The following is a 50,405-nucleotide window of genomic DNA, read 5'->3' as shown; positions in this document are numbered from 1 at the left end:
GGGGGTCTGGGGGCCACCCCCGCCCCCGCGGGCCCGCCACCCCCCCCCCCTTGTGGGGCGCCCGCGGCCCCCCCCCCCCCCCCCCCCGGGGGCTCACCCAGGCCCCGGGCACGGGCGGGCCCGGCCGCCACACCTTCTGGCTGGCGACGACCGACGCCGACGGCCGCCCGCACGTGACCGGCATCGGCGCCCTCTGGGTGTCGGGGGCGTTTCATTTCGAGACCGGGGAGACCACCCGCAAGGCCCGGAACCTGGCGCGGGACCCGCGGTGCTCGCTCAGCGTGGCGACCGACGAGTTCGACCTGGTCGTGGCGGGCGTCGCGGACGTGGTCGACGACCCGGCGGTCGTGGCGGACACGGCTGCGCGCTGGGCCGCCGACGGGTGGCCCTGCCGGGTCGACGACTCGGGCACGGCACTGACGGCGGAGTTCAGCGCGCCCTCCGCCGGTCCGCCACCGTGGCGGGTCCACCGGCTGACGCCGCGGCGGGCGACGGCCCTGCTGACGGTCGAGCCCGGGGGCGCCACCCGCTGGCGCTTCTGACGCTCAGCCGGCCCAGACGGGCGCCGACGGCCGGGCGGCGGTCGTCCACGGCGGGGCGCCCGGTGGCGCGACGACGGTGAGCGGGCCGCCGTCGGCGGCGACGTCGACCAGGTACGGGTCCGGGTCGGGGTCGTCGCCGGGCCGGCCGGGGCAGCGGCCGGCGGCCAGCAGCCACGCCGCCGTCCGCGCCAGCGCGAGCTCGGCCGACCACGTGCCGCCCTCCTCCCGCCGCCGGGCCAGCGCCCGCAGCGCGGCGGCGGCCGCCAGGTGGCCGGTGGCGTGGTCGAGCACCTGGGCGGGGAGGACGCCGGGCCGGTCCGCCGACCCGCAGACGTCGGCGATCCCGGTCGCGGCCTGCACCAGCGAGTCGAAGCCGCGCCGCCGTCCCCACGGGCCGGTGGTGCCCCACGCCGACAGCCGCACGGTCACCAGGTGCCGGTGCCGCACGGCCAGCTCCGCCGGGTCGAGTCCCAGGGCCTCCAGCGCGCCCGGCCGGTGGCCGAGCAGGACGACGTCAGCGGCGGCGAGCAGCTCCTCGGCCGTGGCGCGGCCACCGCGGGAGGCCAGGTCGACCACCGCGGTGCGCTGGCCGGAGCCGGTGTCGGCCAGGGTGCCGGGGTCCTCGGGCAGCCGCGGGCTCTCCAGCCGCAGCACGTCGGCGCCGAGCGCGGCGAGCGTGCGGGCGGCCACCGGGCCGGCGATGACCCGGGTGAGCGCGAGCACGCGCGGGCGGCCGGCGTCGCAGGGCGGCGCATCGCCGGCCCGGTCGAGGGAGAGCAGCGGCAGGCCTCCCAGCGCCCGGCCCGCCGGGGAGGCCGTCCACTCCGCGGCGGAGCGGACGGCGGCCGCGGCGCCGCCGGCCGCCACCACCGCCTCCTCGAGGTCGAGCGCCGGCACCGCCGCGGCCGCCGCGTCGGGGTCCTCCTCCCCGAGCACCGCCAGCACCGCGGCCCGGTGGTGCGGGTAGTTGGCGTGCAGCCGGACCCACCCGTCGGCGGCGCGCCAGAACCGCGACATCGGGGCGAAGCCCGGCCCGACCGGCCGCCCGGCGCGGCGCACGAAGCGCTCGCTGCGCACGGCCAGCCCGGCGTGCCGGGCGTCGAGCTCCAGCGGCCCGGCCGGCCCGGCCGCCCCGGACAGCTCGCGCGCGGCCAGCAGCGGGGCGGCCACCGCGGCCAGCGCCACCTCCTCGGCCGCCAGCGGCCCGGCGAGCCCGGTGGACCCCCGGACGGCCACCGGCGCCGGCAGCGGCCCGCCGCCCAGCGCGGCCCACGCCTGGTCGAGCAGCGCCGCGACGGGGAGGGGAGCGCTCACGCCGACCGCACCGCGGGCGCCGGGCCGGCGAAGGTGCGCCGGTAGGCCAGCGGCGTCGTCCCCAGCTTGGCGAAGTGGTGGCGCAGCACCGCGCCGGTGCCCCAGCCGACCTCCGCGGCGACCGCGTCGACCGGGAGGTCCGTCGTCTCGAGCAGCTCGCGGGCGCGCTGCAGCCGCATGCGGGCCACCCAGGCCGCGGGCGTCGTGCCGCACGCCTCGGCGAACCGGCGGGCCAGCGTCCGCGGTGACACCAGCGCCCTGCGCGCCAGCCGCTCCACCGACAGGTCCTCGCCCAGGTGCGCCAGGGCCCACTCCTGCAGCGCGGCGACGTCGTCGTCGGCGGCGCGCGGCAGCGGCGTGGCCACGTACTGGGCCTGGCCGCCGTCCCGGTGCGGCGGCACGACCATCCGCCGGGCGATCCGCGCGGCGACCGTCGCCCCGTGCGCCGAACGGACCAGGTGCAGGCAGGCGTCGATCCCGGCCGCGGTGCCGGCGCTGGTGACCACGGCGCCGTCGTCGACGTAGAGGACGTCGGGGTCGACCCGGGCCCGCGGGTACCGCTGCGCCAGCTCGGCGGTGTACATCCAGTGCGTCGTGCAGGGCCGGTCGTCGAGCAGGCCGGCCTCGGCGACCACGAACGCGGCGGTGCAGATCGACAGGACGCGGGCCCCGCGCTCGACGGTCTCCCGGAGCAGCCGCAGCACGGCCTCGGGCGCCGGCTGGTCCGGCGGCCGGGCGCCGACGGCGACGACATCGGCCTCCGCGGCGCGCTCCAGGCCGTGGGGGACGTCGACGGTGAGCCCCGTCTTCATCGGCACCGGGCCGGGGCGCTCCCCGACGACGGCGAAGTCGCAGGCGGGCACGCCGTCGGCCGTCCGGTCGATGCCGAAGACCTCGCACAGCACCGCCAGCTCGAACGGCGACACCCCCGGCAGCACGACGGCGGCGACCGAGCGCAGCGGGTGGCCGGCGGTCACGGGACCACCGGCCCGGCCAGGACGGCGGCCGCCGCGGCGCGGTCGCCGGTGACGGTCAGCCCCGGGGCGTCGAGGCCCGTCCGCCGCCACAGCAGCAGGGCCAGCGCGACCTCGGGGCCGGTCACCTCCGCGACCGGCGCGGGCCCGAGCGACCAGCTGCCCGAGGGTGCGGTGAGGCGCACGCCGCCGGTCAGCGGCGCCATCCGGCCCAGCGCCTCCTGGCGCGGCTGCATGGTGTCGACCACCTCCGCGACGCAGTCGGCGGCCACCGCGGGGTCGGCGTCGGCGGCCACGCCCACCGCGGCGGCGAGGTCCAGTCGGTGCACGAACGTCTCCGACACCTGCCGGCGGGCCCACCAGGCGGCGGTGCCGGGGCCGGTGAGGGTGACGCAGGGGCGCCCGGGGTCGGCCAGGGCCGCGCGCAGCTCGGCCGCGGCGGCCGGGTAGTCGCCCGCCGTCGTCGTCCGCCACAGCGGGCGCACGTCGGGCAGCTCCGCGCGGGGCCCGGTGCGGGCGGCCAGCGCGGCCCACCGGTGGACCGTGGCGAGGTGGCGCACGAGGACGCCGGTGGTCCACTCGCCGCAGGCGGGCACCGGCAGGTCGGCGGGCGCACCGGCGGCCAGCTCGGCGAAGGCGTCCTGCTCGGCGGCCAGGGCGGTCCGGTGGTCCAGCGTCGTCTCCACGAGGGCAGCATGCCGAGCGCCGGGCCACCCGCCCAGTGGCGCGGCTGCCGCCGTCCGTCGAATTCCTGCCAGCGGGTCAGGCGCGCCGGGCGGTGACCACGTGCGCCGTCAGCGCGCCCCGCGCGGCACCGTCGCCGAGCTCGGCGGCCATGGCGGCGGCGACCGCGGCCACCAGCTCGGGCAGCGGGCCGCGCCGGGCCAGTGCCGCCCGCAGCGGGGTGCCGAGGCAGAAGCCCTCGGCCAGCGCGGTCACCGACGGCGTCCCGCCGGTGAGCTGCACGGTCTCCACGTCGCCGTCGAGGCCGCCGGCGGCGAGGTCGGCGGTGATCCGGTCGACGTCGGCGTAGCCGTGCGGCACCCGGACGACGAAGTCCGGCGGGTCCTGGGGGAGCACGGCGGCCAGCGCGCGCACCAGCGCCGCGGGGAAGGCCGAGCGCTCGACCTCGTCCCAGACGGTGACCAGCGCCGTCCCCCCGGGCGCCAGCACCCGCGCCGTCTCGGCGAAGGCCGCGCGGCGGTCCGGGAAGAACATCGCAGCGAACGAGCACACCAGCAGGTCGGCCGCGCCGTCGGCCACGGGCAGCGCCTGGGCGTCGGCGACGGCCCACCGCGCGCCCGGCACCGCGGCGGCGCCGCGGGCGACCATCGCGGGGTTGAGGTCGGTGGCCACCACCCGCGCCCGCGGCAGCGCCGCGCGCAGGGCCCGGGTGACCACGCCGGTGCCGGCGGCGACCTCGAGGACGGTCGACGCGTCCAGCCGGGCGGCCCGGCCGGCCAGCTCCCCGGCGAAGGGGGCGAACAGCGCCGGCCCCAGCAGCCGGTCGTACAGCGCCGGCATGTCCTCGACCCAGACCGCGTCCGTCGTCATGCCCCCACAGCGTGGCCCGGCCGCCGGACCGGGGGAAGGGCCGCCGACCGGCGGGTGCGCGTCGGCGGCGCTACGGTCGGCGTCGGTCCAGGTCGGTCCCGGGAGTCGCGCGCGCATGAACCTCGAGAAGGTGGTGTTCGGGTTCTTCGTCCTGCTCGCCGCGACCCTCAACTTCGGGTTCTTCATCGGCGACATCGACGACCCGGCCGTGCACAACCGCTGGGAGCTCTACGCCGCGGTGGTGGTGAACCTCGTGGCCACGGTGCTGAAGTTCGGCGACCGGACGCAGATCGGGGCCGTCCACCTGGCCACCAGCCTCGTCGCCGACCTGCAGCTCATCGCCGCGACGGTCGTCTTCGTGTACGCCGAGCACGTGAGCAGCGCGGGGCTCACCCCCGAGGCGACCTCGAGCGTCGTCTCGCTCTCCGGCGGCGCGCTCGTCGCGAACGTGGTCTCCCTGGTGCTGCTCATCGTCGAGACCGTCTCGTTCCAGCGGCGCTGACGGAGGCGGCGGTCGTGGGCGGGGTGCTCCGGGCGTTCTGGCGGCTCCTCACCGGGTCGCCGTCGGCACCGTCGTCGCCCGGCGCCCCCGCGCCGCGGCGGATGCGCCGGCGGGAGCGCGTGGTCACCCGAGGGCAGGAGTCCGGGGCGGTGTTCGTGGTCCTCCGCCGGCTGCGGGCGCCGCTGATCACGCTGATCCTCGTCTTCACCGTCAGCGTGGTCGGCCTCGCGCTGGTCCCCGGGCAGGACGCCGAGGGCCGGCCGGCGCGGATGAGCGTCTTCGACGCCTTCTACTTCATGAGCTACACGGCCACGACGATCGGCTTCGGCGAGCTGCCGAACACCTTCACCTACGCGCAGCGGCTGTGGGTGACCGGGGCGATCTACCTGACCGTCGTGGGCTGGGCCTACGCCATCGGCGCCGTGCTGACCCTGCTGCAGGACCGCGCCTTCCGCCGCGCGCTGACCACCGGGCACGTGACCCGCAAGGTGCGGCGGCTGCGCGAGCCCTTCCTGCTCATGGCCGGCTACGGGCAGACCGGCGAGCGGCTGGGGGAGGCCTTCGACGAGCTGGGCCGGCGGTTCACCGTCGTCGACCGCGACGAGGCACGCATCGACGTGCTGGAGCTCAACACCTCGCACGCCGACGTGCCGGGGCTGGTCGGCGACGCCCGCGACCTGCACGCGCTCGTCGTCGCCGGGCTCGACCACCCCTACTGCGAGGGCGTGGTGGCGCTGACCAACGACGACCAGGCCAACCTCGCCGTGGTCATGAGCACCGCGCTCCTGCGCCCGGACCTGCCCGTGGTGGCCCGGACGACGTCGGCGGTGGTCGCCGAGCGGATGCGGGCGTTCGGCACGCCCACGGTCATCAACCCCTTCGACCGCTTCGGCGACCGGCTGCGGCTGGCGCTGCGGGCGCCGTCGTCCTACCAGCTCACCACGTGGCTGGAGAGCGGCCCCGGCGCCGAGCTGCCCGAGCGGCGCGAGGCGCCCGCGCCCGGCCGGTGGGTGGTCGCCGGCTACGGCACCTTCGGCCGGCACTTCGCCGGCGACCTGCGCGCCGAGGGGCTGGAGGTCGTGACGATCGACCCCACCCCGACCGAGGACGGCGAGGACCCGACGCTGCTGGGCGACGCCTCCGACCCTGACGTGCTGGCCCGGGCGGGCGTGGACGGCGCGGTCGGCTTCGTGGCGGGCACCGACGACGACATCACCAACATGTCGCTGGTCGCCGAGGCGCGCCGGATCGCCCCCGGGATCTTCGTGGCCGCCCGCCAGAACACCCCGACCAGCGACCCGCTGTTCTCGGCGCTGGAGGTCGACGCGCTGCTGGTGCCGACCGCGGTGGTCGCGCACGAGGCCTACGCGCAGCTGTCGACCCCGCTGCTGTGGCGCTTCCTGCGCGGGCTGCTCGACCGCGACGACGCCTGGGCGGCGGAGGTGACCGACCGGCTGCTCGACACGTGCGGCCGGCACCTGGACCCGCTGTGGAAGGTGCGGCTGGACGACGCCGAGGCGCCGTCGCTGGGCACCTGGCTGGCCGCCGGCCGGCTGCGGCTGGGCGACCTGCTGCGCAGCCCGGTCGACCGCGACCGCCGGCTGGCGGCCGTGCCGCTGGTGGTCAAGCAGGGGGAGGACCACCTGCTCGCGCCGGGGGACGACGTCGTGCTGGGGCCCGGGGACGAACTGCTGCTCGCCGGGCGTCCGGCGGTGCGCCGGGCGCTGGAGGCGACGCTGCTCGACGACGCCGTCCCCGAGTACCTGGTGAACGGACGGCGGGTGGCCTCGGGCTGGCTGTGGCGCAAGCTCAGCCGCCGGGTGCCCGAGCCGTCGCGCTGAGTCCTCGCCGGCCTGCCGCCGGAGGCGATCGGCCGATCCGGGTGTGACGCCCGCTGGGGCGGGCACCCCAGAGGGTGCGGGAGCAGACCCGCGGCAGCGGAACGAGGGTGATCACACGTGTCGACCGTCGATGGGGGACCCAGGCTCCTCGGGGGGCGGTACGAGCTCCGGGAGCGCATCGCCACGGGAGGCATGGGCGAGGTCTGGCGGGGGCGCGACGTCGTCCTGCAGCGGACCGTCGCGGTCAAGGTGCTGCGCAGCGAGTACGCCGACGACCCCACCTTCGTGGCCCGGTTCCGCGCGGAGGCGCGCAACGCCGCGGCGCTGAACCACCCGAACATCGCCTGCGTGCTCGACTACGGCGAGGCGCCGGAGGAGCAGGCGGGGGAGCACCTGGCGTACCTCGTCATGGAACTGGTCGAGGGCGCGCCGCTGTCGGCGCGGCTGGCCGCCGACGGCCCGATGGACCCGCACGACACGCTGGTGCTGCTCCGGCAGACCGCCTCCGCCCTGGCCGAGGCGCACCGCCGCGGGCTCGTCCACCGCGACGTCAAGCCCGCCAACATCCTCGTGCGGCCCGACGGCGCGGTGAAGCTCACCGACTTCGGCATCGCCCGCTCGACCGACAGCGTGCCGCTCACCGGCACCGGCCAGGTGGTCGGCACGGCGCAGTACATGTCGCCGGAGCAGGCCAAGGGGGAGCCGGCCACCCCGGCCAGCGACGTGTACGCGCTCGGCCTGGTCGGCTACGAGTCGCTGACCGGGCACGCCGCGTTCGAGGGCACCAACCCGGTGACGGTCGCCCTCCAGCACGTCGTCGCCGACCCCCAGCCGCTGCCCGCCGACCTGCCCGAGCAGGTCCGCGGCCTCATCGACTCCGCGCTGGCCAAGGACCCGCAGCAGCGGATCCCCGACGGCGCCGCGTTCTTCGACGCCGTGCAGGAGACGCTCGGCGAGGGACAGGACGGCGACCCGGTCTCCGACACCCGCCCGGCGCGCCTGGTCACGGCGGCCGGCGCCGCGCGCGGGCCGGCGACCGGGCGCCCGGTGACGGCGACCCGGCCCCCGGCGCGCCGCCGGGCGCTGGCGGTCCTGCTGCCGCTGCTGGCCCTCTGCGCGCTCGCCGGCGCGCTCCTGCTGGTGCTCGGCCCGGGCGCCGGGGACGACGGCGAGGGCACCGCCTCGGGCGCGAGCGTGGCCGCCGACCAGGGGACGGTCCTCGCTGCCGACGACCACGTGGGCCGCCCGTACGAGGACGTCGCCGCGCAGCTCGAGGCCCTGGGCCTGGTCGTGGTGCGCAGCGAGCAGGTCACCGCCGACCGCCCCGCCGGGACGGTGACCGGGATCAGCCCGACCGGCGTCCGGCTGGACGACGGGGACGAGGTGCGCGTCACCGTGGCCGTCGCGCCGGCGGAGGAGGACCTGCCGCTGGTGCCCGAGACGACGGGCGGTTCCGTCGGCGGCGCATCGGTCCCGGTGGAGGAGGAGCCGGTCGCCGAGCCCCCGGCGTCCGACGGGACGACGGACACCGCACCGGCTCCGGACACCGGGGCGGGGACGACGACCCCGGACGGCGCCCCGTCGACGTCGCCGGACCCGGCACCGCCCTCGACGTCGCAGGACCCGGCTCCGCCGCCGACCGACCCGGGGACGTCCCCCGCGCCGGCACCCGACCCGGGGACCCCGACGGAGCCGACCGGGCCGACCGCTCCTCCGGAGCCGACCGCGCCCACCGAGCCGGCCGGGCCCACCGGTGGCACCAGCGAGCCCCCGGCGACCGACACCGGCAGCGGCACCGGCACGGCCCCGCAGGGGTCGAGCACCGGCACGACGGCGCCGGCGCCCGCTGCCGCCGGCTGACCGGTACCGGGGAGGACCGACCGTGGAGCCGGCGGACGTCGGAGGCGGGGAGGGCTCGGGGCTGGAGCCGGACATGGTGCCGCGGCTCGACGAGTTCCTGCTGGCCCGCATCGCCGAGGACAAGCGGATCGCCGCGGCGGCCGCCGCCGTCTGGGGCGCCGACGGGGGAGGCGCGCCTCTCGCGGCCCGGGAGCACGTCGGCCGGCACGACCCGCAGACGGTGCTCGCCGACTGCGCCGCGCGCTGGCGGCTGGTGCTGGCGTGCCGCGAGTTGCGTCCGGAGGTCGGCTTCGTGGGCCGCCGGCAGAGCGGGATGGCCGACTTCCCGGTGCCGCCCGTCGACGCCCACCAGCTCGCCGCGCTCACCCTGGCGCTGCTCGCCCTGCCCTACGCCGGCCACCCCGACTACCGCCCCGAGTGGCGGCCCTGAGGGGCGCGCTCCCGCGACGGCGCCGGTCCCGCCGACCTCGCCCTCGTCCGTCGGCCGGTCGCGACGTCCCCGCGGGCACGTGTCGCGCCGGGTGGCTCAGCCGGACGGGACGATGCTCGTGGTGATCTGCGCGGTCGCCACCGGGACACCGGACACCTCGGCCCTCGCGGTCAGGAACGCCAGCCGCCGTCCCCGCCGCTCGAGCCACCCCACGGCCTCGACCCGGCTGCCCTCCGGCGCCGACGCGAGCAGCTGCACCGACAGCGCGTGCGACACCGCGTGCTCGGCCGGGTCCAGCGCCGGCACGAGCGCGAGGTGGGCGGCCAGCTCCAGCACCGCTGTCAGGGCGGCTGCGTGCGCGCCACCGACGCCGTCGCCCGCCAGCCCGGAGACCGGGACGACGACGCCGGCCGACGGGTCGCCCGGCACCAGCGGCCGCGCGCCCAGCGCCTCGACCAGCGGCACCTCGAGCGCCAGCCTGCTGCGGTCCGCCGTCTCGACCCGGTCCACGGTTGCTCCCGCCGGTGGCTGCGGCGACCGGGGACCGCGACGGGGCGTCGCGGCTCCGCGGCCGGGCCGCGGTCGGGCGACGCGGCCGCCTCCATCCTCGGCAGCCGAGGTGACGGCCGCGCGACGCCGGGCCGAACGCCGCCGGTCAGCCGGCGGGCAGGCGGACGACGTCGGCGAGGACCCCGCCCCCGTCGTCCAGCCGGGCCGGCGCCGGGCTGTCGTACACCACCAGCAGCCGCGTGCCGTCGGTGCCGAGCAGGCCGATCCCCTCGGCGTGGTCGTCGCCGTCCCCGTAGGGCAGCTCCACCTCGCGGGTCAGCGCCTCGCCGCGCACGACCTGCGGCGTCTCGGCGGCGCACGCGCCGTGCCAGCGGTAGACCCGCACCGGGCCGTCGAGGTCCATGGTCGGCCCGGCGAGCACGAGCAGGTCCTCCCCGTGCGGGCAGAGGTCGCGCACGCCGAGCCCGTCCAGCCGCAGCACGTGCTTGCGGTAGCCCCGCCCGCCGTCGCCCGGGCCGTCGGGGAACGGGCGCAGCCGCAGCCGGGCGTCGTCGTCCGGGTCGGGCTCGGGCCGCAGCTCCAGCACCACCGCCCAGCCGCGCAGCACCGGGCCGCGCAGACCCAGGTACACGCGGTCGGCGGAGACGGCGATGCCCTCGACGTCCAGGCCGTTGTCCTTGCCCGGGATGGGCAGGAACGGGCCCAGGTGCTCGTCGTCGGCGAGCAGCTCGCGCAGGTCGGGCCCCAGGACGGCGGCGCGGCGCCGCTTGCCGTCCACGGTGGCCTCGCGCACGGCGGTCGGCAGGCCGTCGACCTCGGTCACCGGGATCCGCGCCAGCAGCTGCCGGTTGGCCTGCCCGGTCACCCTCGCCAGCCGGCGCAGCGCCTTCTCGCCGTCGTGCCGGGCCTTGACCTGCCGCCGCCGCAGGCTGTGCGAGCCGACCACCCACAGCCACGGCCCGCCCCGCCCGAGGCCCTCGACGTCGGCCTCCTCCGCGGCGTCCTGGCCGGGCAGGTCGACCAGGTCGGCCAGCCGGACCGTCGTCTGCCCGCCGTACGCGCGCGGGCGCGCGGGGTCGTCGGCGACCAGCCGCTCGATCGTCGCGGTCTCGTCCCCGGCCACCCAGAGGACGGCGCCGTCGCTGCGGACGGCGGAGAGGTTGGTGTGCGTCTGCGCCTGACGGGAGTCCGCGGTGAAGGCCAGCCGGACGGTCCGCTCGACCGTCACAGCCAGCCGCGCCGCGCGCCGAGCTGCCGGACCGCGGCGTCCAGCCGGCCGGCGACCGCCCGGACGTCGGTGTCGGCGTGCGACAGCCGCAGCCGCCCGGACGCGTCGGTGCCCTCGGTGAGCAGCCCGCCGCGCCGGTCCACCTCGAGCACGACCTCGACGCCCGACGGGTCGGCCAGGAAGGTCACCTCCAGCTCGTTGACCCGGCCGCGCAGGTCCCGCGGCGGCGCGAACTCCACCTCCTGGTAGAAGGGCAGCTCGCTGCCGCGGATGCGGCCCTTCTCGACGTCGGCGCCGCGGAAGGCGAAGCCCAGGGAGTCCAGCGCCTGCAGCACCGTCCGCTGCACCGGCAGCGGCAGCACCGTCACCGGGTCGAGGTCGCCGGCGTCGATGGCGCCGGGGATGTCGACGCGGGTCCGCAGGCCCACCCGCATGCCGCGCAGGTGCCAGCCGTCGAGGCTGGTGACCGGGCACTGCCACGGGACGCCGAAGGAGAACCGGCCGCTGCGCTGCTCGCCGGGGGCGATGGTCGAGGCGCCCGCGACCACCGTCGTGCCGAAGACGGCGTTCTCGTGCCACGAGCTGTCGCCGCTCTCCACCTCGACGGTGGCCTCCAGGGCGACGCGGATCTCGGCGATCTCCTGCGGGACCTGGCCGCCGGTGACGGACACGGTGCCGGTCACCGTGCCGCCAGGGGTCGTCTCGGGGGAGTCCAGCACCGTCTCGACGCTCGCGCCGCCGGAGCCGAGTCGCGCCAGCATGTTGCGGAAGGCCACCTGGGGTTCCTCTCTGGGTCGGGGGTGGGGCGGCGCGCAGCCTGCCACCCGGGCCGTCGTCCGTGGGGCGATCCGCGCGCCACCCGCCGGGTCAGCGGCGGGGGAGCGCGAGCGCGGTGGCCAGCCCGGCGGCCACGACCGCGGTGCTGACGGCGAAGGCCACCTGGTAGGACGCCACGTCGGTCAGCCAACCGGCCGCCAGCGGCCCGACGACCGCGCCCAGGTCGGCCGACATCTGGAAGACGGCGACCACCCGCCCGCCCCGGGCCGGGCTGACGTCGCCGACCAGCGCCGCCGGCACGCTGGCCAGCAGCGACGCGGCCAGCCCGTAGGCGGCCATCGACACCAGGAACAGCCCGGTCACCGGCGGCAGCACCAGCAGGGCGAGGGCGGCGGTGCCCAGGGCCGCGCCCAGCACCAGCGACGGGCGCCGTCCCCAGGTGTCGGCCAGCCGGCCGGACCGCAGCAGGCCCAGCGCCTGGGCCAGCGAGCCGGCCAGCAGGCCGGCGCCGGCCCAGGCGGCGCCGCGGCCGAGCTCCTCGGTCACGTACAGCGGCACCAGCGAGTTGCGGACGCCGAACAGGACCCAGCCGACGCCGAGGTTCGCGACCAGCGCCGCCACGTAGACCCGCGACCGCAGCGCCGCGGCGAGCGGCACCGGCCCCTCGTCGAGGTCGGGCCCCGCGTCGGCCGGCGCCGGGCGGGCGGGCAGCCGCAGCATCGTCATGGCCACCGCGCCGGCCACCAGCAGCGTGCCGGCGTACAGCAGGAACGGCAGCCGCGGGGAGAGCTCGGTGAGCACCCCGCCCGCGGCCGGGCCGGCGATGCCGCCGAGGATGAACCCGCCCTGCCAGGTGGCGGCCGCCCGGCCGCGGTGCGTCGGCGGCGACACCCGCAGCAGCAGGGCGAGCGCGGCGACGGTGAACATCGCGCTGCCCACCCCGCCGATCGCGCGCAGCGCCAGGAACACGGGGAACGAGCCGGCCAGCCCGGCCAACCCGGTGGTCACGGCGACGACCACCAGCCCGGTGGCCAGCACCGTGCGCTCGCCGAACCGCTCCACCAGCGAGCCGCCGCCGAAGGCGGAGACGAACCGGAAGAACGCGAACGCGCTGACGGCCAGCCCGACCGCGGTCGTGCCGACGCCGAAGTCCCGGGCGAACAGCGGGATGGCCGGCGCGACGACGCCGAAGCCCAGCGCCACCACGAAGGCCACGACCGCCAGCACCCGCACCTCTCGCGGCAGCCCGTCCTCCGCTCCACGCTGCCGCACGGCCGCCGATGCTCGCACGCGGTGCCCCGGCCGCCGGGCCGGGGCTACCGTCTCGGCGTGGCACCGGAGGAGCAGGACGAGGCGCGGTCGGTCCGGCCCCTGGAGGAGACGATCCGCACCGACCTCGGCGGGCGGCTGGACTACGCCGGCTACCTGGAGCTCGACCGGCTGCTCGACGCCCAGCACCCGCGCAGCAGCCCGGAGCACCACGACGAGCTGCTGTTCATCGTGCAGCACCAGACGAGCGAGCTGTGGTTCAAGCTCGTCCTGCACGAGCTGCGCGCGGCCTGCTCCTACCTGGCCGCCGACGAGCTCGGCCCCGCGCTGAAGTCGCTGGCCCGCGTCAAGAACGTGCAGCGCACCCTCACCGAGCAGTGGTCGGTGCTGGCCACGCTGACCCCGCGCGAGTACCTGCAGTTCCGCGGGGCGCTCGGCGGCGCCTCGGGTTTCCAGTCGGCGCAGTACCGGGCCGTGGAGTTCGTCCTGGGCAACAAGGACGCCGCGGTGCTGCCGCTGTTCGCGCACGACGCGGCGGCCGCCGCCCTGCTCGGCGAGCTGCTGGCGGCGCCGACCCTCTACGACGAGTTCCTCCGGCTGCTGGCCCGCCTCGGGTTCGCCGTCCCGCCCGCGGTGGTGGAGCGCGACGTCCGCGAGCCGTGGGCGTACCAGGCCGGGCTCGTGCCGGTCTTCCGCCGGGTGTACGAGTCCGACGACACCCCCTGGGGCGTCTACGAGGCCTGCGAGAGCCTGGTCGACGTCGAGGACGCCTTGCAGTTCTGGCGGTTCCGGCACCTGCGCACGGTGCAGCGGACCATCGGCTTCCGCACCGGCACCGGCGGCTCCTCCGGCGTCGGCTTCCTGCGCCGGGCGCTGGACCTCACGTTCTTCCCGGAGCTGTACGCCGTCCGCACCGAGATCGGCACCTGAGCCGCGGGTGTCCCGCCTCGCCGTCCGGGGAACCCCTCCGGCGTGGCGGAGCGGCTCCGCCGCGCGGCAGGAGGCACCGATGAGCGAGACCGAGAGCACCCCGCAGCAGGGCCCCGAGGACGACGGGTCGCACGCCAGCGTCGGCGGCGACGTGGCCGCGCCCGGCGGCGGCCGGACCGAGGGGGAGACCACGGCCGACGAGGCGATGGGCGGCACGCCCGAGGAGTGAGGCAGCGGCCGTGGCGCCGACCCGGCGCCAGGTCCTCGGCGGGCTCGCGCTCGCCGGTCTCGCCGCGGCCTGCGGCGCGGACCTCCCCGGCACCGCCCGGCGGGACGACGCCGCCGCGCGGCTGGCCGCCCGCCCGGGGACCGGCGGGCCGTCGCCCGGCGGGGTCCCCACCGGCCCAGGCACGCACGCCCTGGGCCTGGAGCCGGAGCGCGACACCCTGCTGCACGTGCCGCCGGTGCCGCGCGGACCGCTCGCCGTGACCCTGCACGGCGCCGGCGGGGACGCCGGCGGCGGGCTGACCCCGCTGCTGGGCCTCGCCGACGAGCGCGGGGCCCTGCTGCTCGCCCCGGCGTCGCGCGGGCCGACGTGGGACGCCGTCGGCGGCCGGTACGGGCCCGACGTCGAGGTCGTCGACCGGGCGCTGGCCGCGGTCCTCGCCGCGTTCGCCGTCGACCCGGCCCGCGTGGCCGTCTCCGGCTTCTCCGACGGCGCCTCCTACGCCCTGGGTCTCGGTCTGGCCAACGGCGACCTGTTCGGGCGGGTGGCGGCCTTCTCGCCCGGCTTCGTGCCCGGCGCCGCGACCGTCGGGCGGCCGGCGGTGTTCGTCTCCCACGGCACCGGCGACGACGTGCTGCCGATCGACCGCACCAGCCGCGAGATCGTCCCGCGCCTGGAGGACGACGGGTACGACGTCACCTACCGCGAGTTCGACGGGCCGCACGTCGTCCCGGCCGAGGTCGCCCGCGCGGCCGCCGACTGGCTCGGCTGGACCTGACCGGGTTGACTCGTCGTTGAGCGCTTGACGACCGTCCGGCGCACCCCCGGACCCGGAGGACCGCCGTGCACGTCGGGATCGACAGCTTCGTGGCGGCGGTGACCGACCCGGCCACCGGCCGGCGGATCGGGCCGGCGGAGCGGCTGGCCCACCTGCTCGAGGAGATCGAGACCGCCGACCGGGTGGGCCTGCACTCCTTCGGCATCGGCGAGCACCACCGGCCCGAGTACTACGACTCCGCGCCGCCGGTCATCCTGGCCGCCGCTGCGGCGCGCACCGGGCGCATCCGGCTGGGCAGCGCGGTCGCCGTCCTGTCCGCCGCCGACCCGGTGCGGGTGTTCCAGCAGTTCGCCACGCTCGACCTCGTCTCGGGCGGGCGGATCGACCTGGTGGTCGGCCGGGGCTCCTTCACCGAGGCGTTCCCGCTGTTCGGGCTCTCGCTGGCCGACTACGACGAGCTGTTCGAGGAGAAGCTCGACCTGCTGCTGCGCATCCGCGGGTCCGAGCACGTCACCTGGTCCGGCCGGCACCGGCCGCCGTTGACCGGCCAGGGGGTCTACCCGCGCCCGCTGCAGGACCCGCTGCCGATCTGGGTCGGCGTCGGCGGCACGCCGGAGTCGTTCGTGCGGGCCGGCCTGCTCGGCCTGCCGCTCATGGTCGCGATCATCGGCGGCGAGCCGCGGCAGTTCGCGCCGCTGGTCGACCTCTACCGCCGGGCCGGCGAGCACGCCGGGCACCCGCCGGAGCGCCTGCGCGTGGGGCTGCACGTGTTCGGTTTCGTCGCCGAGAGCACGCAGGCGGCCGCCGACACGATCTACCCGGGCTGGCACGAGATGTTCGCCAAGGTCTCGGCCGAGCGCGGGTTCGCCCCGCCCAGCCGGCGGCAGTTCGACGCCACCAGCGGCCCCGACGGCGCCTTCTTCATGGGCGACCCCGACACCGTGGCCACCAAGCTGCGCCGGGTCTCCGAGCAGCTCGGCGGGGTGGAGCGGGTGTCGATCCAGATGACCAACCCGCGCCTGGGGCACGCCGACCTGCTGCGCGGCATCGAGCTGCTGGGCACCGAGGTCGCGCCGCGGGTCGCCGGCGACTGAGCCGCCGTCCGGTCCCGCTGCCACCGCGCAGCGCCGGGGCCGGCCCGGGGACCGTGGACGGCGCTGCGCGGTGGCGGGCGGGCTCAGGTGGCGCGCTGGTCCCGCTGGCCGAGGAACTCGTCGGCCTTGTCGCCGGCCTTGTCGGTCTGGGCGTCGTACTTGCCGCCGGTCCTGTCGTCGGCGAACTGCTCGCCGCGCTCCAGGGCCTGGTCGCTCGTCTTCTCGCCCTTCTCGCTGTCCAGGGCCTTCTTCGCCTTGTCGCCGAGTCCGCCGAGATCCATGTGCAGCTCCTGTCCGTCCGTCCCCCGTGCGCCCGGGGCCTACCCGGCCGGCCACGGACCACACCGCCGGGCCGGTGGCTCCCCGCCCCGGCGTGTCCGGTGACGGTTCGGCCACGAAACCGCCCGCCGGGCGGGTCGCACCGGGATGGTCGCGGTGTCCGCGCAGGCACGGAAGCCGCAGCACCCCGAGCAGACGGGCAGGGGCGACATGGAGTGGGTGGCCGTCAGCACGATGGGTTTCCTGGCCGCGACGGCGATGGTGATCGCCCTCGGCCGCGGGACCACGGCGCGCTGGGAGCAGACCGAGGACGCCGACCGGGCCGACCCCCGGACCGGCCCCCGGGTCGACCGGCCGGCGACGAGGGTTGCGTCGTCCGGTCAGCCGGGCAGCAGCGCGCGGATCGCCTCGACGGTGTCGGCGTCCGCCGCGTCCTTGTCCGGGCGGTACCGCAGCACGCGGGCGAACCGCAGCGCTACCCCGCCGGGGTAGCGGGTGCTGCGCTGCGCGCCGTCGACGGCGACCTCGACGACGAGCTCCGGGCGCAGCCGCACGCCCCAGTCGGGCCGCTCCACCGCGTACCCGGGGAAGGTCGCGGTCTGCCAGGCGAGCAGCTCGTCGGTCATCCCCTTGAACGTCTTGCCCACCATCACCGGCTCGCCGCCTGCGGGATCGCGCGCGGCCAGGTGGATGTTCGACAGCGTGCCGGTGCGCCGCCCGTAGCCCCACTCCGCGCCGACGACCACGAGGTCGAGGGTGTGCACCGGCTTCACCTTCTGCCACGCCCGCCCGCGGCGGCCGGCGGCGTACGGGGCGTCCAGCGCCTTGACGACGACGCCCTCGTGCCCGGCGGCCAGGGCGGCGTCGAGCACCGCGGCGGCCTGCCCGGGCGTGGGGCAGCGGACCCCGGGCATCCGCAGCGGCGCGTGCCCGTCGGCGGCCAGCAGCCCGGCCAGCGCGTCCAGCCGCACGGCCAGCGGCTCGTCGAGCAGGTCGCGGCCGTCGAGGTGCAGCACGTCGAAGAGGAAGGGGGAGAGCAGCACCGTGGGGTCGGCGGTCTCGCTGCCGAACCGGCTCATCGTGTCCTGGAAGGCGCGCGGCCGGCCGTCGTCGTCCAGGGCCAGGGTCTCCCCGTCGAGGACGGCGGTGCGGCACGACAGCGCCCGGATGCGCTCGACCAGCTCCGGCACGCCGTCGGTGACCTCGCGCAGCGTGCGGGTCCACACCCGGACGTCGTCCCCGTCGCGGTGCACCTGGATCCGCGCGCCGTCGAGCTTGTACTCGACGGTGACCTCCGTGCCGAGGTCGGCCAGCGCCGCGTCCAGCGACGAGCCGGGGGAGGCCAGCATGGGCCGCACCGGCCGGCCGACCCGCAGCGTCTCGGCCTCGAGCGCCGCGACCCCTCCCGCCAGCGCCGTGGCGGCGGTGGCGGGCACGCTGCCGGTGAGCATCGCGGCACGGCGGACGGCGGCGGCCGGCACCTCCGCCGCGGCGGCGACCGCCTCGACCAGCACGCCCTCCAGCGCGCCCTGCCGCAGCTCCCCGGCGAGCAGCCGGACGAGGAAGCGCTGCTCGTCGGCGGTGGCCGCACCCAGCAGCCGGCCGAGGACGGCGTCGCGGCGGGCGACCGACCCCGCGCCGGAGGTGCCGGCCAGCTCGGTGAGCGCCGCGTCGACTCCGGCCACGGTCAGCCCGGGCTCCGGCGCCGCCGCGTGCGCCGCCCGGGTCAGGGTGCGCCAGCCCAGCCCCAGCCGCCCCTGCCGCGGCTCACCGGCCAGCCAGGCGGCGACCGCCTCGACCTCGGCCGGCCCGGCGGCCCGCAGCGCGGCCGCGAGCGCGGCGGCCTTGGCGGTGCGGGCACGGGTGGCCGCCACCGCGGCGGAGGCGGCGACGACCTCGGCGAACAGCACGCCGTCAGCGTGGCACGGCGCGCTCCCGGCCCGGTGGCAACCGGACCCGCAGCACCGTCTCCGCCGGTCGCAGCTCGATCTCGATCCGCCCGGCGTGCCGGTCGACGATCCGACGGGAGATGTCCAGGCCCAGACCCGTGCCCTCACCGGGGCCCTTGGTGGTGAAGAAGGGGTCGAAGGCCCGCTTCTGGGTCTCCGGGGTCATCCCGCCGCCGGTGTCGCCGATCTCCACGCACACCCCGGCGCCGTCCGCGCGGGTCGACACCCGCAGCGTGCCGGAGCCGTCCATGGCGTCGAGGGCGTTGGCGATCAGGTGGGTCCACACCTGGTTGAGCTCGCCGGCCACCGCCTCGATCCGCGGCACGTCCCGGCCGTGGTCGCGGACGACGGTCACCCCCGGCGGGATGCGGGAGCCGAGCATCGCCAGCGTGCTCTCCAGCCCCTCGGCGACGTCGGTCTCCTGCACCGCCGCCCGGTCGAGCTGCGAGTACGAGCGGACCGCCGCCACCAGGGCGGAGATCCGGCCGGTCGCCTCCTTCACCTCGGTCAGCAGCACCCTCGCCGACAGCGCGCCCGCCACCCACTCCAGCCCCGGGGCCAGCGCCGGGCCGGGCAGCGCCGCGGCGGTCCGGTCCAGCCAGGCGACGTCGGCGCCGGCGCCGGCGAGGGCCGGGGCGATGAGCCAGCCCCGGTCGACCGCGCGATCGGCCAGCCAGTCCGCCAGTTCCTCCTCGCGGTCGGCCGCGGCCAGCGCGCCCAGCGGCGCGACCGGCGGCGCGACCGGCGGCTCGATGGCGCGGCGCAGGCCGTCCAGCACGGCGAACTGCTCCGGGGTCACCGCCGCCGTCGCCAGCCCGCCGGAGGCGGCCAGCACCGCGTCGCAGGCGCCGGCCAGGTCGTCGACGGCCCGCGTCGCCGCTGCGGCGGGGTTGTCGATCTCGTGCGCGAGGCCGGCGGCCAGGGTGCCGAGCGCGACCAGGGACTCCCGCTGCCGGGCGACGAGCTCGAACGTGCGGGCGGTGCGCACCAGCCCGTCGATCAGGTGGACGCCGAGCGGGAACCGGGCGCCCGCCCAGTCGCGCAGCGCCGGCGCGGGCACCTGCAGCACCCGGCCGGCGGTGGCGGCCCGGCCGGTGGCCACGTAGACGCCGTGCTCGTCCCAGGCGCGGAAGCCCCCGGCCCAGCGGCCGGGTTCGTCCATCGCCCCGAGCAGCATCTCCTCGCGGCCGACGTGCCGGACCAGGTCGATCCGGCCCTCGACCAGCACCAGCCAGGTGTCGGCCGGCCGGCCCTCGGTGAAGAGCACCTCGCCGGGGGAGAACCGGACCTCCTCGCCGGCGGCGAGCAGCTCCCGGAGCTCGTCGTCGCTCGTGCCGTCGAAGAGCTCGAGCGCGCGCAGCTCACCGACGTCCATCGCACCGCCTGAGATCGGGAACGCGGGCAGCCTAGGGCCGCGACCGCTCGTCGGGGTAGGGCGGCGTGCTGTCGGCGACGACGGCGCCGCGCTCGCCGACCGGCTGCTCGGGGCCGACGGTCGAGTCGCGGACGGTCTCCCGCTCGGCCTCGGCGTTCACCGCCGCGCCGACGATCACGAGGAACACGGTCAGCCACAGCCAGAACATGCTGATGGCGACCCCGGCGAGCGAGCCGTAGGTCGACTCGTAGTTGCCCAGGCTCTGCACGTAGGCGAACAGCCCGATCGAGGCGCCCAGCCACAGCAGCGTGGCGACGCCGGCGCCGGGGCTGATCCACCGCCAGCGGGCGTCCCGGCGGTCGGGGGCGTAGCGGTACAGCGTCGCCAGCGCGGCGGCCATCACCGCGGCCAGCGCCGGCCAGGTGAGGACGCCGACGGCGGTGCGGACAGCGTCGGGCGCCCCGGACAGTGCCCGGGAGAGGAGGCCGAGGCCGGCGATCACGGCGCCCACGAGGAGTGCCCCGCCGAGCACGAGCAGCACGCCGATGCCGCTGCGGCGCCAGAAGCTGCGGGTCTCCTCCTCGTGGTAGGCCAGGGTCAGCGCGTCCACGAGGTAGGTCGCGGCGGTGGTCGCCGTCCACAGCGCGACGAGCAGGCCGCTGATCCCGCGCCAGGTGAGCACCTGCCCGGAGGCCGTGGTGATCGTGGTCAGCTGGTCGGCGACGATCGGCTCCAGGTCGTCCGGCAGCGACGCCGCCAGGTCCGACAGCTGCGCCAGCGCCTGCTCCGGGGTGTTCAGCGCGCCGTAGACCGACAGCGCCGTCACCAGCACCGGGGCGATCGACAGGATCGCGAAGAAGGAGATGCCGGCGCTGGCCACCTGCAGCCGGTCGCTCAGCACGTGGCGGGCGGTCCTCCGCAGCACCCGCCGCCAGTCGCCGGCGGTGAGCCGGTGCGGACCGGTCGCGTCGGCGCCCTGCCGTGGGCCGGAGGAGGAGCTCCGGGGGGTGGAGACCGCCATGCCCGGGGAGTTCCCCCGTCCGCGGCGCGCCACGCAGGGCGGGGCGGCTCAACCGGTGGCGAGCTGTCCCACCAGCGCGACGGCGCCGCCGAGGTCCAGCCGCGCGCCCTCGGCGAGCGCGGCGGCGTACTCGTCGGCGGGCAGGGCGGCCTCGGTGGCGGCCACGTACCGCTGCCCGTCCACGGGGTCCATCCGCAGCGGGTCGTAGCCGACCATGCGGGCCGAGGTCTGCACCGCGCCGAGCAGGACCGCGCCGTCCCGGGGGGCGCCCGCGGCGGTGGCGGCCCCCACGGCGGTGAGCAGCCCGGCCAGCGTGCCGGTCGCGTCGCCCTCCCGGTGGGTGAGCTCGACCATCTGCCACAGCGACTGCAGGGCCTCCGGGGCCCGGCCGACGTCGGCGAGCACCTTGGCGCGGATCCACAGCACCGAGGAGTGCGCCCACGAGTGGCCCAGGCCGACGGCCAGGTCGGCGGCGCGGTCCAGGTGCTCGAGCGCGCCGTCGGGGTCGCCGGCCACGCGGGCGAACTGGCCCAGCGTCATCGCGATCTCGGCCTGCACCCACTCGATGCCCGAGGCCCGGGCCAGCTCGACGCCGCGGGCGATGTCCCGCTCGGTGCCGCCGTCGGGGTCGGCGTGCCCGATCAGCGCCCCGACGAAGGCGCGCAGGACCAGCGCCAGCGCCAGGACGCCATCGGTCTCGTCACCGGCGGCCGAGACGATCTCGTTGGTGCGTGCCCAGATGGAGGCGACGTCGCCCGAGAGGTAGGCCAGCAGCGCGTCGCCGAGCAGCGCGCCGCTGCGCACGTCGGCCGGCGCGTCCGGGGCGGCCTCGAGTGCGGCGGACAGCCAGCGGCGGCCCTCCTGCACGTGCCCGCGGCGGTACCACCACCAGGCCACGGCCGAGCCGATCCGCAGGGCCACCTCGCCCTGGCCGGTGGCCAGCGCGTGGGTGAGCGCGGCGCGCAGGCCGGGCTGCTCGGCGTCCAGGCGGCGGGCGCTCGCGGTCCACTCCGGCCGGCGCAGCGTCGGCTCGAGCTCCTCGGTGAGGGCCAGCACGAACCGGGCGTGCCGGTCGCGGAAGCGCCGGTCCTCCTCGGCGCCCAGCCCCTGCTCGGCGTACTGGCGCAGCGTCTCGAGCATCCGGTAGCGGCCGGTCTCGTGGTCGAGCTCGACCAGCGACTTGGCCACCAGCTCCCGCAGCAGCGGCAGCGTGGCGCCGTCGACCTCGGGCGCGGCCACGGCGGCGACGGCGTCGGGGCCGAAGGTGCCGGGCAGCACCGACACGGCCCGGAAGACGGCGAGCTCGGCGGGGGCCAGCAGGTCGACGCTCCACTGCACGGTCGCCGCCAGGGTGCGCTGGTGCGGCGCGGCGGTGCGCCAGCCGCCGGACAGCAGGGCGAAGCGGTCGTCGACGCGGGCGGCCACCTCGGACAGCGGCAGCGTGGTCAGGCAGGCGGCCGCCAGCTCCACCGCCAGCGGCAGCCCGTCGAGGGCGGTGCACAGCTCGCGCACCTGCCGCAGCTCCTCCGCCGAGGGGGTGGCCAGGTGCGGCGCGGCCAGCCGGGCGCGGTCGAGGAACAGCCGCTCGGCGTCGCTGCCGGGTGCGCCGGCCGGCATGGGCCCGCAGGGCAGCACGGCCTCGCCGGGCACGCCCAGCGGCTCGCGGGAGGTGGCCAGCACCTGCAGGTCGGCGCAGCGGGGGAGCAGCGCGGCGCACAGGGCGGCGGCCGCCTCGACCACGTGCTCGCAGTTGTCCAGCAGGAGCAGCAGGGGGCGGCCCTGCACGGCGGTGGCGACCGCGCCGACCGGGTCGCCGGCGGTCAGGCTGACGCCGAGCACCGTGGCCACCTCGGCGGCGACGAGCTCCGGGTCCTCGACGCCGGCGAGCTCCACCAGGGCCGCCGGAGGGGCGCCGGCCGGCCGCCGCCGGGCCGCCTCCAGGGCGAGCCGGGTCTTGCCGCTGCCGCCCGGGCCGACGAGCGTGACGAGGCGCTGCCCGGCCAGCGCCGGGGCGAGGGTGGCGAGCTCCTCCTCCCGGCCGACGAAGGCGGTCAGCGGCACCGGCAGCGGGGCGATCGGCAGGGCGGCCGGCGCGGCCGGCGCCGGCGGGACGGCCGGGGCGGGCGCGGCCGGGGGCGGCGGCGCGGCGGCGGCCCGCTCCGGCGCCGCGAGGTCGGCGTCCTGCCGCAGGATCCGGGCGTACAGCTCCTGCAGCGCGCGGCCGGGGTCGACGCCGAGCTCGTCGGCCAGCAGCGCGCGGCCCTCGGCGTAGGACTCCAGCGCCTCGGCCTGCCGGCCGCAGCGGTACAGGGCCAGCATCAGCGAGGCGCGCAGCCCCTCGCGCAGCGGCTTGGCCCGCACCAGCTCCTGCAGGTCGTCGACGATCCCGGCGTGCCGGCCCAGCCGCAGGTCCAGCTCGGCGGCCAGCTCCCGCGCGTCGAGCCGCAGCTGCTCGAGGCGCTCGGACTCCTCGACGGCGAAGGTGGCCGACACGTCGGCGTAGGCGGGGCCCCGCCACAGCGCCAGGCCCTCGGCGACCGCGGCCCGGGCGCCCTCGACGTCGTCGCTGGCGGCCAGCTCGCGCGCCGACCGCAGCAGCCGCACGAAGCGCACCGCGTCGACGTCCTCGGGATCGGCGGCGAGCACGTACCCGGGGTCGCGGGTGAGCAGCAGCGACCAGCCGCCCGGTGCGGTGTCGGGCTCGAGCTCGCGGCGCAGCCGCGAGATCAGGGCCTGCAGCGTGCCCGACGCCGACGCCGGCGGCTGCCCGCTCCAGACCCGGTCGGCCAGCACGTCGACCGGCACGGTGCGGCCGACGTCGACCAGCAGCGCGGCCAGCGTGGCCCGGTGGCGGGCGGTCTGCCCGGGCAGCAGGGACTCCCCGCGCCGGATCTCGACGGGACCCAGGACCCGGAAGGAGGTGGCGCTCATCGCCGCGCAGCCTAGGGCCGCGAGGTGACGGTTCGGCAACGAACCGGGCCGCGACCAGCCGCGCAAGCGCCGGGCAAGGACCGGGCAAGCGGGCGGGCCGAGGGTGGGACCCGTCCCGCCCCGCACCACCCTGGAGCGTCCGTGTCGCACGTCCTGCCCCCCGACCTCACCGCCCGGCTGCGGGCCCGCCTCTCGCCGGACGCCGCCGTGCTCGACGGCGGCGTCGTCCGGGTGGCGACCGCCGACGACGTCGTGGCCGTGCTGCGGCTGGCCGGCCGGCACGGGGTCGCGGTGCGCGAGGGGTCGGCGCCGGCGGGGTCGCGGGCCCTCGTCGTCGACGTCGGCGCGCTGTCCGGGACGACGGTGTCGCCGGCCGGCTGGGCCCGGGTCGGCGCCGGCGTCCGCTGGTCGGCGCTGCTGGACGCCGCCGCGGCGCAGGGCCTGGTCCCGGTCACCGGGGCCTCGGTGCAGGACCGGGTCGTGGACTCGGTGACCGGCGGCGGCGTCGGCCCGCTGGCGCGCACCTACGGCCTGGCCTCGGACCGGGTCCGCGCCGTCGAGCTGGTCACCGGGGACGGCGTCCTGCGGCGCGTCACCCCGACCGAGGACGCCGAGCTGTTCTGGGGCCTGCGTGGTGGCGGCCCCGGTCTGGGCGTGCCCACGGCCGTCGAGCTCGACCTGCTGGCCGGCGCGCCGCTGGGGAGCGCGGTGCTGCGCTGGCCCGGGACGGAGGCGGCGTGGGTGCTGCGGGTGTGGCAGGACTGGGCGGCGGCCCTGCCGACCGACGCCGGCACCTCGCTGGTGCTGGCCCGGCCACCGGCCGGCGCGCCGGCCGTGACGGTCTCGGCCACCTGGACCGGCGAGCCAGAGGAGGGCGCCGAGCTGCTGGCCCCGCTGCTGCGGGGTGTGCCGCCCCGGGTGCGGTCGGTCGGCCAGCGCCCGCGCGGGGACCTGCGGCCGGCGCCGGTCGGGCCGCCGGCCGGCCGGGAGTCCTCGCTGCTGCTGGACCGGCTGCCGGCGGGCGCCCCCGACGGGGTGCTGCGGGCGCTGGGCGGCGGGCTGCCCCGCTGGGTGGAGCTGCGCCGCCTCGGCGGAGCCGTCGGCTGGCCGCCGGTGGTGCCCAGCGCGGTCGGCTCCCGCGACGCCGCGCTGGCGGTGCGGGTCATCGGCGGCGACGCGCCCGAGGACCGCGCCGCGACGGCGGCCTGCGCCGACGAGCTGGCGGCGCTGCTCGGGCCGGCGACCGGCGGGCGGCCGCCGGCGCACGGGTGGACGGCGACCCCCGACGTCCTCTCCCGGCACCACGCCCCGGCCGTGCAGGCGAGGCTCCGGGCGCTGGCCGCGGCCACCGACCCGCACCGGATCCTCGAGGGCGCCGGCCGGGCCGTGGCCGGGGCTCAGGGCAGCGCGACGCCGTCGAGGTAGGTCCAGCGGCCGCCTTCGCGGCGGAACCGGCTGTCCTCGTGCTGGGCGCCTGGGCGGCGCCCGCGCACGTAGGAGGCGCGGAACTCGACGGTGCCCTCGGCCGCGAGCATCCCGCCGCCGGAGGTCGCGAGCACCTCCAGGCCGAGCCAGCGCACCTCCGGGTCGAGGTCGAGCGAGGCCGGGCGGGTCCGCGGGTGCCAGGTGGCCAGCAGGTAGGCGGCGTCCCCGACGACGAAGGCGCTGTAGCGCGAGCGCATGAGCTGCTCGGCCGTGGCCGCCGGCGCCGTCCCGTCGTGCAGCCGCCCGCAGCACTCGCCGTACGTCAGGCCGGTGCCGCAGGGGCAGCGTCGGGGAGCCACCCGCCCAGTCTCCCGCGCGGTCCCGGCCACCCGGCCAGGGTCTGCCCCCACCGGGGAACCGGGGTCGGTTCCGGGCGCTCCCGGATGGGCGCGGACGCCGGACGCGGACAGGCTCGTGCCATGACCTCGACCGTTCCGCCCACCGCCCCGCCGGCCGCCGACCAGCCCGCCCCCCAGCCCGCCCACGAGTCCGCCGGCCCCGCCCGGCCGGCCCTGCAGCGCGGCCGCACCGACACGATGCTCGGCGGCGTCTGCCGCGGGCTCGCCGACGCCACCGGCATCGACGTCGTCCTCTGGCGCGTCGGCTTCCTCGTCCTGGCGCTGACCGGCGCCGGGCTGCTGGTCTACCCGCTGCTGTGGGTGGCCCTGCCGGCCGCTCCGCTGCCGCCCGGCGCCACGCCCGCGCCGCTGGACCCGTTCGTCGAGCGGCTGCACGTGCGCCTCGCCGGCGCGCTGTCCGGGTCCCGGCGGCGCTGACCGTCAGCCGCGCGCGGCGGCCTGCCGCACGGTCTGGACGACGTACACGACCGACAGCACGAAGAACAGCGCGCCGATCGCGGCGCGGACCTGGTCGTCGTCCAGCCCGGAGCGGCGGGCCACCGGCGCGGCCACCGCGTCGGCGACCTTCCCGCGCCACCCCTGCAGCCCCGCCTCGCCCATCCGCTTCACGTCCATGCCGACGCCCTACCCGCCCCGGCCGCCCGTAGACGCCGGCCCGGTGCGCCGCGGCGAACTACCGTGCGGGCATGGACGCCGAGGGGACCGCCGGAGCCGGGCAGCAGGGCGTGCGCGCCTCCGACGCCGAGCGACAGGCGGTGGTCGACCGCCTGACCGCGGCCGGCGCGGAGGGCCGGCTCGACCCCGACGAGCTGCGCACGCGCAGCGAGGCGGCCTACGCCGCGGTCACCGTCGGCGAGCTGGCGGCCCTCACCGCGGACCTCCCCCGGGCCGGTGACCTCCCGGTGCCGGCCGCCGCGGCCCCGGCACCGCGGCCCGGGCCCGCGGGCGGGAGCGGGAGCGGGCCGGTCGTCGCGGTCTTCGGCGGCACCGAGCGCCGCGGCCGGTGGCGACCGGCCACCCGCCAGCGCGCGACCGCCGTCTTCGGCGGCGTCGTCCTGGACTACCGCGAGGCCGACCTCCCGCCCGGACCGCTGCACGTGCGGGCGACCGCCGTCTTCGGCGGGGTCGATCTCGTGCTGCCCGAGGGTGCGACCGTCGAGCTGACCGGCTTCTCGCTGTTCGGCGGCCGCGACGTCAAGGCCCGGGGCGGGTCCGGGCCGGCCGGCGGGCCGGCCGTGCACGTGCGCGCCGTCGCCGTGTTCGGTGGTGTCACGGTGCGCACCGCCGCGACCGGCGGCTGACCGCGCGACCCACCCGGGGCCGAGCGGCCGGAGAGGGAGGCGTCACCTCCGGGCGGGTGGGGCGTTGTACGGGGGGACATGCCCCCGGCTCCACCGGAGTAGCCCGTGCGCCGTCTCGTCCTCCCCGTCCTCGCCGCCCTGGCGGTCCTGCTCGGCCTCGCCGTGCCCGCCTCGGCGACCCCGCGGCCGCCGCAGCCGCTGGACTACGTCGCCCTGGGCGACTCCTACAGCGCCGCCTCCGGCGTGCTCCCGCCCGACCCCACCGCGGCGCCGCAGTGCCTGCGCTCGACCCGCAACTACCCGCACGTCCTCGCCGAGCAGATCGGCGCCCGGCTGACCGACGTCACCTGCGGCGGCGCCGACACCGGCGACTTCGCGGCCGCCCAGTACCCGGGCGTGCCACCGCAGCTGGAGGCCCTGAGCGCGGAGACCGATCTGGTCACCATGACCATCGGCGGCAACGACAGCGGCGTCTTCATCAACTCGATCCTGCAGTGCGGCGCCGCGGGGCTGCTGACCCTCGGCCAGGGCAGCCCGTGCCGCGACCGGTACGGCTCCTCCTTCGAGGACACCGTGCGGACCACGACCTACCCGGCGCTGGTGCAGGCCCTCTCGGCGGTGCGCGAGGCGGCGCCGAACGCCCGCGTCGCGATCCTCGGCTACCCGTGGATCCTCCCGGCCTCGGGCGGCTGCTACCCGGTCATGACCGTCGCGTCGGGGGACGTGCCCTACCTGCGCAGCCTGCAGGCGACGCTCAACGACGCGGTGCGGCGGGCGGCCGCGGAGACCGGGGTCCGGTACGTGGACATGAGCCGGGTGTCGGAGGGCCACGACGCCTGCCGGCCGATCGGCGTCCGCTGGGTCGAGCCGGTGCTGGCCGGCAGCAACCCGGTGATCGTGCACCCGAACGCGCTCGGCGAGGCCGCGATGGCCGCCCAGGTCCGGGAGGTCCTGCGGCTGCGCTGACCCGCGCCGGAGGAGGTCCGTCGGCGTCACGCCGACGGATCTCCTCCGGTACCTCGGCGAAACACCGCGCTGGTTGCCTGAGCCCCATGACCAGCCGCCTCACCGAACTCGACCGCGAGGCCCGCATGGGCGCCCTCGGCACCGAGACCAGCACCCGCGAGGTCCGCCGGATCAGCCTCGCCGACCTGCCCGCGCGCCGCGCGGAGATCGCCGACGAGCTGTGGGCCGCGGCCACCGACATCGGCTTCTTCCAGGTCGTCGACCACGGCATCGCGCAGGAGCAGGTCGACGGGGCCTTCGCCGCGGCCGAGGCGTTCTTCGCCCTGCCTCCGGAGGTCAAGGCCCGCCGGCCGCTGGACAAGGCGCTCAACGCGGGCTGGGAGTCCAAGACGCAGGTGCGCCCCTCGATCGGCACCCCCGACGAGAAGGAGTCCTTCCAGGTCACCCGCCCGCACATGGCCGGCCGCTGGCCGACGGCGGAGGAGCTGGCCGGGTTCGAGGAGACGATGCTCGCCTTCGAGGCCCGCTGCCGGCAGGTGGCCATGGACGTGCTGTCCTGCTTCGCGCTGCGGCTGGGGTTCGACGCGGAGTTCTTCGACCGGGCGCACGACCCGTCGGCGCCGGGCTACCAGAGCACGCTGCGGCTGCTGCACTACTTCCCGGTCTCGGCGGAGACCGCCGCCCGGACCGACCTGTGGCGGGCCGGCGCGCACACCGACTTCGACTGCCTGACCCTGCTGTTCCAGCGCGCCGGCCAGGGCGGCCTGCAGGTGCTGCCCGGCGCCGAGGCCGAGGGCCAGGCGTGGACGCCGGTGGAGCCCTCCGACGACGCGATCACCTGCAACATCGGCGACATGCTGACCCGGTGGAGCGACGGCGTCCTCCCGTCGAACTTCCACCGGGTGAAGGCGCCCGGGCCCGGCGACCCCCTGGGGTCCCGCTACAGCATCGCCTTCTTCGCCCAGGCCGACCGCGACGTCGTCATCGAGAGCCCGGCCGGCACGTACCCGCCGATCACCGCGGGCGACTTCATCCTCGAGCGGATCCGCGCCAACTACGGCGGCTGACGGCGGTCAGCCGGGCAGGGCGCGGCAGGACCACCGGTCGCCGGCGCGCACGTACTGCAGCCGGCGGCTGGCGGTCCGCGCCGACGCCGCCCAGAAGGTCATCTCCCGCGGTCGCAGCCGGTAGCCGACCCAGGAGCCGGCCGGGCCGTCGCCGTCCGGCGAGAACGCGGCCCAGCGGGCCACCCGCTCGGCCAGCGGCAGCCCGGCGAGCTCCTCGGTGTTCAGCTCCGCCAGCCGCCGCAGGTACTCGCTGCGTGCCGCCCACGCGGCCTCCGCCTGCTCCGCGCCGTCGGGCACGACGTCGCCGCGCACCACCAGCTGCCGGGAGGAGTCGGGCCAGAGGACGACGATGCTCGCCCGCGGCACCGCGGCCAGCTCGGCGACCTTCCGGCTGCCGCGGGCGGTGTGGAAGGCGAAACCGGTCTCGTCGAAGGCGCTGAGCAGCACCGTCCGGGCGTCGGGGTAGCCGTCGGTGCCGACCGTCGAGAGCGTGACCCGCGGCCGGTCGGGGTCGTCGTCGGCCGGGAGCCAGGCACGGGCGAGGTCGAGCGGGTCGGCCGGGGGAACGCCGTCGGCGTGCACCGGGTCGACGAGGGTCACCGGATCGCGCCCTTGGTCGGGCCGTCGTAGTCCGGGTTGAGCTTGCCGGGGTTGAGCAGCCCGTGCGGGTCGGTGCTGCGGGCGGTCTCGATCGTGCGGCCGAGCTCGAAGTCGACGTTCCACTGGTGCGGGTCGTGCACCCCGACGCCGAGCGCGTTCAACGCCCGGATGCCGGCGCGCACCTGCTCGGGGCTGCGGTAGACGCCGGCGAGCATCCCGATCGGGACGGTGTGCCCGGCCTCGACGTGCAGCAGCCCGCCCTCGTAGACGGCGTGCACCTCGTCGATCCGCTCGACCAGCGCGTCGCCGGACACCTCGACGTGGAAGTACACGCCCGGCCGCGACTTCTGCAGCCACTCGACGGGGTGGTTGTAGCTGAGCATGCTCAGCGACAGCACCACCTGGGGGCCCTCGCGGACGTCCTCGACCCGCCCGCCCGCCCCCTCGACGAGCGCGGTGGCCGCCGCGACCGTCCGGGCGTCGGCGATCACCCGCAGGCTGGCCCGGCCGGCGGGGAACGCCGGGTCCGGCGGCAGCGTGGCGGTGACCTCCGGGGTGTCGGCCGAGACCAGCCGGGGGAGCGGCTGCAGCCGGCCGAGCTCGCGCAGCACCGACAGCGCGCCGCGGAAGTCGGGGAAGCTCGCGTACACCCCGCGCCAGTCCTGCAGCGGCTCGAGCCGCACGGTGGCCCGGGCGATGACGCCGGCGGTGCCGTAGTTGTGCACGTACCGCTGCGCCTCCTCGCCCTCGACGTGCACCAGGTCCGGCGACCCGGTCGCGTGCACGACGTCGAGGGCGAGCACGAACCCCATGTCGTTGGAGCCGTGCGCGATGGTGCCGGTGCCGCCCGAGCCGCCGCCGAGGAACCCGCCGAGCGAGGACTGCGCGGTGGAGGGGTACATCCACAGCTGCTGCCCGGTCTCGGCCGCGGCCCGCTCCAGGGCCACCATCGGCGCGCCGGCCTCGGCGGTGACCCAGCCGGAGCCCACCTCGACCACCGCCCGCGCCCGGGACAGGTCCAGCACCAGCCCGCCGGCCATCGGGATCGCCTGGCCGTAGTTGCCGGTGCCCTTGCCCCGCGGGGTCACCGGGACGCCGTGCCGCACGGCCGCGGCGACGGCCCGGCCGACGTCCTCGGCGGTGGTCGGCCAGGCGACCAGGTCGGCGACCCCCAGCGGCAGCAGCTCGGTGATGATCGGGCTCATCCGCGCGCCGTCGACCGACGCCCGCTCCCGGGCGCGCAGGTCGCCGGTCACGTTGCGGGCGCCGAGCAGGGCGACGAGCTCGGCCTCCAGCGCGGCCAGCGCGGCGGGCGACGGGGCGGGGGTGCGGACGGGGGAGACGGTCACCGGGCCAGTCCAGCCGCGCGGGGTTCCGCCCGTGTCACCTCCGTGTCACGTCGGTGGGACACGTTCGGCACGCGCCTCTGCTCGGATCGCCGGCGTGAGCTTCTTCTCCGACGTCGAGCGGGACCTGCTCGTCGACGCCCGCACCGACCTGGCCGAGGGCGTCGTCGCCCTGGACCTCGTCTCGCACAACGGCCGCGACCTGCCCGCCTGGACGCCGGGCTCGCACGTCGACGTCGTCCTCGGGCCGGGGCTGGAGCGGCAGTACTCGCTGTGCGGCGACCGCGCCGACCGCTCCCGGTGGCGGATCGCCGTCCTCCGCGAGGAGAAGGGTGGGGGCGGGTCGCTGGCCCTGCACGACGACGTCCGGGTCGGGCAGACGCTGCGGGTCCGCGGCCCGCGCAACCACTTCGCGTTCGAGGTCACCCCGGGAACGCGCTACCGGTTCGTGGCCGGCGGCATCGGCATCACCCCGCTGCGGGCCATGGTCGCCGAGGCCGCGGCGGCGGGCGCCGACTGGGCGCTCGACTACGCGGGTCGCTCGCGCGCCACCATGGCCTTCGCCGCCGAGCTGGCCGCCGCACACCCGGAGCGAGTGCGGCTGCACGTCGCCGACGAGGGCGGGCGGCTCGACGTCGCGGCATCGATCGGGCCGCCGCGCACCGACACCGCCGTCCACGTCTGCGGACCCGGCCGGCTGATCGACGCCGTCACCGCGGCGATGGCCGGCTGGCCGGAGCAGGCGCTGCACCTCGAGCGGTTCGAGGCGAAGGAGTTCGGCGACCCGGTGTGGCCGGGCCCGTTCGAGGTCGAGCTGGCGCTGTCGGGCGCCACGGTGACCGTCGAGCCGGGGGAGTCGGTGCTCGACGCGGTCACCGGGGCGGGCGCCGTCGTCCTCTCCTCCTGCCGGGTCGGCACGTGCGGCACGTGCGAGACGCCGGTGCTGGAGGGCGAGGTCGAGCACCGCGACTCCGTCCTCACCCCGGCCGAGCAGGCCGACGGCGCGGCGATGATGCTCTGCGTCTCGCGCGCCGCCGGGCCCAGGCTGGTGCTGGACCTGTGAGCCTCCTGCTGACCGGCGCGACGGACATGGACGGGCGCCGGGTCGACGTGCGCGTCGCGGGCCCGCGGGTCGCCGCGGTGGCCCCCGTCCTGGCGCCGCTGCCGGGGGAGGAGGTGCTCGACCTCGCCGGCTCGTGGCTGCTCCCCGCGCCGGCCGAGCCGCACGCCCACCTGGACAAGGCGCTGACCGGCCACCGGGTGCCCAACCGCACCGGTGACCTGGCCGGCGCGATCGAGGCGATCCGTGCCGTCGCCGCCGGCTTCACCCACGAGGACCTCGTCGAGCGGGCGACCCGGGCCGCGTACGAGTACCTGGCCAACGGGACGACGGCGATCCGCACGCACGCCGACGTCGGCGTGCACGCCGGCACCCGGCACCTGCGGGCGCTGCTGCGGGTGCGCGACGCCCTCGCCGGGGTCCTCCACCTGCAGGTGGTCGCGCTGGTGTCGGCGCCGTCCACGGCCGAGGAGGCCGCCGCGGCCCCGCGGCTGCTCGCCGAGGCGATCGACCTCGGGGCGGACGTCGTCGGCGGCGCGCCGCACCTGTGGGCCGACCGCGACGCCGGGCAGGCGCTGTCGTTCGACGCGGCCGCCCGCGCCGGCCTGCCGCTGGACCTGCACACCGACGAGACGCTCGACCCGACCGCGCAGGGGCTGCTCGACCTGGCGCGGCGGGTGGCCGCGACCGGCTTCGACCGCGGGGTGACGGCGAGCCACTGCGTGAGCCTGGGCGTGCACCCGCTCGACGTCGCCCGGGCCACGGCGGCGGCGGTCGCCCGCGCCGGCATCGGCGTGGTCGCGCTGCCGCAGACCAACCTGTACCTGCAGGGCCGTGACGTCGCGGTGGCGCCGCCGCGCGGGCTCACCGCCGTCCGGGCCCTGCTCGACGCCGGCGCCACCGTCGGCGCCGGCGGGGACAACCTGCGCGACCCGTTCAACCCGATGGGCCGCGCCGACGCCTGCGAGGCCGCCTCGCTGCTGGTGACCGCCGGGCACCTGTCCACCCGCGAGGCGTGGCTGGCGGTGAGCGCGGGCGCGCGGCGCTGCATGGGCCTGCCGGTCCCGGCGGTGGCCGAGGGGGCCGCCGCGGAGTTCGTCGCGATCGCCGCGGAGAGCCTGGACGCCGCCGTCGCCGGGGCCGGGACCGAGCGGGTCGTGCTGTCCGGCGGGCGGGTCGTCGCGACGACGCGGGTGCGCCGCTCGGTGGCCCCGCTGGGCTCCCCGGGAGCGGCCGTGGCCGGGTCGTGACGCGGGCCGCGCGTCGTTCACCGCCGCAACACACCCACGAAACAGGCAGCACGGAGGGTGAGGACCGTGAGAGCAACCGCGCCGAGCAGGCCCGCCGGGACCCGGCCGGCCGCCGCGACCGATCCCCGGGTCCTGCACTTCCGGGACGTCGCCAAGACGTTCCCCGACGGCACGGTCGCCCTCGAGGGCGTCGACCTCGACATCCGGCGCGGTGAGTTCGTCACCGTCGTCGGCCCCTCCGGCTGCGGGAAGAGCACGCTGCTGCGGATCGCCTCCGACCTCTCCCCGGCGACGTCGGGGGACGTGCAGGTCGACGCGCAGCGCATCGGCTACGTGTTCCAGGACGCCACGCTGCTGCCCTGGCGGTCGGTGCTCAGGAACGTGCAGCTGCTGGGCGAGCTGCACGGCATGGGCAAGCCGTCGCTGAACCAGGCCTCCCGCGACGCGATCGACCTCGTCGGGCTCACCGGCCACGAGAAGAAGCTGCCCCGCGAGCTGTCCGGCGGCATGCGGATGCGCGCCTCCCTGGCGCGGTCGCTGACCCTCGACCCGGACCTGTTCCTCTTCGACGAGCCCTTCGGCGCGCTCGACGAGATCACCCGGGAGCGGCTGAACGACGAGCTGCTCAGCCTCTTCCGGGCCAGGCGCTTCGGCGCGCTGTTCATCACGCACTCGGTCAGCGAGGCCGTCTACATGTCGACCCGGGTGCTGGTGATGAGCGGCCGGCCCGGGCGCGTCGTGGCCTCCTTCGACGTCCCGTTCGGCCCCGACCGCGACCCCGAGCTGCGGTTCACCCCCGAGTTCGCCGCGCTGTCCGGCGAGGTCTCGCACGCGCTGCGGGAGGGGCACGGATGAGCGAGCCCGTGAGCTCGTCCAGGAACGGAGCACCGGCGGGCACGGCGCCGACGAGCGCCGGCGAGGAGACACCGTGACCGCGCTGCACCCCGACCGGCAGGAGAGCGACGTGACGGCCACCGAACAGGGCACGGAGACCATCGCCGCGCCGGAGGAGCTGGTCACCGGCGGCCCCGCGCCGCTGGTCCGCCGGAGGCGCCGGCGGGGCGGGGCGCTGCTGGACGTCGCCGCCCCGGTCGCCGTCTTCGCCGCTCTCATCGGGCTCTGGTACGCGATCACCTACCTGCTGCTCGACCCCGGCCGCCGCTTCCTCATGCCGCCCCCGCAGGACGTGGTCACCGAGGCGTTCCTCGACGGGCCGACCATGGAGAAGGTCGGCGACGCGCTCTGGAACACCGTCGAGGTCACCTTCACCGGCCTGGCCATCGCGATCGTGATCGGCATGGTCTGGGCGGTCGTCATGAGCCAGACCAGGGTCGCCGAGCGGTCGCTGTTCCCCTACGCGGTCGCGCTGCAGTGCATCCCGATCCTGGCGCTGGTCCCGCTGATCGGCTTCTGGTTCGGCTACGACTTCCCGGCGCGGGTCATCGTCTGCGTGCTGATCTCGCTGTTCCCGATCGTGTCCAACACGCTCTTCGGCCTGCAGTCGGTCGACCGCAGCCAGCACGAGCTGTTCGACCTGCACGGCGCCGGCCGGCTGACCCGGCTCGTGAAGCTGCAGTTCCCGGCCGCCATGCCGGCGATCTTCGCGGGGTTCCGGATCTCGGCCGGGCTGTCGGTGGTCGGCGCGATCGTCGGCGACGTCTTCTTCCGGCAGGGCGAGGCGGGGCTGGGCATCCTGCTCGACAACTTCCGCTCGCGGCTGCAGGGCCCGGAGCTGTTCGCCACGATCATCGTCGCCGCGCTGCTCGGCATCGCCACGTTCGTCGTCTTCGGCTGGCTCGGGAAGCTCGCCGTCGGCCGCTGGTACGTCACCGGCCGCGACAGGGCCTGACGTACCCACCCCCTCCCGTACGGCGCCCCGCTCCGCGGGGACGCCGTCCCACCCCACCCCTGAAGGAGACCCGTGCGCAGGACCCGCACCTCGATCGGCCTCGCCGCAGCCGCGAGCCTCGCCCTCGTCCTCTCCGCCTGCGGCAGCGACGACGGCGGTGGCGACTCCTCGGCCCCGGCCGGACCCAGCGGCGAGGTCGGCGACACCGACCTGGCCGCGGCCGGCTGCCCCGACACCGTCGTCATCCAGACCGACTGGAACCCCGAGGCCGAGCACGGCGGCATCTACCAGCTCGTCGGCGACGACCACTCCATCGACGCCGGCGGCAAGTCGGTCACCGGCACCCTGGTCGACAGCGAGGGGGCCAGCACCGGCGTCCTCGTCGAGGTCCGCGCCGGCGGCCCGGCGATCGGCTTCCAGGCCGTCAGCGCGCAGATGTACTCCGACGACGCGATCACCCTCGGCTACGTCGACACCGACGAGGCGATCCAGCTGTCGGCCGAGCAGCCGACCGTCGGCGTCCTCGCCCAGCTCGAGAAGTCCCCGCAGATGATCATGTGGGACCCCGAGACCTACCCGGACGTCGACGAGATCGCCGACCTGGCCGGCACCGACGCCACGGTCCGCTACTTCGAGGGCTCGGCCTACATGGACTACCTGGTCGGGGCCGGGATCCTCCGCGAGGAGCAGCTCGACGGCTCCTACGACGGGACGCCGGCGGCGTTCGTGGCCTCGGACGGCGCCGACGCCCAGCAGGGCTACGCCAGCGCCGAGCCCTACATCTACGAGAACGAGGTCGACGCCTGGGGCAAGCCGGTGGAGTACCAGCTGGTCCACGACGCCGGCTTCCAGGTCTACGCCTCGTCGCTGTCGGTCCGCGCCGACCAGCTCGAGGGGCTGGAGGGCTGCCTGACCGAGCTGGTGCCGCTCATGCAGCAGGCCGACCTCGACTACATCACCGACCCGACCGGCGCCAACGAGCTGATCCTGGAGCTGGTGGAGCAGTACGACACCGGCTGGCAGTACAGCGAGGGCGTCGCCGAGTACTCCGCGACGACCATGGAGGAGCTCGGCATCTCGGGCAACGGCGAGAACGCGACCCACGGCGACTTCGACGAGGCCCGGCTGCAGACGCTGATCGAGCAGACGACGCCGATCTTCACCGAGCAGGGCACCCCGCCGGCCGAGGGCCTCACCCCGGCCGACATCGCCACCAACGAGTTCATCGACATGTCCATCGGGGCCGCCTGACCTGCCGCGACCCGCACGACCGGCCGCGCCGGCCGCCCCCTGGGGCGCCGGCGCGGCCGCGCGTCCGGCCCGGCCTCCTCCCGCGGGGGGAGACTGGGAACGACGGACGCCGGGGTCGGCGTTGTCCGGACGACGCGCTCGCCCGAGCGCACGAGCGAGGAGACGAGATGGACTACCTCAAGCGCCTGCAGTACGAGCGGCCGGTGCTGTTCTGGGTCGTCCTGCTGGTGGGCTTCTGGCTCGCCTTCCAGGTGCTGCTCTTCGTGGCCTCGGTGCTGCTCGGCGGGTTCTCCCTGCCGGCGTGGGCGCCCCTCGCGCTGGTGCTCGGCGCCCTGGTCCTCGTCGCCCGCAGCCAGCAGCGCTCCCGCTAGCCCGGCGGGGGCAGGTCCCCGTTGCCCGCCGCGGCGACCCGGGGCAGCGTCAGCATCGCCTTCAGGGCCCCGAGCAGCCCGAGCCCGGCCACCGCGACGGCGCACCACGCACCCGCGGCCACGCGCCCGGCCTGCCAGTCCGCGTCCGCGAGGAGCACGAGGACGGCGGCGACGGCCGGTGCCGCCGCCGCCAGGGCCAGGACCCCCGCGACACGGTGGGTGCGCGCCCGCCGGAACGGCAGCAGGCCGACCAGAAGCAGCGCGGCGCCGCTCGCCACGACGGCGACCGGCGGCCACCCGCCGCCCTCGAGCAGCGCCGCCAGGCCCGGCGCCTCGAACCCCTCGCGCACCGCCGAGGCGCCGAGCGCGCCGTCGGCCCGGGTCCACGGCAGGACCAGGCCCGCGACGGCCGCGCCGGCGGACCCGAGCAGCGCCAGGCCGGCGACGACGTCGCGCCGGCGGAGGACCACCAGGGGGCCGGCGGCAGCACCGGCCCGGGCACCGCGCCGATCGCCCGGGCCGTCGTCCCCGTCGTCCTCGTCGTCGGGTTCGGCGGGGAAGCCGAGGATGTCGGGCGCGCCGGGCTCGTCCGGCCCGGCGGGCGCCGGCGGCGCCGCCTGCGCGGTGTCGCCCTCGAACCGGTGGAGTCGCACGCGCAGGGTCATCGGGTCCTCCGACAACGAGCGGGGCACGGGGAGGTGCCCCAGGACCGCAGGATAGGGCCGCCGTGCGCCGCCCGGCATCCGTGGACGGCGCGCCGTCTCAGCCCGCCCGACGGCCTCCCCCCGCCGCGATCCGGGTCAGCCGCTCGTGCACCTGGTCGACCACCGTCGCGGCCCCCGGGTCGCACAGCCGGGCGCCGTCGGCGACCTGCACGCCGCCGACCCAGACCTGGTGCAGGTTGCGCAGCGAGCAGGCGAGCACGTAGGTGCCGTACGGGTCCCAGACCGGGCCGGTGTCGGGGTCGCGCGGGTCGACGACGAGGAAGTCGGCGTACCGGCCCGGCCGCAGCGTGCCCACCCGGTCGTCGATGCCGAGCACCTCCGCCGAGCCGCGGGTGTGCAGGTCGAGCACGTCGCGCACCGGCAGGGCGGCGGGGTCGTGGGACGTCGCCCGGACCAGCGCCAGCCCCGTGCGCATGTTGGCGAACGGGTCGCTGACGTCGGTGCAGGACTGGTCGTCCAGCCCCATGCCCACGCGCATCCCGAGCTCCCGGATCCGCGGGATCCGCGCCACCCCGGAGGCCAGCCGGCCGTTGCTCATCGGCTGCCAGCTCATCCCGCAGCCGGCCGCGGCGGCCGCGGTGACGATCTCGTCGGTCGTCTGGATGAAGTGGCCGAACACCAGGTCGGGCCCGAGCGCCCCGGCCGCGGCGTACCAGGCGAACCGCGACTGCTGGGCGGCCACGTCGTGCGGGGTCTCCAGGAAGTGCGGCTGGTTGAGCAGCCCGTGCCGGCGCATCGCCGCCACCTCCAGGTCGGCGGCGGCCGGGTCGTCGGCCCACTGCACCGTGCCGCTGACCGCCACCCCGAGGTGCAGCGCCGGGTCGGCGTCCGCGGCGGCGTCGACCACCTCGTCGAGCTGCGCCAGCGCCTCGGCGGGGGCGACGCCACCCTGGCCGAGCATGACGCTGTGCACGTGCCGCAGGCCGGCGTCGGCCTTGCCGCGCAGCTGGGCGTGGGTGAAGGCGGTGTCGGGCAGCGCGGCCTCGTACCGGGCGGGGTCGTCGTCGCCGCCGGCGGTGAAGGGCAGGCCGGCGGAGGTGAAGTCGTAGGCGGTGGTGACGCCGTTGCGCAGGAAGTCCTGCGCGCCGTGCCGGGTCAGCCAGTAGACGTCGTCGGCGTCGGCCGCGTCGGTGTAGCGGGTCATCGCCTCGATCCAGCCGTACAGGGACTCGTCCGTGCCCAGCCCACGCGAGGCGGAGGTGAACAGGTGGCTGTGCGCGGAGACGAAGCCGGGCCCGACGAGCCGGCCGGGGAGCTCGAGGACCCGCGCGGCGGCGGCCACCACCTCCGCGGGCGGGTCGCCGGGCTCGATCGCGGCGATCCGGCCCCCGTCGTCCACGGTGAACCAGCCGCGGAAGGGGTCGGGCCGCTGGGGGTCCATGGTCAGCAGGACGGCGTCGCGCACGAGGAGGCGGGTCACGCCCGCACGCTGCCCGGCCCGCGTTGCGGCGCGGTGACGCGCACGTCACCGGGGCGTGCGCGCCGCCAGCACCCGCCGCAGCCGCCCCGCCACGCCGGGCTCGTCCGCGGTCTGCAGCACGCCGTCGCGCACGACGACCCGGCCGCCGACGACCACGTGCCGGGGCCGGCGGCCGGGGGAGGCCCACAGGAGCCCGGCCACCGGGTCGGCCACCCCGGCGTCGGCCACGCCCGTGACGTCCCAGCAGACGAGGTCGGCGCGCGTCCCGGCGGCCAGCCGCCCGAGGTCGGGGCGGCCCAGCCCGTCGGCCGAGCCGCGGGTCGCCCAGCCGAGGACCTCCCGCGCGGCCACCGGCCGGCCGGCCAGCGGTGCCACCTGCATCGCCAGGCGGGCGTCGGCGAGCAGGTGCCCGGCGTCGTTGGAGCCGCCGCCGCTGGTGCCCAGCCCGACGGGGACGCCGGCGTCGGCGAGCGCGGCCATCGGCGCCACGCCCCACCCCATCGGCAGGTCGCAGCCCGGGGCGTGCGTGGCGGAGACCCCGGCGGCGGCCACGGCGGCCACCTCGGCGTCGGTCACGTCGCAGAGGTGGGCCAGGGTCACGTCGGGGGCGAGCCAGCCCCACTCCGCGAGCAGCTCCAGCGGCCGGCGGCCGTACCGCTCCCGCGCCGCGACGACGTCCACCTCCTCGCCGGCCTGGGTGCGCCGGCGCAGCCCGTGCCGCGCGGCCACCTCGGCGAGCAGGCGGAACGTCTCCGCGCCGTCGCTGTGCACCCCCGCCGGGCCGACGGCCACCTGCAGTCCGCCGTCGGCGGTCACCCCGCCGTGCGGCACGAGCGCGCCGGCGACCGCGTCGGCCGAGGCGGCGGCGGTCTCCGGGTCGTCCCCGGCGCTGCCCCGCACGAAGGCCAGCCGCGCGCCGAGCTCCCGGGCCGCGTCCGCCGCGGCCCGGGCGAGCGCCACGCCGCCGTCGGCCGGCGCCGGGTCGCGCGGCCAGGTGAGGTGGTGGTCGGCGACGGTGGTCACCCCGCACAGCAGCGCCTCGGCCAGTCCCACCGAGGCCGCGGCGTGCACGAGCTCCCCGTCGACGCCGGCGGCGGCGTACGCGGCGGCCATGGTGGGCAGCCACCGCGCCATCGGGACGCCGCGGGTGCCGGGCAGCGTGCGGAACGCGGTCTGCAGCAGGTGGGCGTGGGCGTTGACCAGCCCCGGGGTGACCACGCAGCCCGAGGCGTCCAGCACCTCGCCGTCGTCGTGGCCGCCGTCGCCACCGCCGTCCGCGGCGACCCGGCCGTCGTCGCCGCAGACGACGTCGCCGGGCCCCTCCTCGCCGGTCCCGGTCCACACGGTCAGGGCGTCGCGGACGATCAGCACGCCGCGGACCCTCGCAGCCGGGTGTTCCGGCCACGTGACGGCGGCGTCCGCGGGCGACATCCCCCGGCAACGCGGCGTCCCTAGCCTGCGCCGGGTGGCGACCCGACTGCTCACCGAACTGACCGCACCGGCGCTCACCGCGGCCCTGGGCCCGGACAGCGTGCTGGTGCTGCCGACCGGCGCGATCGAGCAGCACGGCCCGCACCTGCCGGTCGCGACGGACCTGATCACCGCCCAGTCGCTGGCCGAACGGGCCGTCGAGCGGTTCGGCGACGAGCTGGACCTGTGGCTGCTGCCGCCGCTGGCGTACACGAAGTCGAACGAGCACGCGTGGTCGGCGGGCACGTTCTGGCTGTCGGCGCGGACGCTGACCGCGGTGCTGCGCGACTTGGGCCGCAGCGTCGCCGCGACCCCGGCCCGGCGGCTGGCGTTCCTCAACGGCCACGGCGGCAACTCGGCGCTGCTGCAGGTCGTCGCCCGCGACATCCGGGTGGAGACGGGGCTGCGGACCTTCACGCTGCACCCGCGGCTGCCCGCCGACCAGGGCGGCGCGGGCCCGGCGGGGGAGCTGGGCATGGGCGTGCACGGCGGCTTCGAGGAGACGTCGCTGATGCTGCACCTGCGCCCGGACCTGGTGGACATGGCGCAGGCCGACCGGTGGGTGCCCGAGCACCTCGCCGGTTACCGGCACGTGCGCTTCGGCGGCTCGGTGGCCTTCGGGTGGACGTCGGACGACTTCGGCCCCGCCGGGGTGGTCGGCGACGCGCGGGAGGCCACCGCCGAGGCCGGTGAGCGGCGGGCGGCCGACGCGGTGGCCTACCTCGGCGAGGCGCTGGCCGAGGTGGCCCGCTTCGACCCCACCCCCCGGTCGCGAGCCGGCGGCCCCGTCGCGTGACCCGGACGGACGGACCCGTCACAACTCGACCCTCTGGTCCCCCCGACCACAGGAGACACGGGGAGCACCCGCACCGTCCCGTCCCGTCACCGTCCCCGTGGCACCGTGGGTCCGTGACCGCTGCAGCTCCCGGCGTCCCGGACGGCCCGCGCGCGAGCGCCACCCCGCCGCGCACCGCCGAGCACGCCCGCCTGGCCGGGTCGGCCGACATGGCGTCGCCCTGGCGCACGTGGGGGCCCTACCTGGCCGGCCGCCAGTGGGGGACCGTCCGCGAGGACTACTCCGAGGACGGCGACGCCTGGAACTCGTTCCCGTTCGACCACGCGCACGCGCGGGCCTACCGGTGGGGCGAGGACGGGCTGGGCGGCATCTGCGACCGCTTCGGCTTCCTCAACTTCTCCGTCGCCCTCTGGAACGGCCGCGACCCGATCCTCAAGGAGCGCCTCTTCGGGCTCACCAACGAGGAGGGCAACCACGGCGAGGACGCCAAGGAGTACTGGTGGGCCGTCGACGGCACGCCGACGCACTCCTGGATGCAGTGGCTCTACCGCTACCCGCAGGCCGAGTACCCCTACGCCGAGCTGCGGGAGGAGAACGCCCGCCGGTCGAAGCTGGAGCGCGAGTACGAGCTCGCCGACACCGGCGTCCTCGACGAGGACCGCTTCTTCGACGTCCAGGTCACCTACGCCAAGGCCGGGCCGGAGGACGTCTGCATCGTCGTCTCCGCCACCAACCACGGCCCCGAGGCCGCGCCGCTGCACCTGCTGCCGCAGGTGTGGTTCCGCAACACCTGGTCGTGGGGCGGCGACAAGCGCCAGGGCCGGATCGACCAGCTGCTGGCCCCGACCCTCACGGTGTCGGGGCTGGAGGCCGTCGAGGCCGAGCACGGCTACCTGGGCCGCTACGTGCTCGCCGCCGAGGGCTCGCCCGACGTGCTGTTCTGCGAGAACGAGACCAACGCCGTCGCCCTGTTCGGCGAGCGGCGCAACTCCACGAAGTACCCCAAGGACGGCATCAACCGCCGCGTCGTCGAGGGCGACCGGGCGGCGGTCAACCCCGCCGACACCGGCACCAAGGCCGCCTTCTGGTACCGGTGGGACGCCGTGGCGCCGGGGGAGACGGTGAGCGTGCGGCTGCGGCTGCGGCAGGCCGACCCGGACGACGCCGTCTTCGGCGAGGAGTTCGACGCGGTCCTGGCCACCCGGCGGGCCGAGGCCGACGAGTTCTACGGGACGGTGATCCACCCGGGGCTGTCCGACGAGGACCGGCACGTGGCCCGGCGCGCCTACGCCGGCCTGCTGTGGACCAAGCAGCTCTACCGCTTCGACGTCTCCCAGTGGCTCGACGGCGACCCGGACTTCTCCGCGCCCGAGAGCCGGCGCCGGCGCGGCCGGCGCAACTCCGGCTGGCGGCACCTGGCGCTGGCCGACGTCATCTCGATGCCGGACGAGTGGGAGTACCCGTGGTTCGCCGCGTGGGACACCGCCTTCCACTGCATCCCGCTCGCGCACGTGGACCCGGACTTCGCCAAGGAGCAGCTGGTCCTCATGTGCCGCGAGTGGGCCATGCACCCCAACGGCCAGCTGCCGGCCTACGAGTGGGCCTTCGGCGACGTCAACCCGCCCGTGCACGCGTGGGCCGCCTGGCACGTCTACCGGATCGACGGCTACCGCGACCGGCAGTTCCTCATCCGGGTGTTCACCAAGCTGCTGCTGAACTTCTCGTGGTGGGTCAACCGCAAGGACTCCACCGGCTCGGGCCTGTTCGAGGGCGGCTTCCTCGGGATGGACAACATCGCGCTGTTCGACCGCTCCGCCCCGCTGCCGCCCGGCTACCGGCTGGAGCAGTCCGACGCGACGAGCTGGATGGCGTTCTACTGCCAGCAGATGTTCAAGATCGCCCTGGAGCTCTCCCGGTTCGACCAGGCGTGGGACTCCACGGCGACGAAGTTCCTCGAGCACTTCCTGTCGATCGCGCAGGCGATGAACAACTTCGGCTCGCACGAGGAGTCGCTGTGGAACGAGGAGGACGGCTTCTTCTACGACGTCCTCGTCGCCCCGGACGGCACCGCCGAGCCGCTGCGGGTCCGGTCGATGGTCGGGCTGCTGCCGATCCTCGGCGCCACCGAGGTGCCGGCGTGGATCCAGTCCGAGTGCCCCGACGTGGCCAACCAGCTGCGCTGGCTGCAGCGCCGCCGCCCGGAGCTGATGGGCCCGCTGCTGAGCCGGTCGGCGCCCGAGGGCCGCAAGATGCTCCTCTCGCTGGTCGACCGCGAGCGGCTCGAGCGGCTGCTGACCCGCATGTTCGACACGAACGAGTTCCTGTCGCCCTACGGGATCCGCTCGCTGTCCAAGGCCACCGGGCACGTCGTGGCGCAGGTCGGCGGGCGGGACGTCTCGATCGAGTACGAGCCGGGCGAGTCGCGCACCAAGCTCTTCGGCGGCAACTCCAACTGGCGCGGCCCGGTCTGGTTCCCGGTCAACGTGCTGCTGGCCGACAAGCTGCGCACGCTGGGCCGCTTCTACGGCGACTCGTTCACCATCGAGATCCCGACCGGTTCCGGTCAGCGGCGCACGCTGGTCGAGGCCGCCGACCTCGTCGACAACAGCCTCACCGCGCTGTTCCGGCCGGTGGAGGGCAAGCGCCCGGCCGACGGTAAGCGCATCGAGGCCACCGAGTCGCCGCTGTGGCAGCAGCACCCGACGTTCAGCGAGTTCTTCGACGGCGACACCGGCGAGGGGCTCGGCGCCTCGCACCAGACCGGCTGGACGGCGCTGGTCGCGCACCTGCTGAACCCGCGGCTGCCTCCCGATCCGCGCTTCTCCTGACCCCCGGGAGCGACGCGACCCCCTGGACAGGGTGTTGTGGGTCCCGGTCGTCCTGGGCGAGCGTGGCGTACCGGAGGAGGTGCGCGATGCCGTGGTGGGCGTGGCTGGTCGGCTGGGTGCTGCTGTCGACGCTGGCGGCGCTGTGGCTCGGGGCCGCCGCGTCCATCGCGCGGCGCCGGGAGCAGGCACGGCGCGAGGTCGACGACGCCCTCGAGGACGTCCGGCCCGCCCGGTGGTGGACCGCCGCCGGCTGAGCCGCCGGCCTCAGCCCTGGTCGCGGGGGCCGGCCGCCGTGCCCTCGGCGACGACCTCGCGCAGGGTCTCGTCGTCCCGGGCCACCCAGGCGCGGCCGTCGTCGCCGAGCACGATGGGCCGCTGGATCAGCCGCGGGTTCTCGACGAGCACCCGGATCCACGCATCGGCGTCGCGCGGGGCGTCGCGGAGCCCGAGCTCCCTCGCCCGCGGCTCGGACATGCGGGTGACGTCCCACGGCTGCAGGCCGAGCGCGGCGAGGGCGGCCCGCAGCTCGTCCTCGGTCGGCGGCTCGTCGAGGTAGCGGCGCAGGCGGTAGGCGACGCCGGCCTCGTCGAGCCGCGTCCTGGCCGTGCGGCACTTGGAGCACGAGGGGTTGAACCAGACCTCCACGCCGCGACCCTAGGCGGCCGGGGCGGCGGTCCGGGTGCCGGGATAGGGTCGTCCGAGTTGCCGGCGAGGTCCTCCGAGGACGACGAGGGAGGTTCCGTTCCGTGATCGACCAGGGAGCCGGCGGTGGGGACGACGCCCCGGTCGCGCCGCCGATACCGTCCTTCGAGTCGCTGCGGGAACCACGACGCCGCTCGGCCATCGACCTGCTCGTGCCTCCGGCCGAGCCCACGGCCCTGGTGGACCCGGTCGCCCCGGTGGACGCCGCGGAGCCGTCGCGGGCCGGGCGCAGCGCTCCCCGTCCGGCGGCCGCCCCGCGTCCCGCGGAGTGGGGCGACCTGCTGCGCCTGGGTGCCCGGCTGGGCGCCTGCCTGACCGAGCGGGTGCGCGGGCTCCTGCGCGGCTGAGCCCCGGACGAGCACTCGGGCCCGGGAACGGCAGAGGGGCCACGGCGCAGTGCGCCGTGGCCCCTCCGTGCGTCCGTCGGTCAGACGGCGCGGACGTTCTCCGCCTGCGGGCCCTTCTGGCCCTGCGTGACGTCGAACTCGACCTGCTGGCCCTCGTCGAGGGACTTGTAGCCGGTGCCGCTGATGGCGGAGTAGTGGCAGAAGACGTCGGCGCCGCCGCCGTCCTGGGCGATGAAGCCGAAGCCCTTCTCCGCGTTGAACCACTTCACAGTGCCGGTGGCCATGCTGTTCTCATTCCGTGCTGGGAGGTGTCCGGGCCGGCGATGCGCCGGGCCGGGGTCGCCGCACCGACCGGCAGGACCGAGAGGAACGTCAGGCAGAGACGACTGCGGACGTCCGAGAACGAAGCAGAGGTACGACAGCGACCGCCACCCACTGTAGGGGATGCGGGTCCCGCGGTCGACGGCTCGCCGCGGATCGACCCCCGGACGAGGGGGAAGTCACCAGCGCAACGGGTGCGTCTGGCGGGACTGGGCGGTCCGGCAGGCCCGGCAGTTGCCCCACTCGACCAGCGCCAGGGGCGTGGTCGGGCCGCCGCACTCGGGGCACTCCGCCGGCTCGGGCCCCTGCGCCCGCGCCTCGGCGACGTGCTGGGAGCGTTCCTCGTGCCGGCTCTCGTCGCCCCTGCAGGGGCAGCCCAGGTGGGCATCGGAGCAGAGTCCGCGGTGTGTCGCCATGGGGCCCCCTCGGGTTCTCGCCGACGCTACCCCGGAGACCGGCCGATCCCGGCACGCCCGGCGGCGGGTTCGCCGGATCGGGTCGGAGCACCGACCGGCGGTGCCGGTGCCGTGGGCGAGACTGAGACGGTGCACCGCGTCCTGCTGCGGCGGCTGGACGGCGGCCGCGTGGAGCTGCTCGACCGCACGGCAGGGGCCGCGGTCACCCGGGTCGCGGCGGAGGAGCTGCCCGCCGCCGTCCGGGCGCGGGAGAGCGGCGGGGACGTCCGGTGGGTGTGGGACGACACGACCCGCTGGTACCCGGCCCTGCTCGCAGCCGGCGTGCGCGTCGAGCGCTGCACCGACCTGCGGCTGTGCCACGCCGTCCTGCGGCGGTCGCCGTTCGTCGACCGCGCCCTGCTCACCGGCGCCGACAGCGCGGGGTGGGCCGCCCTCGCGCCGGCCGGGGCGGGCGAGGCCGCGCTGTTCCCCCTCGCCGATCCCGCCGACGCGCTCGACGCGGCCGCGGAGGACGACCGGCAGCAGGCGGCGCTGGCCGCCTCGCCGCACCGCGCCCGGCTGGCGCTGCTGCTCGCCGCGGAGTGCTCGGGCGCGCTGGTCGCCGCCGAGATGACCGCCGCGGGGCTGCCCTGGCGCGCCGACGTGCACGAGCGGCTGCTGTCCGACGCGCTCGGCCCACGCCCCCCGGCGGGGGCGCGGCCGGTCGTGCTGGAGCGGCTGGCCGGGGAGGTCCGGGCGGCCCTGCGGGCGCCGGAGCTCAACCCCGACTCGCCCGGCGAGCTGCTGCGGGCCCTGCGGACGGCGGGGCTGCCGGTCGAGGACACCCGGTCGTGGACGATCGAGCGCCTCGAGCACCCCGTCGTCCCGGCGCTGCTGGAGTACCGTCGGCTGGCCCGGCTCATGACCGCCAACGGCTGGGCCTGGCTGGACACGTGGGCGCGCGACGGCCGTTTCCGGCCCACCTTCCTGCCGGGCGGGGTGGTCACCGGGCGCTGGGCCTCGCACGGCGGCGGTGCGCTGTCGGTGCCGGCGGCGGTGCGCCCAGCCGCGGTCGCCGACGACGGGTGGCGGCTGGTCGTGGCCGACGTCGCCCAGCTGGAGCCGCGGGTGCTGGCGGCCATGAGCGGCGACACCGCGATGGCCGAGGCCGCCCGGGCGGCCGACCTGTACGAGGGCATGGTCGCCGGCGGCGCGGTCGCCACCCGGGCCGAGGCGAAGGTCGGCATCCTCGGCGCGATGTACGGCGGCACCCGCGGCGAGAGCGGCCGGATGCTGCCGCGGCTGGCCCGCCGCTACCCGCGGGCGGTCGGTCTGGTCGAGGAGGCGGCGCGGGCCGGCGAGCGCGGCGAGGTCGTGCACACGCTGCTGGGCCGCGGGTCGCCGCGGCCGTCCGGGGCGTGGGCCGAGCGGGAGGCCGACCTGGGCGAGGCGCCGCAGCCGGCGGGCCGCCGCGAGGACCACGACCGCGAGCGCCGCGCGTGGGGCCGGTTCGCCCGCAACTTCGTCGTCCAGGGGACCGGCGCGGAGTGGGCGCTGTGCTGGCTGGCCGACCTGCGCAACCGGCTCTGGCGCCTGGGGGAGGAGCTGCTGGGGGAGGAGCCGCTGCACCGGCGGCCGCACCTGGTCTTCTTCCTGCACGACGAGGTGGTCGTGCACACCCCGGAGGAGCTCGCGCCGGCGGTCGCCGACGCGGTGCGTGCGGCGGCGGGGACGGCCGGCCGGCTGCTGTTCGGGAGCTTCCCCGTGGACTTCCCGCTCGACGTCGCCGTCGTCCGCTCCTGGGCCGACGCCGGGTGAACGCGGGAGGACCCCCGCAGCCGGGTGGCTGCAGGGGTCCTCGTCGCGGTCAGGCGGTGGCCGGAGCCGGGCGGGTCACTGTCCCCGCTCGGCGTCCAGGGCGGCGGCCACCCGGCGGTGCGCCTCCCAGATCTCCTCGGGCAGGCCCGGGAAGAGCTGGAGGTGGGCTTCCCGGTGGCCCATCTCCTGGCACCAGCGCTCGGTGTCGATGGTGAGGAGCTTCTCCAGGTCGCCGTCGCGCAGGTCGACGCCCTCGAGCTCGAGCTCCTCGGCGAGCGGCACGATCCCGACCGGCGTCTGGCGGCCGGTGACCTCGCCGTTCTTGAGCTGCATGAGCCACAGCAGCGGGCGCAGGTTGTCCCGGTACCCCGGCCACAGGAAGTGGCCGTCCTGCGGGTCGCGCTGGAACCAGTTCACGTGCGCGAACAGCGGCTGCTCGCTCGCCGCGCCGATCACCTTCAGCCAGTGCGCGGCGTAGGCGGCCTCGGGCGTGGCCATGAACGGGCGCATCGACATCGGGTCGTAGCGCAGCACGCCCTCGGTGCCCTCGGCGGCGAAGGTGGCCTCCGCGCCCAGGGTCAGGCCGTCGTAGACGCCCTCGGCGAGGTCGGTGATCGCGCGGATCAGCGGCTCGCGGTCGCGGGTGCGGCCACCGAAGATGATCGCGTCCACCGGCACGCCCTTGGGGGTGTCGAAGTCCGGTGCCAGGTTTGGCACGTTGGCCAGCGTGGTGGTGAAGCGGCTGTTCGGGTGGGCCCAGGGGGCGTCCCGCTCCGCCTCGGACCGCTCGCTGATCAGCGTGCCCTGCCAGTCGCGCCACCCGGTGACGTCGGCCGGCGGCTCGGGGCTCTTGCCCTCCCACCAGACGTCGGCGGTCTGCTCGTTGTAGGCGACGTTGGTGAAGATCGTGCCGGTGCCCTCGGCGATCGCCTCGACCGCGGTGGGGTTGGTCGCCTCGTTCGTGTCCTTGGCGACACCGAACACGCCGTACTCGGGGTTGATCGCGTAGATCTTCCCGTCCTCGGGGTCGACGCGCAGCCAGGCGATGTCGTCGCCGTAGAACGTCACGTGGTAGCGGTCGCCGAGGATGTCGGGGGCCAGCGTCATCGCCAGGTTGGTCTTGCCCGACGCGCTCGGCATGCCGCCGCAGATGTGGTACTTGCGGCCGGTCTGCTTGTCGGTGATCCCCAGCAGCATGAACTGCTCGGCGAGGAACTCCCCGGAGCGCCAGCCGTCGTAGGCGCCCTGGCGCAGGCCGTGGGCGATCTTGCCCAGCAGGGCGTTCCCGCCGTAGGAGGAGCCGTAGTGCAGGATCGTGCGCTCGTCGGCGACGGTGACGAAGTAGCGCTGGTCGTCGGGGGTGCCGTGCCCCAGGTTGTCCAGGTCGCCGGTGACGTGCACGCCGCGGACGAAGCTGTCCTGGTCGGCGAGGTCGTTGACGAACTCCACGCCGACGCGCGCCATGCGGTTCATGTGCAGCACGACGGTGCGGGTGTCGGTCAGCTCGACACCGGTGGCGTACTCCTCCAGCGGCGAGCCGGGCGGGGCCATCAGGTAGGGGACGACGTACATCGTCTTGCCGGCGGAGGCGCCCTCCATGCGCTCGGTGAGCAGCGAGCGCATTTCCGAGGCGGGCTTCCAGTTGTTGTAGACGCCCTTGTCGGACTCGTCGTTCGTCGCGACGACGGTGCGCTCCTCGGAGCGCGCGGTGTCCTTGGGATGACTGCGGGAGTAGTACCGGCCCTCCCCGGCGGGGAGGAGCTCGCCGGCCTCCAGCGCCTCCCGGATCAGGCGCGCGTCGTCGGAGGCGTGGACCACCTCGACGCGGGCGGCACCGGTGTGCTCGGCCCACTGGCGGACGAAGTCGCGGACGCGACTGTTCTTCACCCCTGCTTCGTCGAGCACGGCGTCAACGGCTGCCACGACTGCACCTCTCCCTCGCGGGACATCCACTCATCGCGCCTCCCGACGTGCGCGCTGCGGCCCGCTGGGTCGGGAACTTACCGAGCCTGCCGGGGCCGTCTCACGGCAGAGGGGCCCCGACCACCCGTTCCAGGACCGTTCGCCCGGCCTTTCCGGGGCCTGTAGGTCGTCTGGGACGTCTACAGGCGCAGGTCGTGGCCCCCGACAGCCGCTCCGGTGTGTGATCCGCCACTTCTCCGCGCCGGTTGCGCGTCGCGTCCTACACGGTCAGGCGCCCGGCGCGCGGCGGCCGCGCCGGTGCGGACCTGACGAACCGGGCGTGCCGGATTGTCACGACTCGATAACGCGTCTACCGTGACCGCGTCCGTCCGGTAGCCACGTCCCCGCCCCGGGGAGTCCGGGCGGGCGCCGCCGAGTCGTCCACGAGCCCCCTCGTGACGAGCCGGGGACCCACCGCAGTACTGGGGTGAATCCCGCTCCGGACCCGCGTCCGGACCGGGTAGGGCCGCTTCCCGCCCGAACCCGTCAGCTAACTCGGTAGGCGGCCGACGGAAGAAACGGAGAGCCGCCGGATGGCGTGCCCCTGCCCTGCAGCCCGATCCCGCTCCGCCCGGTCCTCGCGGAGCAGGGTCCACCCGCGCAGCTAGGCGCCCGCGGCCGTCGGTAGCCGACGCCGCTCCACCGGTCCACCACCGCCGAGCACCTGCGCTCGGGCGGCCTCCCCGCCGCTGTCCGGTGCGCCCGTGGAGCCCGGCCCCGCCGCCGCCTCCGCTGCCCGCCACCCCTGCCGCCGGCGCCCGCCGCCGCGCGACACCCGTACCCCAGGAGCACCTCTCCCCATGCAGCACCGCACGACCGCATCCCACCGCGCCGCGGCGACCCGCCCGGCCGAGCCCGAGACGGCGCCGCTGACCGTCGCCCTGCCCGCCCGCCCCGCGGCCCGCCGCACGCCCGCGGCCCTGCGCCGCCGTCCGGCCCTCTACGTCGGCGTGGCCGCCGCGGGGGCGGTGTTGGTCAACGTGTTCGTCGGCGTCGAGCCGGCCGCGCAGGCCGAGGCCGGGACGTCGGAGTCGGTGGCCGTCGCCCAGGCGCTCGGCCTCACCGCGCAGAGCGCGCCGGCGCAGGCCGAGCCCGACCTGCAGCCGCTGTCGGACCTCGCCGCCAGCCGCGGCGAGCGCGAGTCGGCCGAGGCGGCCGCGCAGCAGGTGCAGGCCGCCGCCGACCAGGCCGAGCTCGACCGCCGGCGCGCCGAGGAGGAGGCCGCCGCGGCCTTCGCCGCGGCGGCCGCCCCCCCCGCGGCCGCCGATGCCCCAGCGGCAGCCCCAGCCGACGCCGCCGCAGCCGGCCGATCCCCGGCAGAAAGAAATTTTG

General features: G+C 77.0%; 49 protein-coding genes, 1 pseudogene and 1 riboswitch. Of the genes and pseudogenes, 26 read left to right on the top strand and 24 right to left on the bottom strand.

Annotation, left to right across the window (positions count from 1 at the left end):
* Nucleotides 1–50: 50 nt before the first annotated feature.
* The gene (locus ACI8AX_RS18490) at nt 51–542 is read left to right on the top strand and encodes a pyridoxamine 5'-phosphate oxidase family protein (protein ID WP_456551313.1); all 492 of its coding nucleotides are present in this window, start codon (nt 51–53) and stop codon (nt 540–542) included.
* A gap of 3 nt (nt 543–545) precedes the next feature.
* Here the strand turns inward: ACI8AX_RS18490 and ACI8AX_RS18485 are convergent, their stop codons facing one another.
* From ACI8AX_RS18485 to ACI8AX_RS18470, 4 genes are all read right to left on the bottom strand, one after another.
* The gene (locus ACI8AX_RS18485; RefSeq protein WP_456551312.1) at nt 546–1,856 is read right to left on the bottom strand and encodes a CoA transferase; all 1,311 of its coding nucleotides are present in this window, start codon (nt 1,854–1,856) and stop codon (nt 546–548) included.
* Entirely contained in the window at nt 1,853–2,833 is a 981-nt protein-coding gene (locus ACI8AX_RS18480; RefSeq protein WP_456551311.1) for a GlxA family transcriptional regulator, read from the bottom strand. The genes ACI8AX_RS18485 and ACI8AX_RS18480 overlap by 4 nt, the downstream gene beginning before the upstream one ends.
* Nucleotides 2,830–3,516 (bottom strand): maleylpyruvate isomerase family mycothiol-dependent enzyme, encoded by a 687-nt coding sequence (locus ACI8AX_RS18475; RefSeq protein ID WP_456551310.1) that lies wholly within the window; start codon nt 3,514–3,516, stop codon nt 2,830–2,832. The genes ACI8AX_RS18480 and ACI8AX_RS18475 overlap by 4 nt, the downstream gene beginning before the upstream one ends.
* A gap of 76 nt (nt 3,517–3,592) precedes the next feature.
* Complete coding sequence (locus ACI8AX_RS18470; protein WP_456551309.1) at nt 3,593–4,384, bottom strand: class I SAM-dependent methyltransferase; 792 nt, start codon at nt 4,382–4,384, stop codon at nt 3,593–3,595.
* 115 nt (nt 4,385–4,499) lie between these two features.
* Here ACI8AX_RS18470 and ACI8AX_RS18465 point away from each other — a divergent pair, with 115 nt between their 5' ends.
* From ACI8AX_RS18465 to ACI8AX_RS18450, 4 genes are all read left to right on the top strand, one after another.
* Nucleotides 4,500–4,886: a DUF6394 family protein gene (locus ACI8AX_RS18465; protein WP_456551308.1), complete on the top strand. Its 387-nt coding sequence runs from the start codon at nt 4,500–4,502 to the stop codon at nt 4,884–4,886.
* 14 nt (nt 4,887–4,900) lie between these two features.
* Nucleotides 4,901–6,727 (top strand): potassium channel family protein, encoded by a 1,827-nt coding sequence (locus ACI8AX_RS18460; RefSeq protein WP_456551307.1) that lies wholly within the window; start codon nt 4,901–4,903, stop codon nt 6,725–6,727.
* 117 nt (nt 6,728–6,844) lie between these two features.
* Nucleotides 6,845–8,587: a protein kinase domain-containing protein gene (locus ACI8AX_RS18455; protein ID WP_456551306.1), complete on the top strand. Its 1,743-nt coding sequence runs from the start codon at nt 6,845–6,847 to the stop codon at nt 8,585–8,587.
* Between the two features lie 22 nt (nt 8,588–8,609).
* Entirely contained in the window at nt 8,610–9,017 is a 408-nt protein-coding gene (locus ACI8AX_RS18450) for a DUF6221 family protein (protein WP_456551305.1), read from the top strand.
* 96 nt (nt 9,018–9,113) lie between these two features.
* Here the strand turns inward: ACI8AX_RS18450 and ACI8AX_RS18445 are convergent, their stop codons facing one another.
* The 4 genes from ACI8AX_RS18445 to ACI8AX_RS18430 form a co-directional block, all read right to left on the bottom strand.
* On the bottom strand, nt 9,114–9,527 hold the full coding sequence (locus ACI8AX_RS18445; RefSeq protein ID WP_456551304.1) for a PaaI family thioesterase: 414 nt from the start codon (nt 9,525–9,527) through the stop codon (nt 9,114–9,116).
* A 145-nt stretch (nt 9,528–9,672) separates the two neighbouring features.
* Nucleotides 9,673–10,755 (bottom strand): DUF3616 domain-containing protein, encoded by a 1,083-nt coding sequence (locus tag ACI8AX_RS18440; protein ID WP_456551303.1) that lies wholly within the window; start codon nt 10,753–10,755, stop codon nt 9,673–9,675.
* Nucleotides 10,752–11,531, bottom strand: coding sequence for a sporulation protein (locus ACI8AX_RS18435; protein WP_456551302.1), 780 nt, complete (start codon nt 11,529–11,531; stop codon nt 10,752–10,754). Before ACI8AX_RS18435 ends, ACI8AX_RS18440 begins: the two co-directional genes overlap by 4 nt.
* A 91-nt stretch (nt 11,532–11,622) precedes the next feature.
* Nucleotides 11,623–12,804, bottom strand: a complete 1,182-nt coding sequence (locus ACI8AX_RS18430) for an MFS transporter (RefSeq protein ID WP_456551301.1) — start codon at nt 12,802–12,804, stop codon at nt 11,623–11,625.
* 57 nt (nt 12,805–12,861) lie between these two features.
* Here ACI8AX_RS18430 and ACI8AX_RS18425 point away from each other — a divergent pair, with 57 nt between their 5' ends.
* The 4 genes from ACI8AX_RS18425 to ACI8AX_RS18410 all read left to right on the top strand — a co-directional run bounded on the left by ACI8AX_RS18425 (nt 12,862) and on the right by ACI8AX_RS18410 (nt 15,829).
* Nucleotides 12,862–13,731 carry a tryptophan 2,3-dioxygenase gene (locus ACI8AX_RS18425; protein WP_456551300.1) on the top strand — a complete coding sequence of 290 codons (870 nt, stop codon included), beginning with the start codon at nt 12,862–12,864 and terminating at the stop codon, nt 13,729–13,731.
* Between the two features lie 79 nt (nt 13,732–13,810).
* The gene (locus ACI8AX_RS18420; RefSeq protein WP_456551299.1) at nt 13,811–13,960 is read left to right on the top strand and encodes a hypothetical protein; all 150 of its coding nucleotides are present in this window, start codon (nt 13,811–13,813) and stop codon (nt 13,958–13,960) included.
* Between the two features lie 10 nt (nt 13,961–13,970).
* Complete coding sequence (locus tag ACI8AX_RS18415) at nt 13,971–14,735, top strand: alpha/beta hydrolase (protein ID WP_456551298.1); 765 nt, start codon at nt 13,971–13,973, stop codon at nt 14,733–14,735.
* A gap of 65 nt (nt 14,736–14,800) precedes the next feature.
* Nucleotides 14,801–15,829, top strand: a complete 1,029-nt coding sequence (locus tag ACI8AX_RS18410) for an LLM class flavin-dependent oxidoreductase (protein WP_456551297.1) — start codon at nt 14,801–14,803, stop codon at nt 15,827–15,829.
* An 83-nt stretch (nt 15,830–15,912) separates the two neighbouring features.
* Here ACI8AX_RS18410 and ACI8AX_RS18405 read toward each other — a convergent pair whose 3' ends face one another.
* The 5 genes from ACI8AX_RS18405 to ACI8AX_RS18385 form a co-directional block, all read right to left on the bottom strand.
* Nucleotides 15,913–16,110, bottom strand: a complete 198-nt coding sequence (locus ACI8AX_RS18405; RefSeq protein WP_456551296.1) for an antitoxin — start codon at nt 16,108–16,110, stop codon at nt 15,913–15,915.
* Between the two features lie 378 nt (nt 16,111–16,488).
* On the bottom strand, nt 16,489–18,018 hold the full coding sequence (locus ACI8AX_RS18400; RefSeq protein WP_456551295.1) for an ATP-dependent DNA ligase: 1,530 nt from the start codon (nt 18,016–18,018) through the stop codon (nt 16,489–16,491).
* A 4-nt stretch (nt 18,019–18,022) separates the two neighbouring features.
* On the bottom strand, nt 18,023–19,432 hold the full coding sequence (locus ACI8AX_RS18395; protein ID WP_456551294.1) for an ATP-binding protein: 1,410 nt from the start codon (nt 19,430–19,432) through the stop codon (nt 18,023–18,025).
* Between the two features lie 31 nt (nt 19,433–19,463).
* Nucleotides 19,464–20,453, bottom strand: a complete 990-nt coding sequence (locus ACI8AX_RS18390; RefSeq protein WP_456551293.1) for a YihY/virulence factor BrkB family protein — start codon at nt 20,451–20,453, stop codon at nt 19,464–19,466.
* Between the two features lie 48 nt (nt 20,454–20,501).
* The gene (locus ACI8AX_RS18385; protein ID WP_456551292.1) at nt 20,502–23,384 is read right to left on the bottom strand and encodes a BTAD domain-containing putative transcriptional regulator; all 2,883 of its coding nucleotides are present in this window, start codon (nt 23,382–23,384) and stop codon (nt 20,502–20,504) included.
* Between the two features lie 141 nt (nt 23,385–23,525).
* On the opposite strand from ACI8AX_RS18385, the gene ACI8AX_RS18380 reads away from it, so the two are divergent.
* Nucleotides 23,526–24,809 (top strand): FAD-binding oxidoreductase, encoded by a 1,284-nt coding sequence (locus tag ACI8AX_RS18380; RefSeq protein WP_456551291.1) that lies wholly within the window; start codon nt 23,526–23,528, stop codon nt 24,807–24,809.
* On the opposite strand, the gene ACI8AX_RS18375 is transcribed toward ACI8AX_RS18380, so the two are convergent.
* On the bottom strand, nt 24,782–25,168 hold the full coding sequence (locus ACI8AX_RS18375; RefSeq protein WP_456551290.1) for a YchJ family protein: 387 nt from the start codon (nt 25,166–25,168) through the stop codon (nt 24,782–24,784). The genes ACI8AX_RS18380 and ACI8AX_RS18375 overlap by 28 nt on opposite strands.
* Nucleotides 25,169–25,288: 120 nt before the next feature.
* On the opposite strand from ACI8AX_RS18375, the gene ACI8AX_RS18370 reads away from it, so the two are divergent.
* Nucleotides 25,289–25,645, top strand: a complete 357-nt coding sequence (locus ACI8AX_RS18370; protein ID WP_456551289.1) for a PspC domain-containing protein — start codon at nt 25,289–25,291, stop codon at nt 25,643–25,645.
* Nucleotides 25,646–25,648: 3 nt separating this feature from the next.
* On the opposite strand, the gene ACI8AX_RS18365 is transcribed toward ACI8AX_RS18370, so the two are convergent.
* On the bottom strand, nt 25,649–25,843 hold the full coding sequence (locus ACI8AX_RS18365) for a hypothetical protein (RefSeq protein ID WP_456551288.1): 195 nt from the start codon (nt 25,841–25,843) through the stop codon (nt 25,649–25,651).
* Nucleotides 25,844–25,914: 71 nt separating this feature from the next.
* Between ACI8AX_RS18365 and ACI8AX_RS18360 the strand changes: the two genes are divergently transcribed.
* The 3 genes from ACI8AX_RS18360 (at nt 25,915) to ACI8AX_RS18350 (ending at nt 28,562) form a co-directional block, all read left to right on the top strand.
* Nucleotides 25,915–26,529, top strand: coding sequence for a DUF1707 SHOCT-like domain-containing protein (locus tag ACI8AX_RS18360; protein ID WP_456551287.1), 615 nt, complete (start codon nt 25,915–25,917; stop codon nt 26,527–26,529).
* 105 nt (nt 26,530–26,634) lie between these two features.
* On the top strand, nt 26,635–27,495 hold the full coding sequence (locus ACI8AX_RS18355; RefSeq protein WP_456551286.1) for an SGNH/GDSL hydrolase family protein: 861 nt from the start codon (nt 26,635–26,637) through the stop codon (nt 27,493–27,495).
* Nucleotides 27,496–27,581: 86 nt separating this feature from the next.
* The gene (locus ACI8AX_RS18350) at nt 27,582–28,562 is read left to right on the top strand and encodes an isopenicillin N synthase family dioxygenase (protein ID WP_456551285.1); all 981 of its coding nucleotides are present in this window, start codon (nt 27,582–27,584) and stop codon (nt 28,560–28,562) included.
* A gap of 6 nt (nt 28,563–28,568) precedes the next feature.
* On the opposite strand, the gene ACI8AX_RS18345 is transcribed toward ACI8AX_RS18350, so the two are convergent.
* Nucleotides 28,569–29,162, bottom strand: a complete 594-nt coding sequence (locus tag ACI8AX_RS18345) for a pyridoxamine 5'-phosphate oxidase family protein (RefSeq protein WP_456551284.1) — start codon at nt 29,160–29,162, stop codon at nt 28,569–28,571.
* A complete protein-coding gene (locus tag ACI8AX_RS18340) occupies nt 29,159–30,511 on the bottom strand; it encodes an FAD-binding oxidoreductase (protein WP_456551283.1) in 1,353 nt (450 codons plus the stop codon). The genes ACI8AX_RS18345 and ACI8AX_RS18340 overlap by 4 nt, the downstream gene beginning before the upstream one ends.
* A gap of 94 nt (nt 30,512–30,605) precedes the next feature.
* On the opposite strand from ACI8AX_RS18340, the gene ACI8AX_RS18335 reads away from it, so the two are divergent.
* The 6 genes from ACI8AX_RS18335 (at nt 30,606) to ACI8AX_RS18310 (ending at nt 36,289) form a co-directional block, all read left to right on the top strand.
* Entirely contained in the window at nt 30,606–31,571 is a 966-nt protein-coding gene (locus ACI8AX_RS18335; protein ID WP_456551282.1) for a PDR/VanB family oxidoreductase, read from the top strand.
* The gene (locus ACI8AX_RS18330; protein WP_456551281.1) at nt 31,568–32,818 is read left to right on the top strand and encodes an amidohydrolase family protein; all 1,251 of its coding nucleotides are present in this window, start codon (nt 31,568–31,570) and stop codon (nt 32,816–32,818) included. Before ACI8AX_RS18335 ends, ACI8AX_RS18330 begins: the two co-directional genes overlap by 4 nt.
* 66 nt (nt 32,819–32,884) lie before the next feature.
* On the top strand, nt 32,885–33,673 hold the full coding sequence (locus tag ACI8AX_RS18325; RefSeq protein ID WP_456551280.1) for an ABC transporter ATP-binding protein: 789 nt from the start codon (nt 32,885–32,887) through the stop codon (nt 33,671–33,673).
* A gap of 73 nt (nt 33,674–33,746) precedes the next feature.
* On the top strand, nt 33,747–34,667 hold the full coding sequence (locus ACI8AX_RS18320) for an ABC transporter permease (RefSeq protein ID WP_456551279.1): 921 nt from the start codon (nt 33,747–33,749) through the stop codon (nt 34,665–34,667).
* Nucleotides 34,668–34,739: 72 nt separating this feature from the next.
* Entirely contained in the window at nt 34,740–35,918 is a 1,179-nt protein-coding gene (locus tag ACI8AX_RS18315; RefSeq protein WP_456551278.1) for an ABC transporter substrate-binding protein, read from the top strand.
* 167 nt (nt 35,919–36,085) lie between these two features.
* Nucleotides 36,086–36,289: a hypothetical protein gene (locus ACI8AX_RS18310; RefSeq protein ID WP_456551277.1), complete on the top strand. Its 204-nt coding sequence runs from the start codon at nt 36,086–36,088 to the stop codon at nt 36,287–36,289.
* Here ACI8AX_RS18310 and ACI8AX_RS18305 read toward each other — a convergent pair.
* From ACI8AX_RS18305 to ACI8AX_RS18295, 3 genes are all read right to left on the bottom strand, one after another.
* Nucleotides 36,286–36,954, bottom strand: a complete 669-nt coding sequence (locus ACI8AX_RS18305) for a hypothetical protein (protein WP_456551276.1) — start codon at nt 36,952–36,954, stop codon at nt 36,286–36,288. The two genes, ACI8AX_RS18310 and ACI8AX_RS18305, sit on opposite strands and share 4 nt — an antisense overlap.
* 97 nt (nt 36,955–37,051) lie before the next feature.
* Nucleotides 37,052–38,434, bottom strand: coding sequence for an amidohydrolase family protein (locus ACI8AX_RS18300; RefSeq protein ID WP_456551275.1), 1,383 nt, complete (start codon nt 38,432–38,434; stop codon nt 37,052–37,054).
* A gap of 45 nt (nt 38,435–38,479) precedes the next feature.
* A complete protein-coding gene (locus ACI8AX_RS18295; RefSeq protein ID WP_456551274.1) occupies nt 38,480–39,805 on the bottom strand; it encodes an amidohydrolase family protein in 1,326 nt (441 codons plus the stop codon).
* A gap of 94 nt (nt 39,806–39,899) precedes the next feature.
* Here ACI8AX_RS18295 and ACI8AX_RS18290 point away from each other — a divergent pair, with 94 nt between their 5' ends.
* The 3 genes from ACI8AX_RS18290 to ACI8AX_RS18280 all read left to right on the top strand — a co-directional run bounded on the left by ACI8AX_RS18290 (nt 39,900) and on the right by ACI8AX_RS18280 (nt 43,782).
* Entirely contained in the window at nt 39,900–40,700 is an 801-nt protein-coding gene (locus ACI8AX_RS18290; protein ID WP_456551273.1) for a creatininase family protein, read from the top strand.
* Nucleotides 40,701–40,813: 113 nt separating this feature from the next.
* Nucleotides 40,814–43,528, top strand: a complete 2,715-nt coding sequence (locus tag ACI8AX_RS18285) for an MGH1-like glycoside hydrolase domain-containing protein (RefSeq protein WP_456551272.1) — start codon at nt 40,814–40,816, stop codon at nt 43,526–43,528.
* An 86-nt stretch (nt 43,529–43,614) separates the two neighbouring features.
* Nucleotides 43,615–43,782, top strand: a complete 168-nt coding sequence (locus ACI8AX_RS18280) for a hypothetical protein (RefSeq protein ID WP_456551271.1) — start codon at nt 43,615–43,617, stop codon at nt 43,780–43,782.
* A 10-nt stretch (nt 43,783–43,792) separates the two neighbouring features.
* On the opposite strand, the gene ACI8AX_RS18275 is transcribed toward ACI8AX_RS18280, so the two are convergent.
* On the bottom strand, nt 43,793–44,173 hold the full coding sequence (locus ACI8AX_RS18275) for an ArsC/Spx/MgsR family protein (protein ID WP_456551270.1): 381 nt from the start codon (nt 44,171–44,173) through the stop codon (nt 43,793–43,795).
* A gap of 101 nt (nt 44,174–44,274) precedes the next feature.
* On the opposite strand from ACI8AX_RS18275, the gene ACI8AX_RS18270 reads away from it, so the two are divergent.
* Complete coding sequence (locus ACI8AX_RS18270) at nt 44,275–44,577, top strand: hypothetical protein (protein WP_456551269.1); 303 nt, start codon at nt 44,275–44,277, stop codon at nt 44,575–44,577.
* Between the two features lie 80 nt (nt 44,578–44,657).
* Here ACI8AX_RS18270 and ACI8AX_RS18265 read toward each other — a convergent pair whose 3' ends face one another.
* Complete coding sequence (locus tag ACI8AX_RS18265) at nt 44,658–44,861, bottom strand: cold-shock protein (protein ID WP_456543346.1); 204 nt, start codon at nt 44,859–44,861, stop codon at nt 44,658–44,660.
* 216 nt (nt 44,862–45,077) lie between these two features.
* Complete coding sequence (locus tag ACI8AX_RS18260; protein WP_456551268.1) at nt 45,078–45,314, bottom strand: hypothetical protein; 237 nt, start codon at nt 45,312–45,314, stop codon at nt 45,078–45,080.
* Between the two features lie 111 nt (nt 45,315–45,425).
* Here ACI8AX_RS18260 and ACI8AX_RS18255 point away from each other — a divergent pair, with 111 nt between their 5' ends.
* Nucleotides 45,426–47,111: a bifunctional 3'-5' exonuclease/DNA polymerase gene (locus ACI8AX_RS18255; protein WP_456551267.1), complete on the top strand. Its 1,686-nt coding sequence runs from the start codon at nt 45,426–45,428 to the stop codon at nt 47,109–47,111.
* A gap of 75 nt (nt 47,112–47,186) precedes the next feature.
* Here the strand turns inward: ACI8AX_RS18255 and ACI8AX_RS18250 are convergent, their stop codons facing one another.
* The gene (locus ACI8AX_RS18250) at nt 47,187–49,034 is read right to left on the bottom strand and encodes a phosphoenolpyruvate carboxykinase (GTP) (protein WP_456551266.1); all 1,848 of its coding nucleotides are present in this window, start codon (nt 49,032–49,034) and stop codon (nt 47,187–47,189) included.
* A gap of 415 nt (nt 49,035–49,449) precedes the next feature.
* Nucleotides 49,450–49,593: riboswitch (cyclic di-AMP (ydaO/yuaA leader) on the top strand.
* 280 nt (nt 49,594–49,873) lie between these two features.
* Here ACI8AX_RS18250 and ACI8AX_RS18245 point away from each other — a divergent pair.
* Nucleotides 49,874–50,405, top strand: a pseudogene (locus tag ACI8AX_RS18245) (hypothetical protein); the annotation flags it as partial.

This window comes from Blastococcus sp. SYSU D00813, from assembly GCF_054050735.1.
The sequence above is the reverse complement of the archived record's forward strand: the minus strand, read 5'-3'. Positions and strand labels throughout refer to the sequence as shown.

Bases quoted from the DNA above. Each gene is read 5' to 3' on its own strand.
- ACI8AX_RS18470 (WP_456551309.1), bottom strand. From the start codon at position 4,384: ATGACGACGGACGCGGTCTGGGTCGAGGACATGCCGGCGCTGTACGAC.
- ACI8AX_RS18465 (WP_456551308.1), top strand. From the start codon at position 4,500: ATGAACCTCGAGAAGGTGGTGTTCGGGTTCTTCGTCCTGCTCGCCGCG.
- ACI8AX_RS18420 (WP_456551299.1), top strand. From the start codon at position 13,811: ATGAGCGAGACCGAGAGCACCCCGCAGCAGGGCCCCGAGGACGACGGG.
- ACI8AX_RS18405 (WP_456551296.1), bottom strand. From the start codon at position 16,110: ATGGATCTCGGCGGACTCGGCGACAAGGCGAAGAAGGCCCTGGACAGC.
- ACI8AX_RS18395 (WP_456551294.1), bottom strand. From the start codon at position 19,432: ATGGACGTCGGTGAGCTGCGCGCGCTCGAGCTCTTCGACGGCACGAGC.
- ACI8AX_RS18390 (WP_456551293.1), bottom strand. From the start codon at position 20,453: ATGGCGGTCTCCACCCCCCGGAGCTCCTCCTCCGGCCCACGGCAGGGC.
- ACI8AX_RS18385 (WP_456551292.1), bottom strand. From the start codon at position 23,384: ATGAGCGCCACCTCCTTCCGGGTCCTGGGTCCCGTCGAGATCCGGCGC.
- ACI8AX_RS18370 (WP_456551289.1), top strand. From the start codon at position 25,289: ATGACCTCGACCGTTCCGCCCACCGCCCCGCCGGCCGCCGACCAGCCC.
- ACI8AX_RS18365 (WP_456551288.1), bottom strand. From the start codon at position 25,843: ATGGACGTGAAGCGGATGGGCGAGGCGGGGCTGCAGGGGTGGCGCGGG.
- ACI8AX_RS18360 (WP_456551287.1), top strand. From the start codon at position 25,915: ATGGACGCCGAGGGGACCGCCGGAGCCGGGCAGCAGGGCGTGCGCGCC.
- ACI8AX_RS18350 (WP_456551285.1), top strand. From the start codon at position 27,582: ATGACCAGCCGCCTCACCGAACTCGACCGCGAGGCCCGCATGGGCGCC.
- ACI8AX_RS18310 (WP_456551277.1), top strand. From the start codon at position 36,086: ATGGACTACCTCAAGCGCCTGCAGTACGAGCGGCCGGTGCTGTTCTGG.
- ACI8AX_RS18305 (WP_456551276.1), bottom strand. From the start codon at position 36,954: ATGACCCTGCGCGTGCGACTCCACCGGTTCGAGGGCGACACCGCGCAG.
- ACI8AX_RS18280 (WP_456551271.1), top strand. From the start codon at position 43,615: ATGCCGTGGTGGGCGTGGCTGGTCGGCTGGGTGCTGCTGTCGACGCTG.
- ACI8AX_RS18265 (WP_456543346.1), bottom strand. From the start codon at position 44,861: ATGGCCACCGGCACTGTGAAGTGGTTCAACGCGGAGAAGGGCTTCGGC.
- ACI8AX_RS18260 (WP_456551268.1), bottom strand. From the start codon at position 45,314: ATGGCGACACACCGCGGACTCTGCTCCGATGCCCACCTGGGCTGCCCC.